This is a genomic window from Mesorhizobium sp. CNPSo 4684 (assembly GCF_057784315.1).
In genome coordinates this window covers 1-57,671 of the sequence record NZ_JBWLUX010000022.1, presented here as the reverse complement: position 1 = coordinate 57,671, position 57,671 = coordinate 1, and the positions used below count along the sequence as shown (strand labels likewise).

The 57,671-nt window shown below is 62.9% G+C and carries 52 protein-coding genes, 1 tRNA gene and 1 pseudogene; 34 read left to right on the top strand and 20 right to left on the bottom strand.

Annotated elements, in window-relative coordinates:
• Positions 1–44: 44 nt before the first annotated feature.
• On the bottom strand, positions 45–470 hold the full coding sequence (locus AC04SG_RS20895; protein WP_181058877.1) for a Ros/MucR family transcriptional regulator: 426 nt from the start codon (positions 468–470) through the stop codon (positions 45–47).
• A 415-nt stretch (positions 471–885) separates the two neighbouring features.
• Positions 886–1,257, bottom strand: a complete 372-nt coding sequence (locus AC04SG_RS20890; RefSeq protein WP_488552603.1) for an SH3 domain-containing protein — start codon at positions 1,255–1,257, stop codon at positions 886–888.
• 126 nt (positions 1,258–1,383) lie between these two features.
• Here AC04SG_RS20890 and AC04SG_RS20885 point away from each other — a divergent pair, with 126 nt between their 5' ends.
• The 3 genes from AC04SG_RS20885 (at position 1,384) to AC04SG_RS20875 (ending at position 4,688) form a co-directional block, all read left to right on the top strand.
• The gene (locus AC04SG_RS20885; RefSeq protein WP_488552602.1) at positions 1,384–3,528 is read left to right on the top strand and encodes a S9 family peptidase; all 2,145 of its coding nucleotides are present in this window, start codon (positions 1,384–1,386) and stop codon (positions 3,526–3,528) included.
• Entirely contained in the window at positions 3,525–4,151 is a 627-nt protein-coding gene (locus AC04SG_RS20880; protein ID WP_488552601.1) for a LysE family translocator, read from the top strand. The genes AC04SG_RS20885 and AC04SG_RS20880 overlap by 4 nt, the downstream gene beginning before the upstream one ends.
• A 147-nt stretch (positions 4,152–4,298) precedes the next feature.
• Positions 4,299–4,688: an SET domain-containing protein gene (locus tag AC04SG_RS20875; protein WP_112564128.1), complete on the top strand. Its 390-nt coding sequence runs from the start codon at positions 4,299–4,301 to the stop codon at positions 4,686–4,688.
• 6 nt (positions 4,689–4,694) lie between these two features.
• Here the strand turns inward: AC04SG_RS20875 and AC04SG_RS20870 are convergent, their stop codons facing one another.
• From AC04SG_RS20870 to AC04SG_RS20855, 4 genes are all read right to left on the bottom strand, one after another.
• A complete protein-coding gene (locus tag AC04SG_RS20870; RefSeq protein WP_192256572.1) occupies positions 4,695–5,645 on the bottom strand; it encodes a cytochrome c in 951 nt (316 codons plus the stop codon).
• A gap of 9 nt (positions 5,646–5,654) precedes the next feature.
• On the bottom strand, positions 5,655–6,092 hold the full coding sequence (locus AC04SG_RS20865; protein WP_112564124.1) for a c-type cytochrome: 438 nt from the start codon (positions 6,090–6,092) through the stop codon (positions 5,655–5,657).
• Between the two features lie 161 nt (positions 6,093–6,253).
• A complete protein-coding gene (locus AC04SG_RS20860; RefSeq protein WP_142866647.1) occupies positions 6,254–6,856 on the bottom strand; it encodes a superoxide dismutase in 603 nt (200 codons plus the stop codon).
• A 185-nt stretch (positions 6,857–7,041) separates the two neighbouring features.
• Entirely contained in the window at positions 7,042–7,920 is an 879-nt protein-coding gene (locus AC04SG_RS20855) for a branched-chain amino acid aminotransferase (RefSeq protein ID WP_488552600.1), read from the bottom strand.
• Between the two features lie 167 nt (positions 7,921–8,087).
• Between AC04SG_RS20855 and AC04SG_RS20850 the strand changes: the two genes are divergently transcribed.
• From AC04SG_RS20850 to AC04SG_RS20805, 10 genes and pseudogenes are all read left to right on the top strand, one after another.
• Positions 8,088–8,750: a haloacid dehalogenase type II gene (locus AC04SG_RS20850; protein WP_142866649.1), complete on the top strand. Its 663-nt coding sequence runs from the start codon at positions 8,088–8,090 to the stop codon at positions 8,748–8,750.
• 299 nt (positions 8,751–9,049) lie between these two features.
• Positions 9,050–9,856 carry a L,D-transpeptidase gene (locus tag AC04SG_RS20845; protein ID WP_488552599.1) on the top strand — a complete coding sequence of 269 codons (807 nt, stop codon included), beginning with the start codon at positions 9,050–9,052 and terminating at the stop codon, positions 9,854–9,856.
• Between the two features lie 395 nt (positions 9,857–10,251).
• Positions 10,252–10,452 (top strand): hypothetical protein, encoded by a 201-nt coding sequence (locus AC04SG_RS20840; RefSeq protein ID WP_488552598.1) that lies wholly within the window; start codon positions 10,252–10,254, stop codon positions 10,450–10,452.
• 461 nt (positions 10,453–10,913) lie between these two features.
• Positions 10,914–11,828, top strand: a complete 915-nt coding sequence (locus tag AC04SG_RS20835; RefSeq protein WP_488552597.1) for a helix-turn-helix transcriptional regulator — start codon at positions 10,914–10,916, stop codon at positions 11,826–11,828.
• A 200-nt stretch (positions 11,829–12,028) separates the two neighbouring features.
• Positions 12,029–12,448 carry a hypothetical protein gene (locus tag AC04SG_RS20830; RefSeq protein WP_488552596.1) on the top strand — a complete coding sequence of 140 codons (420 nt, stop codon included), beginning with the start codon at positions 12,029–12,031 and terminating at the stop codon, positions 12,446–12,448.
• Position 12,449: 1 nt separating this feature from the next.
• A pseudogene (locus AC04SG_RS20825) lies at positions 12,450–15,353 on the top strand (beta strand repeat-containing protein); the annotation flags it as partial.
• A 117-nt stretch (positions 15,354–15,470) separates the two neighbouring features.
• Positions 15,471–16,904 (top strand): YadA-like family protein, encoded by a 1,434-nt coding sequence (locus AC04SG_RS20820; protein WP_488552640.1) that lies wholly within the window; start codon positions 15,471–15,473, stop codon positions 16,902–16,904.
• 9 nt (positions 16,905–16,913) lie between these two features.
• Complete coding sequence (locus tag AC04SG_RS20815; RefSeq protein ID WP_488552595.1) at positions 16,914–17,489, top strand: invasion associated locus B family protein; 576 nt, start codon at positions 16,914–16,916, stop codon at positions 17,487–17,489.
• 13 nt (positions 17,490–17,502) lie between these two features.
• On the top strand, positions 17,503–18,198 hold the full coding sequence (locus AC04SG_RS20810; RefSeq protein ID WP_488552594.1) for a hypothetical protein: 696 nt from the start codon (positions 17,503–17,505) through the stop codon (positions 18,196–18,198).
• Positions 18,195–18,671 (top strand): DUF4189 domain-containing protein, encoded by a 477-nt coding sequence (locus tag AC04SG_RS20805; protein WP_488552593.1) that lies wholly within the window; start codon positions 18,195–18,197, stop codon positions 18,669–18,671. The genes AC04SG_RS20810 and AC04SG_RS20805 overlap by 4 nt, the downstream gene beginning before the upstream one ends.
• A 79-nt stretch (positions 18,672–18,750) precedes the next feature.
• On the opposite strand, the gene AC04SG_RS20800 is transcribed toward AC04SG_RS20805, so the two are convergent.
• The 7 genes from AC04SG_RS20800 to AC04SG_RS20770 form a co-directional block, all read right to left on the bottom strand.
• Entirely contained in the window at positions 18,751–19,620 is an 870-nt protein-coding gene (locus tag AC04SG_RS20800; RefSeq protein ID WP_488552592.1) for an aldose 1-epimerase, read from the bottom strand.
• Positions 19,621–19,624: 4 nt separating this feature from the next.
• Entirely contained in the window at positions 19,625–20,380 is a 756-nt protein-coding gene (locus AC04SG_RS20795) for an SDR family oxidoreductase (RefSeq protein WP_488552591.1), read from the bottom strand.
• A gap of 12 nt (positions 20,381–20,392) precedes the next feature.
• Positions 20,393–21,124, bottom strand: a complete 732-nt coding sequence (locus AC04SG_RS20790) for an ATP-binding cassette domain-containing protein (protein ID WP_488552590.1) — start codon at positions 21,122–21,124, stop codon at positions 20,393–20,395.
• Positions 21,125–21,128: 4 nt separating this feature from the next.
• Positions 21,129–22,106 carry an ABC transporter permease gene (locus AC04SG_RS20785; protein ID WP_488552589.1) on the bottom strand — a complete coding sequence of 326 codons (978 nt, stop codon included), beginning with the start codon at positions 22,104–22,106 and terminating at the stop codon, positions 21,129–21,131.
• Positions 22,107–22,192: 86 nt separating this feature from the next.
• Positions 22,193–23,170 carry a substrate-binding domain-containing protein gene (locus AC04SG_RS20780; RefSeq protein WP_488552588.1) on the bottom strand — a complete coding sequence of 326 codons (978 nt, stop codon included), beginning with the start codon at positions 23,168–23,170 and terminating at the stop codon, positions 22,193–22,195.
• A gap of 23 nt (positions 23,171–23,193) precedes the next feature.
• Complete coding sequence (locus AC04SG_RS20775) at positions 23,194–24,396, bottom strand: mandelate racemase/muconate lactonizing enzyme family protein (RefSeq protein ID WP_488552587.1); 1,203 nt, start codon at positions 24,394–24,396, stop codon at positions 23,194–23,196.
• Between the two features lies 1 nt (position 24,397).
• Positions 24,398–25,117 (bottom strand): FadR/GntR family transcriptional regulator, encoded by a 720-nt coding sequence (locus AC04SG_RS20770; RefSeq protein WP_488552586.1) that lies wholly within the window; start codon positions 25,115–25,117, stop codon positions 24,398–24,400.
• Positions 25,118–25,224: 107 nt separating this feature from the next.
• Between AC04SG_RS20770 and AC04SG_RS20765 the strand changes: the two genes are divergently transcribed.
• The gene (locus AC04SG_RS20765) at positions 25,225–26,124 is read left to right on the top strand and encodes an SMP-30/gluconolactonase/LRE family protein (protein ID WP_488552585.1); all 900 of its coding nucleotides are present in this window, start codon (positions 25,225–25,227) and stop codon (positions 26,122–26,124) included.
• 7 nt (positions 26,125–26,131) lie between these two features.
• Here AC04SG_RS20765 and AC04SG_RS20760 read toward each other — a convergent pair whose 3' ends face one another.
• Positions 26,132–27,676 carry a helicase HerA-like C-terminal domain-containing protein gene (locus tag AC04SG_RS20760; protein ID WP_488552584.1) on the bottom strand — a complete coding sequence of 515 codons (1,545 nt, stop codon included), beginning with the start codon at positions 27,674–27,676 and terminating at the stop codon, positions 26,132–26,134.
• A gap of 313 nt (positions 27,677–27,989) precedes the next feature.
• Between AC04SG_RS20760 and AC04SG_RS20755 the strand changes: the two genes are divergently transcribed.
• The 3 genes from AC04SG_RS20755 (at position 27,990) to AC04SG_RS20745 (ending at position 31,877) form a co-directional block, all read left to right on the top strand.
• The gene (locus tag AC04SG_RS20755) at positions 27,990–29,432 is read left to right on the top strand and encodes a methylmalonyl-CoA mutase subunit beta (RefSeq protein ID WP_488552583.1); all 1,443 of its coding nucleotides are present in this window, start codon (positions 27,990–27,992) and stop codon (positions 29,430–29,432) included.
• Entirely contained in the window at positions 29,429–31,549 is a 2,121-nt protein-coding gene (gene scpA, locus AC04SG_RS20750) for a methylmalonyl-CoA mutase (protein ID WP_488552582.1), read from the top strand. Before AC04SG_RS20755 ends, scpA begins: the two co-directional genes overlap by 4 nt.
• Before the next feature lie 64 nt (positions 31,550–31,613).
• Positions 31,614–31,877: an AbrB/MazE/SpoVT family DNA-binding domain-containing protein gene (locus AC04SG_RS20745; protein WP_488552581.1), complete on the top strand. Its 264-nt coding sequence runs from the start codon at positions 31,614–31,616 to the stop codon at positions 31,875–31,877.
• On the opposite strand, the gene greA is transcribed toward AC04SG_RS20745, so the two are convergent.
• A complete protein-coding gene (gene greA / locus AC04SG_RS20740; protein WP_488552580.1) occupies positions 31,858–32,331 on the bottom strand; it encodes a transcription elongation factor GreA in 474 nt (157 codons plus the stop codon). The genes AC04SG_RS20745 and greA overlap by 20 nt on opposite strands.
• Before the next feature lie 138 nt (positions 32,332–32,469).
• Between greA and AC04SG_RS20735 the strand changes: the two genes are divergently transcribed.
• Positions 32,470–33,825, top strand: a complete 1,356-nt coding sequence (locus tag AC04SG_RS20735; protein WP_488552579.1) for a TIGR03808 family TAT-translocated repetitive protein — start codon at positions 32,470–32,472, stop codon at positions 33,823–33,825.
• On the opposite strand, the gene AC04SG_RS20730 is transcribed toward AC04SG_RS20735, so the two are convergent.
• A complete protein-coding gene (locus AC04SG_RS20730; RefSeq protein ID WP_488552578.1) occupies positions 33,818–34,822 on the bottom strand; it encodes an asparaginase in 1,005 nt (334 codons plus the stop codon). The two genes, AC04SG_RS20735 and AC04SG_RS20730, sit on opposite strands and share 8 nt — an antisense overlap.
• 26 nt (positions 34,823–34,848) lie before the next feature.
• A complete protein-coding gene (locus tag AC04SG_RS20725; RefSeq protein ID WP_488552577.1) occupies positions 34,849–36,015 on the bottom strand; it encodes an acetyl-CoA acetyltransferase in 1,167 nt (388 codons plus the stop codon).
• Positions 36,016–36,217: 202 nt separating this feature from the next.
• Here AC04SG_RS20725 and betI point away from each other — a divergent pair, with 202 nt between their 5' ends.
• The 5 genes from betI (at position 36,218) to betB (ending at position 42,559) form a co-directional block, all read left to right on the top strand.
• A complete protein-coding gene (gene betI / locus AC04SG_RS20720) occupies positions 36,218–36,808 on the top strand; it encodes a choline-binding transcriptional repressor BetI (RefSeq protein WP_488552576.1) in 591 nt (196 codons plus the stop codon).
• Positions 36,809–36,816: 8 nt separating this feature from the next.
• Positions 36,817–38,346: a choline-sulfatase gene (gene betC, locus AC04SG_RS20715; RefSeq protein ID WP_488552575.1), complete on the top strand. Its 1,530-nt coding sequence runs from the start codon at positions 36,817–36,819 to the stop codon at positions 38,344–38,346.
• Positions 38,346–39,347, top strand: coding sequence for a threonine/serine dehydratase family protein (locus AC04SG_RS20710; protein ID WP_352584787.1), 1,002 nt, complete (start codon positions 38,346–38,348; stop codon positions 39,345–39,347). The genes betC and AC04SG_RS20710 overlap by 1 nt, the downstream gene beginning before the upstream one ends.
• Entirely contained in the window at positions 39,340–40,992 is a 1,653-nt protein-coding gene (gene betA, locus AC04SG_RS20705; protein WP_488552574.1) for a choline dehydrogenase, read from the top strand. Before AC04SG_RS20710 ends, betA begins: the two co-directional genes overlap by 8 nt.
• A 103-nt stretch (positions 40,993–41,095) precedes the next feature.
• The gene (betB, locus tag AC04SG_RS20700; protein ID WP_203278013.1) at positions 41,096–42,559 is read left to right on the top strand and encodes a betaine-aldehyde dehydrogenase; all 1,464 of its coding nucleotides are present in this window, start codon (positions 41,096–41,098) and stop codon (positions 42,557–42,559) included.
• A gap of 178 nt (positions 42,560–42,737) precedes the next feature.
• Here the strand turns inward: betB and AC04SG_RS20695 are convergent, their stop codons facing one another.
• Positions 42,738–44,975: a mannose-1-phosphate guanylyltransferase/mannose-6-phosphate isomerase gene (locus AC04SG_RS20695; RefSeq protein WP_488552573.1), complete on the bottom strand. Its 2,238-nt coding sequence runs from the start codon at positions 44,973–44,975 to the stop codon at positions 42,738–42,740.
• Between the two features lie 11 nt (positions 44,976–44,986).
• Complete coding sequence (locus AC04SG_RS20690; protein WP_488552572.1) at positions 44,987–46,507, bottom strand: phosphomannomutase/phosphoglucomutase; 1,521 nt, start codon at positions 46,505–46,507, stop codon at positions 44,987–44,989.
• A 200-nt stretch (positions 46,508–46,707) separates the two neighbouring features.
• Here AC04SG_RS20690 and AC04SG_RS20685 point away from each other — a divergent pair.
• The 11 genes from AC04SG_RS20685 (at position 46,708) to AC04SG_RS20635 (ending at position 57,225) form a co-directional block, all read left to right on the top strand.
• Positions 46,708–46,784, top strand: a tRNA-Pro gene (locus AC04SG_RS20685).
• A gap of 559 nt (positions 46,785–47,343) precedes the next feature.
• Entirely contained in the window at positions 47,344–47,535 is a 192-nt protein-coding gene (locus AC04SG_RS20680; RefSeq protein ID WP_488552571.1) for a twin-arginine translocation signal domain-containing protein, read from the top strand.
• Positions 47,536–47,563: 28 nt separating this feature from the next.
• Positions 47,564–48,568, top strand: a complete 1,005-nt coding sequence (locus AC04SG_RS20675) for an ABC transporter substrate-binding protein (protein ID WP_488552570.1) — start codon at positions 47,564–47,566, stop codon at positions 48,566–48,568.
• Between the two features lie 46 nt (positions 48,569–48,614).
• Positions 48,615–49,625, top strand: coding sequence for an ABC transporter substrate-binding protein (locus AC04SG_RS20670; RefSeq protein WP_488552569.1), 1,011 nt, complete (start codon positions 48,615–48,617; stop codon positions 49,623–49,625).
• A 43-nt stretch (positions 49,626–49,668) separates the two neighbouring features.
• A complete protein-coding gene (locus AC04SG_RS20665) occupies positions 49,669–50,676 on the top strand; it encodes an ABC transporter substrate-binding protein (RefSeq protein ID WP_488552568.1) in 1,008 nt (335 codons plus the stop codon).
• A gap of 30 nt (positions 50,677–50,706) precedes the next feature.
• The gene (locus AC04SG_RS20660; protein ID WP_488552567.1) at positions 50,707–51,714 is read left to right on the top strand and encodes an ABC transporter substrate-binding protein; all 1,008 of its coding nucleotides are present in this window, start codon (positions 50,707–50,709) and stop codon (positions 51,712–51,714) included.
• On the top strand, positions 51,711–52,295 hold the full coding sequence (locus AC04SG_RS20655; protein ID WP_488552566.1) for an SCO family protein: 585 nt from the start codon (positions 51,711–51,713) through the stop codon (positions 52,293–52,295). The genes AC04SG_RS20660 and AC04SG_RS20655 overlap by 4 nt, the downstream gene beginning before the upstream one ends.
• A complete protein-coding gene (locus AC04SG_RS20650) occupies positions 52,261–54,915 on the top strand; it encodes a GAF domain-containing protein (RefSeq protein ID WP_488552565.1) in 2,655 nt (884 codons plus the stop codon). The genes AC04SG_RS20655 and AC04SG_RS20650 overlap by 35 nt, the downstream gene beginning before the upstream one ends.
• A 14-nt stretch (positions 54,916–54,929) precedes the next feature.
• Positions 54,930–55,277 (top strand): response regulator, encoded by a 348-nt coding sequence (locus tag AC04SG_RS20645; RefSeq protein ID WP_246501742.1) that lies wholly within the window; start codon positions 54,930–54,932, stop codon positions 55,275–55,277.
• Between the two features lie 13 nt (positions 55,278–55,290).
• On the top strand, positions 55,291–56,439 hold the full coding sequence (locus AC04SG_RS20640; protein WP_488552564.1) for an adenylate/guanylate cyclase domain-containing protein: 1,149 nt from the start codon (positions 55,291–55,293) through the stop codon (positions 56,437–56,439).
• Positions 56,440–56,880: 441 nt separating this feature from the next.
• The gene (locus tag AC04SG_RS20635) at positions 56,881–57,225 is read left to right on the top strand and encodes a hypothetical protein (protein WP_488552563.1); all 345 of its coding nucleotides are present in this window, start codon (positions 56,881–56,883) and stop codon (positions 57,223–57,225) included.
• A gap of 41 nt (positions 57,226–57,266) precedes the next feature.
• On the opposite strand, the gene AC04SG_RS20630 is transcribed toward AC04SG_RS20635, so the two are convergent.
• Positions 57,267–57,671 (bottom strand): ATP-binding cassette domain-containing protein (locus tag AC04SG_RS20630; RefSeq protein WP_488552562.1); only part of this gene is annotated, 405 nt, incomplete at its 5' end.

Sequence of the window (57,671 nt, the reverse complement as noted above, 5' to 3'; positions counted from 1 at the left end):
GGCGCCTCGAAGGCGCCGTTGATCTTGTCGAACTGGAGCCGGTGTTACCGGCCCTTGCGCTTGCGACCGAGGCCCATCTTCTTGGCCAGCTGCGAACGGGCAGCGGCATAATTGGGGGCAACCATCGGGTAGCTGGCGTCCAGATTCCACTTCTCGCGGTATTCATCGGGCGTCAGACCGTAGTGGGTCATCAAATGACGCTTCAGTGACTTGAACTTCTTGCCATCTTCAAGGCAGACAATGTAGTCGTCATGGACAGAGCGCTTCGGGTTTACCGCAGGCTTCTGCTTGTCGGCCGGAGGTTGTTCGCTCGTTCCGCCCACGCGCCCGAGAGCGGCATGGACGTCGGCGATAAGATTCGGCAGTTCGCCGACTGGCACGGGATTGTTGCTGACGTAGGCGGCCACCACATCGGCGGTCAACTCGATCAGCGCATCGCTATTTCTAGAAGGTGTTTCGACGATATCCATGGTGTTCAGGCCCCAACGAAAGATGTTTCTGTTTGCGCCCTTTTTGAGAGATCGGGCATGGCGCGAATTTCACGCGGGAAGAGCTTCATGGATTCGCGTCCGGGCATCTTAATGAGCCTGCGGACCAAGTAAGTCAATTCGCATCTTGCGCTATATTCAATGATATTCATCGAATAGTCGCTCTTCAGCTTCAATCTTTCGTGCACTCTGTAACTTCGCGATATTTTCTGGTCGGACCAGGACTGGCATGACGTAAGGTCATGCATCACTAAATCAGCAAGGACTCATAAAATGGATAGCGATGCTTAGCCTATGCTTTGCAGGCTCGAATAGCTGAATTTCTGGATTCGTACAAAATCAGAAGTTGCAAGGTGTTTGCGAAACCCGCCGAAGGAACACCTGCTTAGAACCGGATTCAATAGGGAACGAGGTATTTTCCGTAGACCCAGCCAGTAACGAAACCACCATTTTGCGCCGGGTCGTGCCAAACTTGACACCATTGGTAGCGAATTGCCTGTTCCTGTCTCCAGTCCGGCTTGCCGGCGATCTCGAGAAGGTTCAGCCCCCCGGTGCACTTGCCGGTCATCTGCAGGATGGTCCCGTTGGGATAGGCCGCCTGCTTCTGGGATGCGTTGGACGGATATTTGCGAATGTTGAGCGTGTCGCCGAACGGCACGCCAGCCACTTGCCAAGCGGCGAACGCGGTTGCATGAGACTGGCCGGTGAAAGCCAGAACGGTCGAAGCGACGACGAGAGCCGCAGCGGTGCTGACATGGAAATTCGTCATCCTCTCCTCCTTACATCTTCTGCGGCTCATCTTTCCGAGCCCGCCGCCACCAATGCCTGCCTGCCCTTGAACCCGCGCTGATCGGCGTGTTCATTTGCCATTCAAGAACTTCTTCAGTGAGACGCAATGACCAAGACCCCAGCTTTTCCGACCGCTCGCCCGCCGAGCCCTGAGAAACACCCAGTCTTCGACACGCATCACGGCTTCACCCGCACCGACGATTATGCCTGGCTGAGGGCGGATAACTGGCAGGCGATGTTCCGAGATCCTTCCCTGCTCGATAGCCGCATCCGCGCCCATCTCGAAGCCGAGAACGCCTATCAGACAGTGCTGATGGCCGATACCGCAGGGCTTCAGAAGCAACTGTTCGGCGAGATGAAGAGGCGCATCAAGGAGGACGATTCGACGGTGCCGATGAAGGATGGCCCCTATGCCTATGGCTCGTCCTTCAAGCTTGGCGGCGAACAACCACGCTATTTCCGCATCCCGCGCGACGGCGGCGATGAGCAGATCCTCCTCGACGGCGACGCGGAAGCCGAGGGCAAGCCGTATTTCCGCCTCGGCGGCGTTGACCATTCGGCCGATCACCGCAAGCTCTTGTGGGCGTTCGACGACAAGGGCTCCGAATTCTTCACGCTGCGCGTGCGCGACCTCACCAACGGCAAGGAATTGCCTGACCAGATAGACGCCACCAGTGGTGGTGGCACCTGGAATGCCGCCGATGACGGTTTCTTCTATACCAGGCTCGACGACAATCATCGCCCGTCCAAGGTGCTGTTTCATGCGCTCGGCGACAGCCCTCAAAATGACCGGCTGATCTACGAGGAAACCGATCCCGGCTTCTTCATGGATGTCGGCGGCACACGCTCCAACGAATGGATCATGATCGGCATCAACGATCACGAAACCTCGGAATACCGCCTGATGCGCGCCGATGAGCCGTTCGCCGAACCCAAGCTGGTGGCGGTGCGCGAGATCGGCCTGCAATATGATCTGGAGGAAGGCGGCGACATCTTCTTCATCCTCACCAATGCCGACGGCGCCAAGGACTTCAAGATCATGACGGCGCCGGCTGATGACCCGGTGCGCGCCAACTGGGAAGAGCTGGTGGCGCACGAACCGGGCCGGCTGATCCTGTCGGTGGTCGGCTTCAAGGACCATATGGTCAGGCTCGAGCGCAAGGAAGGCCTGCCGCGCATCGTCGTGCGCGACCGCCGCAACGGCGAGGAGCACCTGATCTCGTTCGACGAGGAAGCCTTCTCGCTCGGCCTGTCGGGATCCTATGAGTATGACACCGAGATCATGCGCTTTACCTATTCGTCGATGACGACGCCGGCGCAGGTCTTCGACTACAACATGCGCAGCCGCGAGCGAGTGCTGCTGAAGACCCAGGAAGTGCCGTCCGGCCACGATCCGGACCACTATGTCACGCGCCGGCTGATGGCGCCCGCCGCCGATGGCGAGTTGGTGCCGGTTTCGCTGCTGCATCATCGCGACACGCCGCTCGATGGCTCGGCACCTTGCCTGCTCTACGGCTACGGCTCCTACGGCATCGCCATTCCGGCGGCCTTCAACACCAACTGGTTCTCGCTGGTCGACCGCGGCTTTGTCTTTGCCATCGCCCATGTCCGCGGCGGCAAGGACAAGGGCTATGGCTGGTATGACAACGGCAAGCGGGCGCACAAGATGAACACGTTCACCGATTTCATCGCCGTCGCGCAGCACCTCGTCGCCGAGCGCTACACACAACATGATCGCATCGTCGCGCAAGGCGGCTCGGCCGGCGGCATGCTGATGGGCGCGATCGCCAACATGGCGCCGCGCAGTTTCGGCGCCATCGTTGCCGAGGTTCCTTTTGTCGACGTGATGACCACCATGCTCGACGCAAGCTTGCCGCTGACGCCGCCGGAATGGCCGGAATGGGGCAATCCGATCGCATCAGCGGAGGACTATCGGATCATCGCCGCCTACTCGCCCTATGACAATGTCGCGGATCACGACTACCCGCCGATCCTGGCGCAGGCCGGCCTCACCGATCCGCGCGTCACCTATTGGGAGCCGGCCAAGTGGGTGGCGCGGCTGCGCGAGCGCAAGAGCGGGACCAATCCGGTGCTGTTCAAGATCAACATGGATTCCGGCCATGCCGGCGCGTCGGGCCGGTTTTCCAGGCTGGAGGAGATCGCTTATACCTATTCCTTTGCGCTGAAGGTTACGAGCAAGCTCGAACCTGAGGTGATGGGCAAGGCCGAGATTGCGAAGGAGGCGTCGTGATCGATCTATCCACCTTGATGGCCTACGTCGCGGTTGTGCTTGGCTTTGTGTTCATTCCAGGCCCAGCCACACTTTTGACGGTGGCGCGAGCGACGAGTTCCGGGACCCGGGTTGGCATCGCGACGGGCGCCGGCGTCGCGGCTGGCGATGTGTTCCATACCGTCATGGCGATGGTCGGCATTTCGGCGATCATCGCCACGTCGGCAACGCTGTTCAGCATCGTAAAATACATTGGCGCGGCGTATCTGGTTTACCTCGGCATTCGCGCGATCATCGAGAGAACACCGGCCAACCCTACTGCCGGCGTGCTGGCGATCTCCGCCGGCAAGGCGTTTCGACAGGCTGTCCTGACCGAGGTGCTCAATCCAAAGACCGCGCTTTTCTTCCTCGCCTTCCTGCCCCAGTTCGTGCGGCCTGAAAACGGATCGGTAATGCTCCAGCTGATGACGTTGGGCATAATCTTTGTTCTGCTCGGCCTTTTCAGCACAGTCGTCTTTGCCGTAAGCGCGGGGAAGCTCGGTACGTTCCTGCGCCGCAATCCATCAGTGGTGAAATGGCAAGGCAGGGTGGTCGGCGGTATCTACTGTGCGTTGGGCGTTCGTCTGGCCTTGCAGCAGCGCTGATGTCGGAGCGAAAGGCGCGCCCAGTCGAGGCGTGCCGATCATCACTTTTTGAATTCCGCGCTGCTCATTTTCACTCGCAATTGTAATGGCTGCGCGCTACCCAATGCGCGCCACCTTCCAGACAATGACATACGCAAAGGGGCCACTATGTTGCTCGTAGACACCTATCTCGAGAAATCGCCGATCCAGGGCATCGGTGTTTTCGCAAAGACCCACATTGCCAAGGGCACGCTGGTCTGGAAGCTCGACCCGCGCTTTGACCGGCTGATCGACGTTGAAACCTATGAGGGCGAGAGCGGGCCGGTGAAGAGCTACCTCGACCGCTATTCCTATCCCGACCGCCGCGATCCGAACTACATCGTCTTCGAAGCCGACGATGCCCGCTACATGAACCATGACGACGAACCGAATTGCGATGTTTCTTCGCCCGAGGAGACCTATGCCTTGCGCGACATCGCGCCCGGCGAGGAACTGACCTGCAATTACAGTCACTTCTTCGAAACGGGCTTCGACTTCCTCGGTGACCGCCACCTTTAGTCGGGATCACTTAGCCGGCTTGCTTCGCGCCGGATAGCCATTGGGATGCGGCGGCACTGCCTTGAGATAGGCGGCTATTGCCGTGCGATCTTCCGGCGTCAGCCGGGCCATGTTGCGCTGGACGTCGACCATGGCGCCGCCGACCGAATCGAAATCGGGCGTAAAACCGGTTTCGAGATAATTGGCGATGTCGGCTTCCGACCAGTCGCCGATGCCGCCCTCGCCCGAGGTGATGTTCGGCACAATGCCGCTGCCTTCGGCGGCGGTGGCACCCGCCAGCCACTGGCTTTTCCTGGTGCCGCCGCTGAGTTCGCGCGGCGTGTGGCATTCGCCGCAATGGCCGGGTCCCTCGACCAGATAGCGGCCGGCCAACACCGGGTCAGGCGTGCCGTCGGCCAAGGCGATCACCGGCTGGTTGCTGAGGTAGAGCCGCTTCCACAGGCCGAGACCGCGACGGATGTTGAAGGGGAAACTGAGCGAGTTGTCCGGCGCCTTGCCGGCGACCGCCGGCAGCGTCTTCAGGAAGGCATAGAGATCGGCAATGTCAGCCGGCTTCATGCGGGCGTAGGACGCGTAGGGAAAGGCCGGATAGAAATGCTCGCCGGAAGGCGACACGCCTTTCAGCATGGCATTGGCGAGGTCCTCGACCGTCCAGGCGCCGATGCCGTCCTTGGGATCCTGCGAGATGTTGGGCGGCACGAAGGTGCCGAACGGCGTCTTGAGTTCAAGGCCACCGACGAGTTGGAGACGGGCCTCGCCTTGCGAGCCCGGCTTGGCGTGACAGGAGGTGCAGCCGCCGGCATAGAAAATGCGTTTGCCCCTGGCGGCGTTGCCGGGGCCAAGCTGTGCCAGGGTATCAGTGTCGAGTTTCACTGGCGCCGACAACAACCAGCAGGCGCCGGCGCCGGCGACGCCCAGGACAAGGGCGGCGCCGATGAGTTTTTTCAACAGGGCCATTGCCCGGGATCAGCCCTTCTTCACCCGATAGGTCTGGTGGCAGGTGCCGCAATCGTTGCCGAGGGTGCCGATCTGCGCCTTGAGCGCATCGACATCGGCAGGTGCGGCGGCGACAGCGGCCTTGACGTCGGCGACGTATTTCTCGTTCGTGGTCTTGAAGCCCGCCATGTCTTGCCAGATTTTCGGCGAAGCGGTGGTGTCACCGCTGTCGCTGCCAGCCGGGAACAGCGCATCGACATCGACCTTCTCGGCATTGACCTGCAACGCCTGCAGCGCCGTCAACACGGCGGCGGCATCGAAGTCTGCTTCCCCCTTGGCGATTTTTGACAAGCCGCCGACGAGTTTTCCGCGCTCCTTCATCAGTCCCTGTCGGTCGAGGATCGGGTCGGCAAAGGCGGCCGAGGCGGCGAGGCTGAGCATAGAGATGGCGATGACAAGCTTTCTCATTCAATTGGCTCCAGGATGATGAGGGGTCGCGACCTGACGTTAACGGATGGCGGACTGAGATTATTCCCTGCTCGCCGCACGGAAACTGCCGCTTTGCAGTATGCCTCCGCTTCGATCTGAAAAAAGAAAAGCCCCGGGGATGCCGGGGCTTTCTGGATCGATCAGGCTTTCGCTTTTTCGTACATTTCGAGGACGTGGTCCCAGTTGATCAGGCTGTCGACGAAGGCCTCGAGATATTTCGGCCGCGCGTTGCGATAGTCGATGTAATAGGAGTGCTCCCAGACATCGACGCCGAGGATCGGCGAGGCGCCGTGGACCAGCGGGTTCTCGCCGTTCGGCGTCTTGGAGATTGCCAGCTTGCCGTCCTTGACCGAGACCCAGGCCCAGCCCGAGCCGAACTGCGTGGTGCCGGCGGCTATGAAGTCGGCCTTGAACTTGTCGTAGCCGCCGAGGTCGGCATCGACCGCCTTCTGCAGGGCGCCGGGAAGCTTGTTGCCGCCGCCGCCCTTCTTCATCCACTTCCAGAAATGGATGTGGTTGTAGTGCTGGGCGGCGTTGTTGAAGAGGCCGGCATTCTTGCCGAACGACTGCTTGACCACCTCTTCGACCGACAGGTCGCCAAGACCGGCTTCAGCGGCCAGCTTGTTGCCGTTGTCGACATAGGCCTTGTGGTGCTTGTCGTGGTGATACTCCAGCGTCTCTTTCGACATGTAGGGCTGCAGAGCCTCGTAGTCATAGGGCAAGGCGGGCAATTCAAAAGCCATCGGTCATACTCCTCATGGAAAAATCCGGTGCGTATACCGGATTAAGATAGGGCTGGATTGTTCTGGAACAACTCCGGAATGAAGCGCCGGTTCCTTTCTAAGCGGGTTCCGGAAAAGTGTCACACGGTTTTGCGGACAGGATGCTGCGTCAAAAAAGAACGCCCAGCAAACGAGGCGGCGGCGGCTCAGCCGGCTGGCGTCGAATGCGCCCATTCCCAATAGAGCTCGCGCGCCTTCTTGGCCACCGGCCCGGGCTGGAGATTGCGGTCCTCGATGCGGGTGATCGGCACGACCTTGGAATGGTTTCCGGTCGAAAAGATCTCGTCGGCCTCGAGAAAGTCGCGCACCGACAGCGTCTTTTCGGTGGTCTTGAAGCCATAGTCGCCAAGCAGCGTCATGGTGCGCGAGCGGGTTATGCCGGACAGGAAAGTGCCGTTCGGCGCCGGCGTCAGCACGTGGCTGTCCTTGACCAGGAAGATGTTGGAGGTTCCGGTCTCGGCGACATTGCCCAGCATGTCGAGCACAAGTGCATTGTCGAAGCCGCGCATCTTGGCTTCGAGAATGGCGCGGCCATTGTTGGGGTAGAGGCAGCCTGCCTTGGCATTGGTCGGCATGGTTTCGATCGTCGGCCGCCGGAACGGCGAGACGGTGATCGAAAACCCGGTAGGCGAGATCATCGGCGATTCGTAGAGGCAAAGGCAGAAGCGGGTCGATGCCGGATCGGCCGGCACGCCCATATAGCCGCCATGCTCGGCCCAGTACATCGGCCTGATATAGACCGCCGTCTTGCCGTCGAACTTCTTCAGCCCGTCCCAGGTCAGGCCGACGATCTTGTCGACGCTCATCGACGGCTTGAGGCCTAGCGCGATCGCGGAAGCATTCACCCTGGCGGCATGCAGTTCGAGGTCGGGGGCGACGCCTTCGAACCAGCGGGCGCCGTCGAAGACGCTGGTGGCAAGCCACATGGCGTGGCTGCGCGGCCCAAGGATGGCGACGTTGCCTTCGTACCAGTCGCCGTCGACGAAGGTCCATGTCGCCGATTGCGCCGCAGTCGCCAGTGTCATTGCTCGGTTCCGCTTCGATGCTGCCTGTCTGGTATCATTGGAAGATGCTTTGGCGGGCGCCGTCAACCGGCATGGAGCGGATTTTGTTGAGGCCAGCGAGCCCAGAAAGCGATCAAGTCTGCAATCGATGCTTGCACCTTGCCCCGCCTGCCCTCAAAACTGTCGCCATGCATTACGCGGCTTACGTTTTCGACGCCTACGGTACGTTGTTCGACGTGCACGCCGCCGTGCGCCGTCACGACGGCGAGATCGGGCCGGACGGCCAGCTGCTGTCGGAAATCTGGCGCGCCAAGCAGCTGGAATATTCCTGGGTGCGCACGCTGATGGGCGGTTATGCCGATTTCTGGCAGCTCACCGAACAGGCGCTCGACTTTGCCTTGCGCAAGGTCCCTTCGGCAGACAAGGGGCTGAAGGCCAAGCTGCTCGAAGCTTATTGGCGGCTCGACTGCTATCCGGAAGTGCCGGCCGTTCTAAAGGCGCTCAAAGCGTCCGGCGCCAAGTTGGCAATCCTCTCCAACGGCTCGCCCGAGATGCTGGAAGCAGCGGTCAAGTCGGCGGCCCTCGACCAGGTGCTGGACGACATCTTTTCCGTCGATGCCGTCAAGCGCTTCAAGACAGACCCGTCGACCTACGACATGGTGGCGACGGGCTGGCGTCTCTATCCCGGCGCGGTCTCGTTCCAGTCCTCCAATCGCTGGGATATTGCCGGCGCGACCAAATTCGGTTTTCGCACCGTGTGGATCAACCGCGCCAACCAGCCCGAGGAATACAGGGACTTCCCGCCGGCGCTGATCCTGCCGTCGCTGGAAGGATTGTTGACAGGCGGCTAGAGCAATTCCAGGAAAAGTGTGAAACGGTTTTCCCGGGAAAAGCGCGCAGCGCTTTCCCTTGGAAAATTGCGCAGAAGGAAAGACGCAGAGCAGTCGGCGTTTCTGTGAAACGATGAACTGCTCAAGGGCTCTGTTGCCTCAAAGCAACAGTGGCATGACGGTCACAGCTTCGCCTTTGTTTGTCCACCCTCAGGCCAGAATCGGAACCGCCTATCGCCCCAGGCATTGGGGGAGACCAACACTGCGCCGCCTGGAAGCATTCACGCTTTCTTGCGACTTGAGACTTAAAAAAGGCAACCATGTTGAAGACCGAAATCGACCCCTATCGCCTGAGCCGTCGCGGCTTTCTGAACGCCGCAGCCCTTGGCGCCGCCTCGATTGCGGTCTCCGCCTGCACCACCACCGAACCAGCGCCGGCGCCGGTCGAGCCGCCGCCGACTTATGTCGATCCGCCGCTCGGCGACTACGCGACGATGTACGGCCCGATTTCGGACAGCGGCTTCGACCTCCCAGCTATCCCGATCAAGAAGATGGACCCGCAGTTCCTGCGCCAGATCGTTCCCGATCCGACCGGCCAGAGACCGGGCACCATCATCGTCGATACGACCAACCATTTCCTCTATCTGGTGCGCGAGGGCGGCCAGGCGATCCGTTACGGCGTCGGTCTCGGCCGCGCCGGCTTCGAATGGTCGGGAGACGCCGTCGTCCAGTGGAAGCAGAAATGGCCGAAATGGACGCCGCCGGATGAGATGGTCGCCCGGCAACCGGAACTGGAGCAATACAGCGCCAAGAATGGCGGCATGCCCGGCGGCCTCAAGAACCCGCTCGGCGCCCGCGCGCTCTATCTGTTCCACGACAATGTCGACACACTCTACCGCCTGCACGGCTCGCCGGAATGGAACTCGATCGGCAAATCCGTCTCGTCAGGCTGCGTGCGCCTGATAAACCAGGACATCATCGACCTCTACGACCGCGTGCCCTCGAAGAGCCCGGTCATCGTGACGTCCGATATCGGCCAGCCGATGGTGGCGAGCGCAAACCGCACAGCCATTCCGATCGACGGCGGCGTGCCGGACGGTTCTGTCCTGCTCGGCCCGGTGAACTGATCGGCAGCTTTTCCGATTCTGGGTCAAGCAGTGGGATTCCGCTGTCCCTGCTTTTTCCCGGTTCGGATCGTCCCAAACCCTCGTCATTTTCGGCGGCCTGAGCACCGGATTTCGCGCTCCGTGCGTCACCGGGGAGCCGATGATCCATTTGGGACATTCCGGCAGATTCCGATAACTTTACGCGAATGCCCGGGTTCCGCATCCAAGAGATGCCAGGTCGGCCGCAGGAGGCCAAGGAAGACTTCCAGACGAGCTATGGAGCCGGCGTAATCGACGCGCCCGTGCACCGTCAATTCCGACTCGCCTGTATTTCGTCTCCGATGCATGTATATTAGGCGGGAATAGAATTGCGGGTATATACGTTTCATTAGATCATTGATGGCGGGGGAACGCCAATGGTGGGATTCGATTTCGATAGTCCGCCTGCCGACAGCGCCGAGGTCAATTTGTCGGCCGAATGCGAGCGCCAATTGCTGCCGCTCGTCCGCGAAATTGTCGAAGCCGCGGTTGCCGCCGGGTGGAGCCGGGAGGATGTTCTTCTCGCCATGGTTGAGCTGTCCTGGGATCTGTACGAGAAACGTCGAAGCGATCTCTAACAGCCCTGCGCGAACCGGATAATTCTGTATCGGGGTCACTGCACGGTCACCGATCGGGTAGCTCGGCGCGTCCTGGACAAATCCTCGAAAGCGCTGGTCGGAAAAGGGGCCACCATGCGAGGCAGCGCGTCCGTCGCAATGGCGGCATAGGCCGAGCAGGTTCGGCGATGGCCGCGCGATTTATGTTCTGCATGCAACGCTGGATTGTGAAGTGGCGCCCGATGCACAACAACTAGGCACAAAATGGTAAGATAAGATCGGAAAATCGTCAGATTAGTTCGCGCTAAAACAACGGAATATGCAGATTTATAGACCAAGTCCCGCCAAAGTCTTGATTTCTCCTGAAAATTTTCTTTTCAATACAAAGCAACACCTCTAAAGGTTCGAAGGAACGCCCAGGAACAAGCGTGAATTCTGGGCGCCTCCATACAACACAGGATTGGATTGATCGGCGCGTGGTCGTGGCAGAGACGAAGATGCAAAACAGAGGCAACGTCCTGGAAAGCGCCGACCGGCGGCGCGCGGATCGGCGCATCTTCGACGGAATTCCGGAAAGCGCGGGGCGGTGCCTGGTCACGTTTCGAGGCGGTGCCGCTCATGTCGTTCATGGGCCGGGATCACATACATTCAAAGCGGCGGAACATTTCGGTTCCGTTCTGCTTGCGCCCTCACCCGGGATAGCGGCATCGCTGGGCAGCGACAAAGTCCACGAATATGACGGCGACGTCGGTATGATCATGATCGTCCCAGCCGATCTCGGCGGCAAGGTGACACGGTCATCCACCACGGAGAGCGTAATCGTGGCGCTCACCCCCGAGAGTCTCTTCGAGCTGGCAACGCGTGAATTCGGCACCGGCCATGCCGAGCTTCAACCGCCGCCGTTCGGGACCGTCGATTTCCAGGCGCTGCAACTCGCGCAGTTGCTGAAGGTGGAACTGACGGATCGGGAAACTCCAAACGAGTTCTATGTCGATTCGTTGGTCACCATGTTCGGCGTCCATTTGCTTCGGAACTACGCAGGAGCGCGAAAGTTGCCACAAGGCCCAAAAGGCGGTCTGTCGAACCGCAGCGCCCGGCGGGTGCGGGAATTCCTGGACGTAAATTTTTCCAGCAAGATCGCGGTGGCCGAGCTAGCCGCACTCTCCGGCCTTTCGCCGAGCCATTTCATCCTGGCATTCACGAAAACCTTCGGCGAGCCGCCGCACAAATATCTGCTGCGGCTGCGTCTCGATTTCGCCGAGAAACTTCTCGTCGAAAGCGAGCTGTCGATAGCCGAAGTCGCGCATCTGAGCGGCTTTTCAGACCAGAGCCACCTGACCGTCACCATGTCCAAATACCGCAGCAGAACCCCTAAGCAGGTGAAGCTGCAGCGGTGATATTTGCCGCGGCGCGTCTCCGCAGCCAAAAGTTGCGTGGCAGAGCGGCCACACCTGCCCGCTCAGCGCTCAAAGACCGGATTTTCCTACAAAGATTCCGGACTTTTCCAAAATACAGACACCGCGAACGTGCTCATGGTCGCGATGGGAAGTCATTTGGGGCGGGGGCAACCAGATGAAGCAGCATGTCGGATTGTCCCATGGACATTCAATTCGCGGAAATCGAAGTCTTCGCACCCAAGGCCGAAGCGGCTTGGGCCGCGTTGCAGCGCCAGTATGCCAGCCGGATCAGCGGTGCGGAACTCGACCACCTCCTGGCCTGTTTCGTGCTTGGACTAACCTCTCCGGCTTGTGGCGAAGGCGACCCGGGATTTCATTTCGACCTCTGCCGCGCGCTGGTGGCGATAAACCTGTCGCCGGAGCGGACCGAAGCCGCGTTGCATACGGTTCCTGAGCCGACGCAGCCATGGGTCGCGAGCGCCTGCCAGCTGATTGAAAAACAAGGTGCGAAGATAGGTCTCTCGCTGCGAGAGACGACGGGTAATTTCAAGGATTTTTTGGTCGTCGAGGCGAATGATGCGGCACATCAGGGCGCCTCGGCAATTGCGAGGGAAAAGTAGCATGACCGGATACGTCAAGGGGCGGGCAAGGATCGAACCTTCTTCAAGCTTTGTCGGAAGCTGGATCGCGGGCGCGGCCGACAGCCGCTCGGTTCGTCGCCGCCTGATGGCGGTGCTACGCAACGCGTGCCGCGTGCTCGGGATGCGCCGCAAAGGTCTGGGGCTTGGTGCGCTCGGCAGTGGACGGATGCTGGCGGCGGCGCTGGGCGCGATCGCATTCGGGAGCATCGCCACCCCGGCATCGGCACAGGTTTTCGGCGGCGGGGGCACGGCAAACGGCGTGCGCGGTATCGCGTTTGGATCCGGGGCCGTGCAAAACGGAGCCGATTCCATTGCCGAGGGCACCAATGCCAACGCCGGCGCCCAGAACGCCGTCGCGATCGGCTTCCAGTCGCTCGCGACCCAGATAAACTCCATCTATCTTGGCTCGCGCACCGCCGCAGGAACGGGAGCGCTGGCTCAGAGTGCCATCGGCATCGGCACGGATGTGACGGCATCCCAGGCCGACGCCATCGCGGTAGGACGTGCATCCGTTGCGTCGGCGCAATATTCGGTGGCTCTTGGCCTGAACGCGAAAGCCACAGGCACTGGCGGCGCGATGGCGCTGGGGCAAGGTACGGTCTCAAGCGGCGTCAATTCAGTCGCGCTCGGTGTTCAGGCCCAAGCCCTCGGGGCTGGTGCCAACGCCTTGGGCACCTTCTCCGTTGCTTCGGGTGGGAACTCCACTGCCCTCGGCACCAGTTCCACGGCCAGCAACAATTATGCGACAGCCGCAGGCTGGGGATCCGTCGCCAGCGGCGCCAATTCCACTGCCGTAGGACGCCAGGCCGCTGCCAGCGGCATAAACGCCTCCTCCTTCGGGTCCGGAGCCAATGCGATAGGAGACAATTCTCTCGCCGCCGGCGTCAGCGCCAACGCCGGTGGAGTCGGCAGCACCGCGCTCGGCATCGGTACCTCGGCCGGCGGCGCCAGTTCGGCAGCCGTCGGCTTCCAGGCCCAGGCCGCCGGCACCAACGCCATCGCCATGGGGCCTCAGGCAAATGCTTCGGCAGCAAACTCGGCGGCGTTCGGCAACGTCGCCACGGCTTCGGGCAATTTTGCACTGGCTCTGGGCAATTCGGCTGTATCGAGTGGAGTAGGGTCGGTCGCGGCGGGATCTGGAGCCCAGGCCACGGACGTCTCCACCACGGCGGTGGGTAACAACGCCACAGCCACCGCCTCAAGCGCATCCGCGCTGGGATTGGGCGCCACGGCTAGCGGAGCGTTCTCCACTTCGGTTGGTGCCGGCTCCAAGGCCACCGGTGCCGGTGCGTTCGCGGGCGGCCGTTCGGTTACGGCTTCAGGTGATGCTTCCATCGCCCTTGGCATTACGTCCGTCGCGGCAGCGGCGAGTTCGACAGCAATCGGAGCGGGCGCGGTGACACTCGACGTCAATGCCATCGCCATCGGCACCGCCGCCGGCGCGGACACCGCCGACGCGATCGCCATCGGCACCAGCGCGTACGCAAGCGGCGGCAAGGCGGTGGCAATCGGCGCGGACAACGTTGCCTATGGCGACGGCGCGGTCGCCATCGGCGATCCTAGCTATGCGAGCGGCACCGGCGCCTTTACCGGCGGCGCCAATAACATCGCCAACAGCGATGGGACGGCGAGCGCCACCGCGGCCAATATGGCCAACGGCGCCGTCGCCATCGGCAACAGCAACAAGGCGATCGGGCAAGGCTCGGTGGCGCTGGGCAACGGTTCCACCGCGGGTGCGGCCGGCTTCGTCGGCAACGTCGCGCTGGGCAATGGCACCACCGCGGCGGCAAGCTCCGGCGATGTCGCGCTGGGCTCGGGCTCGGTGACCGACGTGGCTGTCGGCACCAGCGGCACGACGATCGGGACCACGGCCTACAGCTTCGCCGGCACGACGCCGACGAGCACCGTCAGCGTCGGAGCGCTCGGCGCGGAGCGGACCATCACCAATGTCGCGGCCGGCCGGCTCAGCAACTCATCAACCGACGCGATCAACGGCTCGCAACTTTTCGCGACCAATCAGCAGGTGACGCAGAACACGACGAACATCGCCGCCAACACCGCCGACATCACCAATCTCGGCAACACGATCAACGGCATCACCACCGGCGGCGGCATCAAATATTTCCACGCCAATTCGACGCTGGCGGATTCCCAGGCGCTGGGGACGGATTCCGTCGCGGTCGGCCCGAATGCTGTGGCCAACAATGCCGGCGACGTCGCGATCGGCCTGAATTCGGTCTCGGGCACCACGACGGCCGTTGGCGGCACGACGATCGGCGGCGTCAACTATGCCTTCGCCGGAACCACACCGGCCGGCGCGTTCTCGGTCGGCTCGGTCGGCGCGGAGCGCCAGATCCAGAACGTCGCGGCCGGACGGTTGAGCAACTCGTCGACCGATGCGGTCAATGGCTCGCAGCTGTTTGCGACCAACCAGCAGGTGACGCAGAACACCACCGATATCGCCGCCAACACCGCCGACATCACCACTCTCGGCAACACGATCAACAGCATCAGCACCGGCGGCGGCATCAAGTATTTCCACGCCAACTCGACACTGGCGGACTCCCAGGCGCTGGGCACGGATTCCGTCGCCGTCGGCCCGAATGCCGTGGCCAACAACGCCGGCGACGTCGCGATCGGCCTGAATTCGGTCTCCGGCACCACGACGGCGGTTGGCGGCACGACGATCGGTGGCGTGAACTACACGTTTGCCGGCGGAACGCCGGCCGGCGCGTTCTCGGTAGGCTCGGTGGGCGCGGAGCGCCAGATCCAGAATGTCGCGGCCGGGCAGTTGAACGGCTCCTCGACCGATGCCGTCAACGGCTCGCAGCTCTTCGCCACCAACCAGCAGGTGACGCAGAACACCACCGATATCGCGGCCAACACCGCCGACATCACCACCAACACAGCCGACATCACCACTCTCGGCAACACGATCAACAATTTTGCCGGCGACACCTCCACGGCCTACACCGACGCCAATGGCGACGGCATCCGCTATGTGCGCACCAACGACAGCACCCTGCCGATCACCGACGCCTTCGCTCAAGGGGTCGGCTCCTCCGCCCTCGGCTACCAGGCGACCGCTTCCGCCGGCGACGCGCTGGCGCTCGGCCGCGGCACCCAGGCCACCGTCCTTGGCGGCGTGGCGCTTGGCGCCGGCTCGATCTCGGACCGGGCGGTCGCGCCGGTATCGGGATCGATCCTCTCCGGCACCGGCCTCATTCCCTACAACACCGCGGATATGAGCCTGCTCGGCGCCGTCTCGGTCGGCACGTCCACCTCCTATCGCCAGATCATCAACGTGGCCGACGGCACCGAAGATCAGGACGCGGTGACGCTGCGCCAGTTGAAGGGGGCGCTGAGCTCGTTCGCGGTGACGGGAAGCCTGTACTTCCATGCCAATTCGACCGCGTCCGACTCCCTTGCGGTTGGGGTCGACTCGGTTGCGGTCGGTCCGCGCACTACCGTCAACGGCGACAACGGCATCGGCATCGGCAACGGCGCCATCGTGCAACAGACGGCGCCGGGGGGCATCGCGATCGGCCAGAATTCGACCGTCAACCAGGCCGACAGCATCGCACTCGGCACCAACGCGACCACCAACGGGGCCCAGGCAGTGGCGCTCGGCGCCGGCGCAAAGGCCAACGAGCCGGGCAGCGTCGCGCTCGGCGCAGGCTCGACGACGGCGGCGGCGGTCGCTACCACCGGCACCACGATCAACGGCGTCAACTACACCTTTGCCGGAACAGCTCCGACGAGCACGGTGAGCGTCGGCGACGTCGGCAAGGAGCGCACCGTCACCAATGTCGCAGCGGGCCGGATCAGCGGCACCTCCACCGACGCCATCAACGGCAGCCAGCTCTACGCCACCAACCAGGCGGTCGAAGCCATGCAGGGGAGCGTCGGCGATCTCAATGAGTTTGCGGTCCAATACGACAAGAACGGGGACGGCAGCAAATCCAACTCGATTACCCTTGCCGGCGGCGACCCGAACACGCCGGTGGTCATCCACAATGTCGGGGCGGGCGTTGCCAACACCGATGCGGTCAACGTGCAGCAGCTCAACAACAGCCTGTCGACCACGCTGGCGGATTCCAAGACCTATACCAACCAGGTGGCGACCACGACGCTGCAGCAGGCCAACGCGTATGCGGACTCCAAACTCAGCCAGCTCAACATGGACATGGGCGAGGTTCGGGGCGAAGCACGCCAGGCCGCCGCGATCGGCCTGGCGGCCGCCTCGCTGCGCTATGACGACCGTCCCGGCAAGCTGAGCGTGGCGGCCGGCGGCGGCTATTGGCGCGGCGAAGGCGCCGTCTCCTTCGGCGCCGGCTACACCAGCGAGGAGGGACGTGTTCGAGCAAACCTGTCCGGCACGACAGCAGGCGGGAACTGGGGTGTCGGCGCGGGCGTCAGCCTTACGCTGAACTAGAGCCCGGCCATGATCAGGCAGGCAGTCCTTGCTGTGGCGATATCCATGACGTCAATGCTCCTGTCCGGCTCGTTTGCGGCCGGGCAGGAAGCGATCCGTTCCGGCTACAGGGTAAAACCTTCCGACGTCGCGGTGCCTGCGGATGCGAAGCTTGGCGAATATCAACGGACCACCCGTCCGTTCGAGAACTGGACGCTGATCTGCGACGAGAACCTGAAGGCGCGCCAAAAGGTCTGCAACGTCACCCAGATCATCGAGGACCAGGCAGGACAGGTTGCGTTCAGCTGGTCGCTGGCCGCTACCAAGGAAGGCAACCCCTACATGATCTTGCGCACCCCGCCGATCGCCAAGAGCGACAGTCCTGTCTCGCTGACATTCGAGGGGCGCAAGGAGCCGATAAAAATTCAACTCGACGGATGCAATCAAGCCGTCTGCGTCGGCATGCTGCCGGTTGGTCCGATCATGCGCGAACAGATTTCGAAGGCCGCGGCATCCGTCATCTCCTTTCCGACGACGGATGGCAGAACGATCAACGTGACCGCAACCCTCAAGGGCTTGGCCGCGGCCGTCGAGGCGATCAATTGAAGAGGGCATTGCGATGAACCAGCAACCGATCCATGACCGGATAATGTCCCGCAACCAGGGAAAGGATGCTGTTCAAGTCGGCATCGATGACCGGAGCAGGCCGAAACGAAACCTGGCGAAGACCACTGTCTTCTCGTTGCTCGCCATTGCCGTCGTCGCCGCGGCCGGCTTCGCAGCCATGCGCTACGGCCTGGTCCGCAATTTATTGACGCAGCCGGCGGTCGCGGAGACCAACGAGCCCGATCCGGCACTGGCCGACACGCCATTTCTGCAACACGCCAAACAGGCCGGTTTGCAGTCTTGTTCCAACATTTTTCCAGCCCTTGGGCAGATGCTGACGACCGGTACGACCTACAGCGTTCAGTCGATCTGGAACAACGAGGCCCCCGACAAACATGTCGTGGAAGCCCTGGTCGGCATGAACTATGCCACGCAGGGCTATAGCGGCCCGGCCGCGGGCCTGGTGTTCGCAGCACCCACCGCATCTGTATGCGAAGGTACGATGGTCAGGGTGGCGCCGTTCGCCGCCAATTGCGCCGACGTTCCGGCCCTGCTTCCGAAAGGCAGCAAGCTTGCCAACGATCTTGGACAAATCAGCGTCTATGAACTGGCCAATGGAGGGGGCAACGCGATGCTGCTGCCGACAGGCAACAGCTGCGTCGTCATTTCCGTGGCCTCGGCAGCAGGAAAACAAGGAGGCGTACAATGAGGGTGAATTCCGCCATTGCGGCAATCGGCATGCTGTTGGCCTGTGCCGCGCGGCTTGCTGCGGCGGACCTCGCCCCCGCGGCGGACGTACCCGAGCCCCCGGCCCAGGAAGAGAAAGGAATCTGGGCGGCGATCGCTTATTCGAACCCAGACGGGAAGCACGGCTTCTTCTGGGGCGCCGACAAGCGTCAGGAGGCGATGGACATCGCCCTCAAGCATTGCCAGAACGCCGGCGGCGACAGCTGCGCCGTGGTGAGCGTGTTTCGCAATCATCGTCACTGGGACGACGACGACAACACCGGCTTTCCCTACAATCATTGCGGCGCGCTCGCGGTGGGCGAGAAGACGAGCGGACAATCCACCAGCTGGGGCGCGGAGACGGCGCAAACACGCCGAAAGGCCGAAGACCTGACGCTGCAGGCCTGCGAACGGAGTGGACAGAAATGCAAGATTCGTGAGTGGGTGTGTACGTGAAGCTCTGCTGTGGCTCAGGAGCCCTTCACCCGACCGGTCGCCAAGGGGGCGGAGAACGGTTGTGCGGGCCTGTTTCACATCAGCGCGAAGCGAGGGGACTCCAATCAAGCCGCATGTTTGCACTCAACGTCGCACCGTGCTCAAGCGGGGTCAGCCCCTCACCGTGATGGGCATCGACGGAATGCGACACCGGCTCGAAGCAGAAGAAATCGGCGTCCTGCGACGGCGAATAGAGGATGAAGACGTCGAGCGCCGATGAGGCCGTGAGCGAGATGGCGATCCTGTCCTCGGGCCGGGTTATCCTGGCGCGGCGGTCCCAGCCATCGAAGGCGTTGTTCACCCAGCTTCGCGGCAGCGGGGAGGCGCGCGAGAAATTCCACGCGGGGTAATCGGCCACGGGCGCCACGCCGGTCGGCAAATGACGCTTGTCCTCCAACCAGACCCGCGCCGCCTTCGCCTCAAGCGTCGTTGCGGCGCTGCGCGAAAACCACGGATGAAAACCGAGGCCGTAAGGCAGGCGAATGCCGGCGCGGTTCTCCACGGTGAGCGTGGCATCCAAGGCCCCGTCATGCAGCGCATAGGCGACGCGCGCGGAGTATCGGTAGGGACCGATCCCGCCCGCGTCGAGGATCAGTTCCGCTTCGGTGGCGCTGTGGCCGGCAATCCGCCACTCCCTCTGGAACCCGTCGCCATGGATCGGAAAGGCCTCTCCCGCCACATTCGGCTCGACGGCATGGAAGCGGCCGTCGAACTCGAAGCCGCCGCCTGAAATGCGGTTCGACCAGGGAACCAGAACCTGACAGCCCGACGTGCCGGTGCCATCGCCGGGCCTAAGCAGCGGCACCGGTGCGCCGCCGACCAGTGCGTCGATGCGCGCGATCGCCGCACCCTTCTGTGGCGCCAGGACGAGACGGGCGCGGCTGTCGCGCAGCTCCAGCAGGCCGGCCATCCCTTTACCAGCCGCCGTCGATGGCAATGTTCTGGCCGCTGATCATGTCCGAAGCAGGCGATGCCAGGAACAGGACGAGATCGGCGACATGATGCGGCTCGATGCGCGTCTTGAGACCCTGGTTCTCCAGGATCCAGTCGTTGTATTGCGCCAGACGGTCGCCGAACACACGCGCCTCGGCCTCCGAAACCACCGCGCCAGGGGATACGGCGTTGACCCGGACGCCGAGCGGCCCAAGCTCCCGCGCCAGTGATTTGGTGAGGCCCAGCATCGCGCCCTTGGAGGCGACGTAGGGCACGTAGCCATCCCAGCGGCCATTGAGCGTGATGGAGCAGAAGTTGATGATCTTGCCGTAGGCCTTCGCCTTCATCCCCGGCGCGCAGGCCCGCGCCAGCGCGAAGGCGGCCGAGGAATTGACGCGGATCTGATCCTCATACTCGGTCAGCGAGAACGCTTCGAATGGCCGGTTGATGATCAGGGCAGCGTTGTTGATCAGGACATCGATCCCGCCTTCCTTCGCCGCCAGCGCCGCCACCGCGGCTTCCGCCTCGGCAAGCCGGTTGAGGTCGCAGCCGATGAAAGCGACGTCGCCGCCCGCCTCCGCGGCCAGCGCCGTGGCAATCCCCGGCCCGTCCTCGCTATCGGGGCGGTCGAGCACCAGCACGCGCGCACCAGCCTGCGCCAGCGTCACCGCCTGGGCCCGGCCAAGCGAGCCAAGGCCGCCGGTCAGGAGCACGACACGATCGGCAAGGACCTTCATTGCCGCCACCTCTCAGAGAACGCCGTGGACTTCATCGATCGACGTTTCCGCGATCCGCTTGTCCAGCACGATTTCGCCGCGCGCCATCGCCACCACACGGTCGCAGCATTCGAAGACATGATGCATGTTGTGGCTGATGAAGACGCCGGTGATGCCTTGCTCCTTCAAGCCGCGCACAAAGCCGATCACCTTCTTCGTCTCCTTGACGGAGAGATGGTTGGTCGGCTCGTCGAGGATCATCACCTTCGACTTGAAATGCATGGCCCGCGCGATGGCGACGCCCTGCCGCTGGCCGCCGGAAAGCTCGCCAACAAGGGCATCTGGCGAGCGCAGGTGCAGGTCGACATTGGCAATTGCGCGGATGCTTTCGCTGGCCATCTTCTTCTGGTCGAGCAAGCCGACGCCGAAGACCGAAAACCAGGTCGGCTCGCGGCCGATGAACAGGTTCCTGGCGATCGACATGGTCGGCACCATGGAATTGTACTGGTAGATCGTCTCGATGCCGAGATCCATAGCGTCGCGCGGCTTGGCGATGCGGACTGCCCTGCCCTCGACCTTGATCTCGCCCTGGTCCGCCGTGTGGACACCGGAGAGGATGTTGATGAGGGTCGATTTGCCGGCGCCATTGTCGCCGACCAGCCCAAGAGCCTCGCCGCGGGTGAAGTCTAGCGTCACTCCCTTCAGCGCATGGACGCCGGAATACCATTTGTGGAGGTTGTGCACGGAGATGATCGCGTCGGCCATCGCTTTAGTTCTCCATCTTGATGGCCTTGGCGCGCTTGCGCATCCAGGCATTGGCGACGACGGCGAATATGGTCAGGAAGCCGATGGCGAATTTGAACCAATTGGCGTCGACATGGCTGAGCACGAGGCCGTTGTCGATGACGCGGATAAGCGTTGTGCCGATGATGCCGCCCATGACCGTGCCGATGCCGCCGGCGAGCGAAGCACCGCCGATGACGGCGGAGGCCACTGCCTGCAGTTCCATACCCTCGCCGATCGAAGGCAAGGGCGAGCCCAGCCGCAGCACCTGCAGCATGCCGGCGAAGCCGGAGAGCATCGAACACAGCATGAAGCAGATGATCTTTACCCTGGCGGTCGGGATGCCCATCGCGGCGGCGGCCGGCGGAAAGCCGCCGGTGGCCTTGATCCAGTTGCCGAAATTGGTGCGCGAAAGCATCAGCGATGTCAGCACCGCAGTGCCGGCAAACCACAGGAAGGACGTGCGAAACATGTTGCCGGGCCCAACAAAGGAGGTGAACAGCCAGTTCGGCAGGTCGGCCGGGAGCAGCGGCGGGAAGCCGCCCGAGACGACGACGGTAAGCGAGCGCGCCATGAACAGCATGCCGAGCGTGGTGATGAAGCTCGGTATGGCGAAGCGGATGGTGACGTAGCCGTTGATGAAGCCGATCGCCGCCGAGACAAGCAGTCCGGCGAGCAGCGCCAGTGGGAACGGGGCGCCATGCAGCATCAGCACCGCCATCGTCATCGGCATCAGCGCGAACACCGAGCCGACCGAGAGGTCGAACTCGCCGCTGATCATCAGGATGGTGACGCCGATGGCAACGAGGCCGGCCTCCGGCAGGATGCCGAGAATGCCGCGCAGATTGTCCTGGTTGAGGAACACACCATGCGATCGGATCTGGAACACCACGATCAGCAGCAAGAGCAGGATCAGACCGGCCAGCTCCGGCTTTTCGAGATAGGTCTTGAACAGACGCTTCACGTCAGGCTCCAGGAATTCGAACTTCTGTTGACGCATCGGCGGCGCGCAGCGCCGCCGATGCAATGCCGTTCACTGGCGCTGCGTTGTCAGCGCATCCCCTGGGCGGAGAGCGCCATGATGGCGTCGGCCTCGTTGGGCCGCACAATGCCCTGGCCGGTGTCGATGTCGGAAGGCGCCAGGCCGATCTTCTTATTGAGATAGGCCTCCATCACCGGCATGAAGCCCTGCATGTAGGGCTGCTGGTCGACCAGCGCCTGCACGTAGCCCTTCTGCATCTGTTGCAGCACCTCGGGCACCAGATCGAAGCCGCCAAGCAGGACCTTGCCTGGCGCTACGCCGCGATCCTGCAGCACACGGGCAACGCCGGCGCACCAGAACCCGGTGTCGAAATAAGCGGTGGTATCAGGATGGGCATTGAGATAGGCGCCGACACGATCGGAGGTGATGGCAAGGTCGGTACCGCTGTCGATGCGCTCCCACGACACGTCGCGGTCGGCGTGCGCAGCCTTGTACTCTTCGAGGAACTGCATCACGCCGGCGCCGCGGCTTTCGGACCAGTTCTGGCCGGGCGCCGAGATGCCGACCAACACCTTGATCGGGCCATCCTTCGGGAAGCTCTCGGAAATCGCCTTGGCGAGCGAATAGCCCGCCGGCCTGAAGCCCTGTCCGACGAAGGCCTGGCGCGCATTGCCCTTGGCGCCTTCGGTGTCGTCGACATTGACGGCGATCACCAGCACGCCGGCATCGCGCGCCTCCTTGATGACGTCGTCGAAGGCATGGTCGTCGACGATCGAGGTCAGCAGCGCGTCGGGCTTGGCGGCAAGGGCGGCGCGCATGTTGGCGACCTGCTGTTCGATCGAACCCTCGGTCTGGGTGAAGACCATGTTGCAGCTGGCCTCGACCTTGGCGCAGCCGTCGTCAAAGCCTTTCTTCACCGCCTGCCAGAAGGTGTTCGATGCTGAAGAATGGTGCGTGAAGACGATGTTCAGCCCGTCGGCGCGCGCGGCGGTCTGGGCGCTGAAAAGAGCGGCGCCAAGCAGAAGTGTTGCAGTCAGTTTTTTCATCTCAATTCCTCCCTTTGGATTTCCTAGATGTCGGTGTTGTCGGAGACGCGGCGCTGGACGGTGTATGCCTTGCCGAGGTCGGGGTTGAGCGCCAGCCCCAGGCCCGGTCCCGGCGGCACGGTGATCATGCCGTTCTTCACTTCAGGCAACGCCGTCACCAAGTCCCGGTACCAGGTGCGGTAGAAGGCGCGCACGCTTTCCTGGACCAGCGCGTTGGGCGCATTGAGCGACAGATGCGTCGAGGCGGCGAGCACGACCGGACCGGTGCAGTCGTGCGGTGCGACCGGCAGCCGCCAGGCCTCCGCCATCGCGGCGATCTTGCGCGCCTCCGACAGGCCGCCGCACCAGGAGATGTCGAGCATGACGATGCCGGCAGCCCCGGTTTCGAGCAGGTCGCGGAAGGCCCAGCGGCTGCCCAGCGTCTCGGAGGCCGAGATCGGCGCCGGGCTGACCGCCTCGTAGCGTTTCAGGTCGCCGAGGCTGTCCATACGGATCGGGTCCTCGTGCCAGTAGGTGGCATAAGGTTCCAGCGCGCCGGCAATCTTCATGGCCGGCAAAAGCTGCCACATCGAATGAAACTCGACCATGATGTCGATCTTGTCGCCGACGGCGCGGCGGATCTTCTCGAATGGCTGCAGCGCGGATTTCAGGTCTGCCGCCGAGATGTCGTTGCCACGCGTCTTTTCGGCGGCGTGATCAAACGGCCAGATCTTCATGGCGGTGATGCCGTCCTCGAGCAACTCCTCGGCCAGTTCTCCGGCGCGATTGAGGAAGCCGTTGAGATCGTCATAGTCGCGCCCGGCGCCGATGCCGTAATTGGCCGTCGTCTGGCCTTTGGCGTCCTTGATGTATTCGGTGCCGGCACAAGTGTTGTAGGTGCGGATGGAGCGGCGGCTGAAGCCGCCCAGAAGCTGCGCGATCGGCTGGCCGGTGACCTTGCCGAAAATGTCCCAGAGCGCGATGTCGAAGGCCGAATTGCCGCGCACCTCGGCGCCGCTGGAGCGGAAGCCGAGATAGCCGACCAGGTCGGCGGACAAAAGGTCGATCTCTAGCGGATCGCGGCCGATCACCCGTGGCGCTACATATTCGTGCAGATAGGCCTCGACGGTGCGCGACAGGAAGAAGGTCTCGCCGAGCCCGGTGATGCCCTCGTCGGTATGAACTTCGACCCAGAGAAGGTTGGGCCGCTCCTCGATGCGAATGGTCTCGACCGCGGTGATCTTCATGTCAGGCAATTCCCGCGTCGAGGAGCGCCTTGACGCTCTTGTCGAAATGTTGCGCCATGTGCTCGGCCGCCAGTCTTGGATCGCCCTTGAGGATCGCCTCGGCTATGTCCTCGTGCCCCTTGATCATTTTGAGCTGGTCCTCGCTGGAGGAGCGTGTCCGCCAGCCGATCACCCAGGTGCGGCGCGTGACCCCGCTGAAGGCGGTGACGATCAGCGAGAAGACCGGGTTGTGCGAGGCCGCCGCGATCGCCTCGTGAAAGGCGATGTCATGCTCCATGACAATCTCGGGGTTCCGGAAATTCTCACGCATCAGCCTGGCCGATTGCGCAATCGCGGCGGCTTCTGCCTCGGTGCGGCGGAGCGCCGCGAGCGCCACGGTGCGCATCTCGATCGTGCGCCTGACATCATAGACCTGATGGACGCTGATCTGCTGCGTGGTGATGCCGTGCTCGATCACCATCGACATGGCGCCGGTGTCGAGCTTGGCAACCGTGGCACGGCGCCCGGCGCTCATGTCGATCAGGCGCATTGCGGAAAGCGACCGGAACGCCTCGCGCACGACGGTTCGCGAGACATTGAGCTGACGCGTCATGGCCGCTTCGCTTGGCAACGGATCGCCGGCCGCAAGGCCCTCCGAGCGGATGTGCTGGGTGATCGCCTGGATCGCCGTGCTCACAAGGCCGGGGCTCGGCTCACCCGCTGTCTCCGTCGGATCCTGCATAATGCTCCCTTGAAACCTGTATGACAGGTTATTATCCAGCTGTTGTTAATTCACCCTAAAGATATATGTCAAGGGTGTTTCTGGATGCGCTGACCTGGAGGAAACGCATGGACGATATGAATGCCCGCTTGGTCTTCGATGCAGGAGACATCGTCGGGGAGAGCCTGATCTGGGACGATCGCCGCGACCGGCTGGTTTGGGTCGACATTATCGGTCGCAGGATCCACAGGCTGGATTCGCTGACCTTGGCTCACGAATCCTGGGAGACGCCCGATCTGGTCACCTCGATCGGCTTGCGCGCCGATGGCGGCGCCATTGTCGGCCTCAGGAACGCGATTGCCTTGTGGGACTTCGGCGGGCCGTTCCAAACCATTGCGACGATCGAGCCGGACAGGCCCGACATACGGCTGAACGAGGGCGTCGTCGCGCCCGATGGTTCGTTCTGGGTCGGCACGATGGCCAACAACATCGGATCAGATGACGCGCCTCTGACCATCACGCTGGATGCCGGGCAGCTGTTTCGAATGGCTCCCGGCGGCGGCGTGACGCGCCTGTCCGACGACCATTTTGGCATCACCAACACCATGGTGTGGACACAGGACGGTCGCTTCGTGACTGCAGACACGATGAAAAACGCAATCTACAGCTATGCCTGGAACGGCGGCTCTTCACGGCTCACCGACCGGCGGCTGCTTTTCGGCGGCTTCCAGCGAGGCCTGCCCGACGGTTCCTGCATGGATGCAGAAGGTTACATCTGGAATTGCCGGGTCGTGGGCGGCAGCTGCCTTGCCCGAATCGCGCCGGACGGCCGGCTGGATCGGATCGTCGAAGTGCCCTGCTCCTGGCCGACGAGCTGCACCTTTGGCGGCGCCGATCTCGATACGCTCTTCGTCACCTCGGCGCGCTTCACCATGACCACCGGCCACCTTGACGCGCACCCACATGAGGGCGGACTGTTTGCGCTCCGACCGGGGGAGAGAGGCCAACCGAGCAACCGCTTCGGTTAGGTTTTTCCTACCGCCCCCTGGAAAGGCTGCCCAGAATCCCGCGCACGATCGCCCGTCCGACCGACGAGCCAACCGAGCGCACGACAGCTTTGATCGCGGCTTCGGCGACGGTCTGGCGGTTGGACGGGCGCGGCGCCGGCGCGCGGCGGCCACCGGGCTGCGGCGGCGTATCGTTGCCAAAGCCGGGGATGGTCCAGCGTGAGCGGCCACTGCCGGCCTGCTGCGCCTGCTCATCCGCCTCCTGCGCCCCCTTGGCCTTCTTCTGCAGCATCTCGAAGGCCGATTCGCGGTCGATGGTCTGATCATACTGGCCGGCTATCGGGCTCTGGTCGATCAGCTTGCGGCGCTCATCCACTGTGATCGGGCCAAGCCTGGACGATGGCGGGCGGATCAGCGTTCGCTGCACCATGGACGGCACGCCCTTGGCCTCAAGCGTCGAGACCAGCGCCTCGCCGGTGCCGAGCTGCGTGATGGAGGTGGCGCAATCGAAATCGGGATTGGGCCGGAACGTTTCGGCCGCCGTCCTCACCGCCTGCTGTTCGCGTGGCGTGTAGGCGCGCAGCGCGTGCTGCACGCGATTGCCGAGCTGGGCGAGAACCTTTTCAGGGATATCCAAGGGGTTCTGCGTGACGAAATAGACGCCGACGCCCTTCGAGCGGATCAGCCGCACCACCTGCTCGACGCGGTCGATCAGCACCTTCGGCGCTTCGTCGAAAAGCAGATGCGCCTCATCGAAGAAGAAGACCAGCTTCGGCTTGTCGGGGTCGCCGACCTCGGGCAATTCCTCAAACAGCTCCGACATCAGCCAGAGCAGGAAGGTGGCGTAGAGCCTGGGGTTCATCATCAGTTTGTCGGCAGCAAGCACGCTGATGGCGCCGCGGCCGTCGCGGGTGGTGCGCATGATGTCGGCGATGCGCAAAGCCGGCTCGCCGAAGAAATTCGCCGCCCCCTGCTGTTCCAGCACCAGCAGCGTGCGCTGGATGGCGCCGACCGACGGCTTGGTGACATTGCCGTAGCGCGAGCTGATCTCCTCGGCGCGCTCGGCGATGTTGGCCAGCAGCGCCTGCAGATCCTTCATGTCGAGCAGCAGCAGGCCGTCCTCGTCGGCGATGCGGAAGGCGATGTTCATGATGCCCTCCTGCGCTTCGGAGAGGTTCATCAGCCGCGACAAAAGCAGCGGTCCCATTTCCGAGACGGTGGCGCGGATCGGATGGCCCTGCTCACCGAACAGGTCCCAGAAGATGACCGGAAATTCCTGGAAGTCGTAAGGGTCGAGCTTGACCTGTTCGGCTCGCCTGACCAGAAAATCCTGCGCCTTGCCCATCATGGCGATGCCGGATAGGTCACCCTTGATATCGGCGCAGAACACCGGCACGCCGGCATTGGAGAACCCTTCGGCCAGGATCTGTAGGCTGACCGTCTTGCCGGTGCCAGTGGCGCCGGTAATCAGGCCATGGCGGTTGCCATATTGCAGCAAAAGCTGTTCGGCGCGCTGATAGCTGTCGTCGGGCCTGCGGCTGGCGCCGAGGAAAATGCTGGTCTCGTCAGCCATATGTCCATGTCTCCGCAAACTGGTGTTAAAGCCAATGGCCTTGCCGCACGTATAGTGAGGCCGTTGCACAGCGACAATCCAAATCCTCAGATGGGCCAATTGTCTAAACTGGACCAATGCTCCAAATCGGCCTTTTGGAGCTTGCGGATTTTGCCGGTGTTTGGCAATCGTTCATGGTTCGTCCACGCAGGCTGACCTATATCAGAGGGATCGAGTTCGAACCCTGAAGGCGCATTGCATTGCGATATCGGACAGGGGACCGTAGACTGAACCGCTCCAGGCTGGTGCGGCCGCATAAGAACGAGGAAAATGGATGGGCGCCGGAGCCTTGACCAAGGAAGTCGAACCCACAAACGTCGAGCGCCAGCGATGGCTGGCCTTGACGGAAAAGGCGTTGGCCGGCGCATCCTTCGAGGACAGGCTGGTCTCGCACACCGACGACGCCATTCGCATAGAGCCGCTCTACGATCGCGCCGCTGGCGCCGAACCGCTTGTGCGCGCCAACCCCAAATTGCCCTGGATCGTCAGCCAGCGCATCGACGATCCCGATATCGGCCGCGCCAAGGCGCAGGCCCTGGATGATGTGGCACAAGGCGCGACGGGCTTGTCGCTGGTCTTCGAGGGCGCGCCGAATGCGTTTGGCTACGGCCTGCCGCGGACGGCGCAGGCGCTGGAGACGGTGCTCGACGGCATACCGCTCAACCGCGTGCAGATCCGCATCGACGCCCATCCCTGGAGCCGCGCCGTCGCCGACTGGCTGGTGGCGTTCCTGGGCAAGCGCCGCTCCGACCCGGCGAAACTCAACCTCTCCTTCGGCATCGACCCGGCGGCAATCTTTGCCGGAACCGGCCGGCTGCGGATGTCGATCGAGGCCTTGCAGGCATCGATGCCGCAATCGCTGGCACATTTCTTCTCGCTGGGCGTGCCGGGCGTATTGCTCGAGGCGGACGGGCGAGTGTTCCACAATGCCGGCGCCACCGAGGCGCAGGAGCTCGGCACCATGCTCGCTTCCGCGGTCTCCTATCTCAGGATGTTCGAGGACGCGCGCCAGCCGCTTGTCTATGCCGCACCGCATATCGGCTTTGCCCTGAGCGTCGACCAGGACCAATTCCTGTCGACGGCCAAGGTTCGGGCGCTGCGCAGGCTGTGGGGGCGAATCCAGGAGACGTGCTCGATCCCGGCCTCGACCGCCAATATCCATGCCGAGACGTCGTTCCGCATGATGACGGCAGCCGACCCCGAGACCAATATTCTACGCACTGCGATCGCCGGTTTTGCCGCAGCCGCCGGGGGCGCCGATTCGATCTCCATCCTGCCGCACACGATCGCGCATGGCCTGCCGGCGCCTTTTGCCCGCCGTGTCGCCCGCAACGCGCAGCTGATCATGGCCAATGAAAGCCATATCGGCCACGTCGCCGACCCCACCCATGGCTCGGGCGCGGTCGAGGCGCTGACCTTGGGCCTGTGCGAAGCGGCGTGGGCGGAATTCCAGAGGATCGAAGCGGAAGGCGGCGTTCTGGCAAGCCTGCAGCACGGCCATATCCAGGCGCGCGTCAAGGCAGCATCCGAGCGCCGCGCCGAGGCCTACCGGTCGGGTGAACGGGCAATCATCGGCACCACGCTTCATCCGCTCAAAAGCGAGACCCCGGTCGAGACGCTGGCGGCCGAGCGGCGGCCTCCTTTCACCGAGGGCGTGGCGGTGTGCGAGGCCCTGTTTCCGGTCCGCATCGACCAGTCGATCGGAGCCGCACCTTGATCCCGGATTTCTCAGAGATCGGCTGGTCGGCGCCACGGCGCGCACCCGTCGAGGTCAAGGGCCAGCGGCTGACGCCGGAAGGCATTGCCGTCAAGCATCTCTATAGTCAGGGCGACCTCAAGGGCCTCACCCATCTCGACACCTATCCGGGCATGCCGCCCTTCGTGCGCGGCCCCTACCCGACCATGTATGTCCAGCAGCCGTGGACGATCCGGCAATATGCCGGCTTCTCGACGGCCGAAGAATCCAACGCCTTCTACCGGCGCAATCTCGCCGCCGGCCAGAAGGGCCTGTCGGTCGCCTTCGATCTGCCCACCCATCGCGGCTATGACAGCGATCATCCGCGCGTTGCCGGCGATGTCGGCATGGCGGGCGTGGCCATCGATTCCATCCTCGACATGCGGCAGTTGTTCGACGGCATCCCGCTCGACGAAATGACGGTGTCGATGACCATGAACGGCGCCGTGCTGCCGATCATGGCGCTCTACATCGTGGCAGCCGAAGAACAGGGCGTTGCGCAGAAGGATCTCGCCGGCACCATTCAGAACGACATTCTGAAGGAGTTCATGGTCCGCAACACCTACATTTATCCGCCGAAGCCTTCGATGCGGATCGTGTCGGACATCTTCTCCTACACCTCGAAGAACATGCCGAAGTTCAATTCAATCTCGATCTCCGGCTATCACATGCAGGAGGCCGGCGCGACGGCGGACCTGGAACTCGCCTACACCATTGCCGACGGCATCGAATATGCCCGCGCCGGCGTCGCTGCCGGTCTCGACATCGACCGTTTCGCGCCACGGCTGTCCTTCTTCTGGGCGATCGGCATGAACTTCTTCATGGAGGTCGCCAAGCTCCGCGCCGCGCGGCTTCTGTGGTCGAGCCTGATGCAGAAGAATTTTGCGCCGAAGGACGAGCGCTCGCTGTCGCTGCGCACCCATTGCCAGACCTCCGGCTGGTCGCTGACGGCACAGGACCCCTACAACAACATCACCCGCACCATGATCGAGGCGATGGCGGCGACGCAGGGCCATACGCAGTCGCTGCACACCAATTCCTTCGACGAGGCGATGGCGCTGCCGACCGACCACTCGGCCCGCATCGCCCGCAACACGCAGCTGATCCTGCAAAAGGAATCCGGCACCACCCGCATCATCGATCCGTGGGGCGGCTCGGCCTATCTCGAGCGGCTGACGCATGATCTGGCGGCACGGGCGCTCGCCCACATCGAAGAGGTCGAGGCCCTCGGCGGCATGGCTGCGGCGACCGAACAGGGGATCCCCAAGCTGCGCATCGAGGAAGCGTCCGCGCGCACGCAGGCGCGCATCGATTCCGGCGAGCAGATGCTGGTCGGTGTCAACGCGCATCGGCCGGAGAACGACATCGAAGTCGACGTGCTGAAGATCGACAATGCCGAGGTCCGAGCCCGGCAATTGTCGAAGCTGCAGAACTTGAAAGGCACGCGCAATGTCGGCGCGGTCGAGAGCGCACTCGATGCGCTGACCCGTGCGGCGCAAGGTGACGAAAACCTGCTGGAATTCGCCATCCGCGCCGCGCGCGCCAACGCCACGGTCGGCGAGATTTCGCTGGCGCTGGAAAAGGTCTTTGGCCGTCACGTCGCCTCGGTGCAGACGATCTCAGGCGTCTATCGCAACGCGCTTGGCGACAATCTGACGGTCGACCGGCTCTTGGAGAAGCTCGAAGCCTTCGAAAAGAAGTCCGGCGGCAAGCCGCGCATCCTGGTCGCCAAGATGGGCCAAGACGGCCATGACCGTGGCCAAAAAGTCATTGCCACAGCCTTCGCCGATCTCGGCTTCGACGTCACCGTCGGCGCGATGTTCCAGACACCGGATGAGATCGCGAAACTGGCGGTCGCGCAGGACGTCCATATCATCGGCGCCTCGTCACTGGCGGCGGGACATCTGACGCTGATCCCCGAACTGCGCGATGCGCTGAAGAAACTCGGCCGCGCCGACATATTGATCGTCGCCGGCGGGGTCATCCCACCACAGGATTATGATGCGGTGCTGGAAGCAGGTGCTGCGGAAATCTTCCCGCCGGGCACGGTTATTCCGGAGGCGGCGGATCGGCTATTGGACCGCCTGCTGGCGGGCTGAACGAAACAGTTGCAACGCCTATCAGAGTTGCGTCATAGTGTATGGCGCAACCTACGGTACAGACATGAACACCATCATTCACGGACTTGAGGACGGATCGGGCGTTGTAATCTTGCCGCAGAAGATGCTCGACAGCTTGGGGCTGCAAGTGGGCGATGAACTCGAGATCATCGAAACCGATAACGGCGTCATGCTAAGACCGGTGGAGAGTGATGACTTCGAACGGCAGATGCGTGCCGCTCGCGATGTCATGGACAAGTATGAGCCCGCATTGCAAAAGCTAGCTGAGCAGATAGGGTCAGCTGGCGTCAGACATCCGACAGCTTGACGATTCCCCATTCCTTGCCGTTGACGCTTGCGACGTCGCCGACCTTCTTGCCGAACAGCGCCACCGCCATCGGCGAGACGTGGGAAATGCTGCCCTTCGAGGGGTCGGCCTCGTCCTCACCGACGATCTTCCAGTGCACCTTCTTGCCGTCATCGCCTTCCAGCGTGACGCCCATGCCGAAGCGCACCTGATCGCTGCCCGGCTCCGGCACGGAAAGTTCGGCGCTTTCGCGGCGCGCCGTCCAGTAGCGCAGGTCGCGCGACACGACGGCGATGCGCTCGCGGTCTGCTTTTCTCTCGGCTTTCGCCAATATGTCGCGCAGATCGGTCAGATTGTCCTCGATCTGCGCCAGCCCGCGCTCCGTCACCAGATTGCGGTGCGGGCTGATCGGCCGCTCGCCGATGCCGGCGATGGCGTTTTCGCTGTCTTCCTCACGGGTGAAAGCTCTGCTCATCGGACAAACTTAGGCTCGCTTCGGCGACTGTACAAGCCACTTGCCGGACCCGGTCATTGGCCGGACTATGGACCGAGCGAAGACCGCTGCGGCTGGCATGATTCCTGCGGTTAGTCGCGGATCGCAAGGGATGTGCCGATGTTGAACAGACGAGCGCTGCTGAAGGGGACGGCCGGTTTTGCCGTGCTCGGTCTTTCGTCGGGCAACGCCTTGGCCAAGGCGGCAGCGCGCGGCTCGATCAACGCCGCCGGGCTTGGCGTGCAGCCGGACGCAGCGGACGACCAGAGCAAAGCCTTCGCCAGGATGCTTGCCGAGGCGAGCGAGCGCAACGCGCCGGTGTTCCTGCCGCCGGGGAACTACGTCGTCTCCAATCTGACGCTGCCCGCCCGTGTCAGGCTTTCCGGCGTGCCAGGCGCCTCACGCGTTCTCTATGGCGGTGGCGGCCGTTTGCTCACGGCCGAACAGGCCGAGCATATCGAGTTCACCGCATTGGTCTTCGACGGAGCCAGCGGCTCTCTGGCCGACGATGCGCAAGGGTTGCTCGACCTGCGCCGCGTCGCCCACCTGGTCATCGACAACTGCATGATCACCGGCAGCGGCAAGCACGGGCTGGCGTTGGAGCATGCATCCGGCCGCGTCGAGCGCTCGGATATTTCGGGCGCAGCGGACGCCGGCATCTACTCGGTAGAGGCCGGCGGCCTGGAGATATCGGGCAATACCGTGTCCGACTGCGGCAATGGCGGCATTCTCGTGCATCGCTGGCAGCAGGCCGAGGACGGCACCATCGTCAGCGGCAACCGCGTGCAGCGGATTGGCGCGCGCAGCGGCGGCACCGGTCAGAACGGCAACGGCATCAACGCGTTCCGCGCCGGCAATGTCTCCATCTCCGGCAACATCGTCTCGGACTGCGCCTTCTCGGCGATCCGCGCCAACAGTTCCAGCAATCTGCAGATGACCGGCAATACCTGCTCGCGCTCGGGCGAAACGGCGCTCTACTCGGAGTTTTCCTTTGAGGGCGCTGTTATCGCCAACAACATCGTCGATGGTGCGGCCAACGGCATCTCGATCGTCAATTTCAACGAAGGCGGCCGCATAGGCATCTGCTCGAACAACATCGTGCGCAATTTGTCGACTACAGGCCCCTACCCCGCAGATGCGCCGGGCTTCGGCGTCGGCATCAGCGTCGAGGCCGATACCACTGTTACCGGCAATGTCATCGAAAACGCGGCGCTCTACGGCATGCAGATCGGCTGGGGCGCCTATATGCGCAATGTGGTGGCAACCGGAAACATCATCCGCAACGCGGGAACCGGCATTGCCGTCACGGTGGTCGAGGGGGCGGGAAACGCCATCATTTCCGACAACGTCATCGACGGCGCCAGGAACGGCGCCATCATCGGCCAGCGCTGGGCCGCGCCGGCAACCGGCGATCTCGCCAAATCAAGCGATACCGGCTATGCGCATCTGACGGTTGAGCGAAACCGCGTCAGCTGAGCGACGGTGTCGGCCGCAGCGCGCCGACCTTGGCGCCGATGCGGCTTTCGATCGGCGGATTGGCCTGTTCCAAAAGGTTCGCCGCCAGCGCCTCGTCAGCCCCGAGAAGTTTTGCCAGCACCGCGGCGATCATCACCTCGGCGGCGCGGCCGGCGCCGTCATCACATTTCAACGCGATGCCGAGGCCTAGCTCCGGAACAGCGGCGCAATAGACGCCCTCGGCGCCGGTCTTGACGAAGATGCGGCCGGGCGCGGCCTGCATCAGCGCCACATCCGCCTTGCCGGTGCCGGCAACCAGAAAAGGCTCGGTCATGCAGGCTGACAGCAGGCGCTTTGCCGCCTTGGCGCGCTCAGGGCCAAAGCCCCTGCCCGTCGCCATGCGGGCAAAGCCCAGCGCAAAGCTCTTCAGCGGCACCGCATAGGTCGGGATCGAGCAGCCGTCCGTGGCCCGGCTATTGGAATCGTGGGCAGCGCCGGTGACCGACTGCATGGCATCGCGCACCATCTCCTGCTGCGCGTGGCCAGCCTTGACGTAGCCCTGATGGGCAATCCCCAAGTGCACACAGGTGCAGAGAAAGCCGGAATGTTTGCCGGAACAATTGTTGTGCAGCGCATTTGGCGAGCCGCCTGCGCGGGCCAGTGCAATCTCCGCACCATGGCTGGAAGGCCAATGCGCGCCGCACTCCAGCGCCGATTTGTCGAGACCGGCCTTGGCCAGCATGGCCTGCGCCAATTCGACATGCGCCGGCTCGCCGGAATGCGAGGCGCAGGCCAACGCCAGTTCGCGGCCACCGAAGCCGTACGCGTCAGCGGTACCCGTTTCGACCAGCGGCAATGCCTGGATTACCTTCACCGCGGAGCGCGGAAACACCGGCTTCGCCGTATCGCCGATTTCCCATACAGGCTTGCCGTCGTCATCAAAGACCGCGACAGCGCCGCGATGGGCGCTCTCGACGATCGCGCCGCGCAAAACTTCGACCAGAACCGGATTTGTCATGTCACCTCCCAGAAATGCAGGGCGGTTTATCTGATCCGGTCGAGGATGGAAACGTAGTTGGCAACGGCAGCGCCACCCATGTTGAAGATGCCGCCGAGCTTTGCGCCAGGCACCTGGATGCCACCGGCCTCGCCGGTCAACTGCATGGCTGACAGCACATGCATCGACACGCCGGTGGCGCCGATCGGATGGCCCTTGGCCTTCAGCCCGCCGGACGGATTGACCGGCAGCCTGCCGTCCTTGGCCGTCGTGCCGTCCAGCGCGAGCTTGGCGCCCTCGCCCGGCTTGGCCAGGCCCATCGCTTCATATTCGATCAGTTCGGCGATGGTGAAGCAGTCATGCGTCTCGACGAAGGAGAGGTCGTCGAGCGTCACGCCTGCCTTCTTCAAGGCCTGGTTCCAAGCGTGTTCGCAGCCTTCGAACGACAGGATATCGCGCTTCGACATCGGCAGGAAATCCTGAACATGCTCGTTGGCGCGGAAGGCGACAGCGCGGCGCATCTTCAGCGCCGTCGACGTGTCGGTCAGCACAAGGGCTGCCGCGCCGTCGGAAACCAGCGAACAGTCGGTACGCTTCAACGGACCGGCAACGAACGGGTTCTTTTCGCTTTCCTGGCGGCAGAACTCGTAGCCGAAATCCTTGCGCATCTGCGCGTAGGGATTGTCGACGCCGTTCTTGTGGTTCTTGGCGGCGATCATCGCCAGCGCATCGGACTGGTCGCCATAACGCTGGAAATAGGCCTGCGCGATCTTGCCGAAGACGCCGGCAAAGCCGGCGGGCGTGTCGCCCTCCTCCGGCAGATAGGACGCCTTGAGCAGGTTCTTGCCGATCTCGGGACCGGGCGTCGTCGTCATCTGCTCAGCGCCGACCACCAGAACGATGCGGGCGGCGTTGGCGTCGATGGCGCGGATGCCTTGGCGGACCGCGGCCGAGCCGGTTGCGCAGGCGTTCTCGACCCGGGTCGCCGGCTTGAAGCGCAGCCGGTCGTCGGCCTGCAGCACCAGGCTCGCGGTAAAATCCTGCGGGGAAAAGCCGGCATTGAAGTGGCCAAGCACGATCTCGTCGACCTCGTCCGGGCCGATTCCGGCATGGTCGAGCGCGTCAACCGCGACCTTGGTGATCAGGCCTTCCAGCGTCTCGCCTTCGAGCTTGCCGAAGCGCGAATGCGCCCAGCCAACGATACATGCGGTCATGGCGGTCTCCATCCTTGGCGCCAGCCTAACATGTGGGCTCATGGCGCAGTTCGCCTTTATTGTTCAAATATAAACAATCCCCACCGCGCCGAAAAGGGCCGCAAGCCGACAATCGCTTGGTGCAGGCCGCGATCGGATCGATTTTTTGTTGATTGACGGATCAATAAAAAATAATCATGCGGGTCAGGAGCCAGGAACAACAATGCCGAAAGTCGGAATGGAGCCACTGCGCCGCAAGGCGCTCATCGACGCGACGATCTCGGCGATCGGCGAGCGCGGCTCCCTCGACGTGACCATGTCGGAGATCGCCGGCCGCGCCGGCGTCTCGTCAGCACTTGCCCATCATTATTTCGGCGCCAAGGACGAACTGCTGCTGGCGACGATGCGGCACATATTGGCCGAGCTGACGATCGACATGCGGCGTGCGCTTCAATCCGCCAGTTCGCCGCGCGAACGAGTCTCAGCCGTGGTAGCGGTCAACTTCTCCGACATCCAGTTCCAGCCGGAAACCATCGCCGCCTGGCTCGCCTTCTATGTCGAGGCGCAGAAATCATCGGCTTTGCGCCGACTGCTCAGGGTCTATGCGCGGCGGCTGCATTCGAACCTGATGAGCGGCCTGACCGGCATCTTGGCCAGGCACGAAGCCGACCGTGCGGCGGAAGCAACCGCAGCGCTGATCGACGGCCTCTATATCAGGCGCGCGCTGAAGGACGGCGTGCCGGACGCGGCGACCGCGATCGCGCTGGTCGAAGACTATCTGGAAATCAAACTCGGCGGGCGACAGACACAGTGACAGCCTCAGTGACATCAAGGCGACCCAATTTCCTGATCGTCATGGTCGATCAGCTCAACGGCACGCTGTTCCCCGACGGGCCGGCCGACTTCCTGCATGTGCCGCATCTGAAGGCGCTGGCCGCCCGCTCGGCTCGCTTTGCCAACAACTACACGGCCTCGCCACTCTGTGCGCCCGGCCGTGCCTCATTCATGAGCGGGCAATTGCCGTCGCGCACCGGGGTCTACGACAATGCGGCGGAGTTCGCCTCCTCGATCCCGACCTTCGCCCATCATCTGCGCGCCGCCGGCTACTACACCTGCCTGTCGGGCAAGATGCATTTCGTCGGGCCCGACCAGTTGCACGGTTTCGAGGAGCGGCTGACCACCGACATCTATCCGGCCGATTTCGGCTGGACGCCGGATTACCGCAAGCCCGGCGAGCGCATCGAATGGTGGTACCACAATCTCGGCTCGGTGACCGGCGCCGGTGTCGCCGAGACCACCAACCAGATGGAGTATGACGACGAGGTCGTGTTCCTCGCCACGCAGAAGCTCTATCAGCTTTCGCGCGAGCAGGACGATGCGGAGCATCGGCCCTGGTGCCTTACCGTTTCGCTGTCGCACCCGCACGACCCCTACGTCGCGCGCAAGCAGTACTGGGATCTCTACGAGAACTGCCAGGCGCTGGACCCGGAAACGGGCTTCATCGCGCGTGACGATCAGGACGCGCATTCGCAGCGTCTCTATCATGCCTCCGACTACCCCTCCTTCGACATTACCCGTGAGCAGGTGCGTCGTTCGCGGCGCGGCTATTTCGCCAACATTTCCTATGTCGACGACAAGCTTGGCGAGCTTCTGGACGTTCTCAAGCGAACGCGCATGCTCGACGACACCACCATCCTGTTCTGCTCCGACCATGGCGACATGCTGGGCGAGCGCGGCCTGTGGTTCAAAATGAGCTTCTTCGAGGGCTCGGTGCGGGTGCCGCTGATGATCGCCGGCAATGGCGTGCCATCAGGGCTGATCGAGGCGCCGGTTTCCAATCTCGACGTGACGCCGACGCTCTGCGACCTCGCCGGCATCGACATCGGGGCGATCGCGCAATGGACCGACGGCCAGTCGCTGCTGCCGCTTGCCAAGGGCGGGCAGCGCACCACGCCCGTGTTGATCGAGTACGCAGCCGAAGGCTCCTACGCGCCGCTGGTGGCGATCCGCGACGGCAAATACAAATTCGTCCATTGCGAGCTCGACCCGCCGCAACTGTTCGATCTCGAAGCCGACCCGCTCGAGCGCGACAACCTCGCCAACGATCCGGCGCACACTGCCCTCGTGACAGCTTTCACAAGAGCAGTCCGGGCGCGTTGGGACATGGTCGCCTTCGACGCCGCGGTGCGCGAGAGCCAGGCGCGCCGCTGGGTCGTCTACCCGGCGTTGCGCAATGGCGCCTATTACCCATGGGATTTCCAGCCGCTGCAAAAAGCATCGGAGCGGTACATGCGCAACCACATGAATCTCGACAATCTCGAAGAGAGCAAAAGGTATCCGCGAGGCGAATGATGACAACAACGTTCGTTCCCTCCCTCGATCATCTCAAGCAGGCCTATGCCGTCACCTCCAGGGCGACGCAGATCACGCCGTTGCTGGAATCCGCGGCGCTCGCCAAGGAGACCGGTGCTGCGCGCGTGTTCATCAAGCCGGAATCGCTGCAATGGGCGGGCTCCTTCAAGGTGCGCGGCGCTTATTGGCGGTTGAAGCGGCTGTCGCCTGACGAAGCCAGGAAAGGCGTCGTCGCCTACTCCTCCGGCAATTTCGCGCAAGGGCTGGCGGCTGCCGGCCAGGCGCTCGGCATTCCCGTCACCATCGTCATGCCGATCGATGCGCCGGCCGCCAAGCGGGATGCCACCGCTGGCTATGGCGCGCGCGTCGTGCTGACCGATCATGGCGAGCGCGCCCGTGAAGAGGTCGCGGCCGCCAAAGCGCGCGAGATTGCCGAGACCGAAGGGCTGGCGTTGCTGCATCCATTCGACGATCCGGAGATCGTTGCTGGCCAGGCCGGCGCCGGGCTCGAAGCGCTCGAACAACTTGAGGCAAAGGACGCCAGTGCCGATCTCTTGTTCTGCTCGGTCGGTGGTGGCGGACTGATCGGCGGTGTGTCGCTCGCCTTCCACTATTTGTCGCCGGCGACCGAGATCATCGGCGTCGAGCCGGAAGGGTTCAACGGCATGGGGGCGTCATTGGATCACGGCGCCATCGAGACCATGCCGATCGCGCCGAAATCGATCTGCGACGGGCTGATGTCGCGGCGGCCGGGCGATGCGCCGTTCGCGGCGGTCAAGACCGCCGGCGTGCGCGGCATCACCGTCGACGATGCATCTGTGCGGCGGGCAATGAAGATCGCCTTCGAGCGGATGAAGCTGGTGCTGGAACCGTCGGGCGCGGCGTCGCTGGCGGCACTGCTCGGCGGCAAGGTGAATGTGGCGGGTAAAACCGTCCTGGTTGTGGCTACCGGCGGCAATGTCTCGCTCGCCGATTTCATGGCGCATATGAACCATGCTTGAAGCAGATTTCGTCATTATCGGCTCCGGCTCGGCCGGCTCGGCCATGGCCTACCGGCTGTCGGAAGACGGCAAGCATTCGGTCATCGTCATCGAGTTTGGCGGCACCGATATCGGACCGCTGATCCAGATGCCATCGGCGCTGTCGATCCCGCTCAACATGAGCCTTTACGATTGGGGCTTTGCCAGCGAGCCGGAGCCGCATCTCGGCGGCCGCGTGCTGGCGACGCCGCGCGGCAAGGTGATCGGCGGTTCGTCCTCGATCAACGGCATGGTCTATGTCAGGGGCCACGCCCGCGACTTCGACCATTGGGCCGAAGAGGGCGCGACTGGCTGGAGCTTCGCCGATGTGCTGCCCTACTTCAAGCGGATGGAAGACAATGACGGCGGCGAGGATGGCTGGCGGGGCCATGGCGGGCCGCTGCACGTCCAGCGCGGCCCGCGCAAAAATCCGCTCTACGGCGCTTTCGTCGAGGCCGGCCGCCAGGCCGGCTTCGAGCTGACCGACGACTACAACGGTTCGAAGCAGGAAGGCTTCGGGCCGATGGAGCAGACCATCCGCGGCGGTCGCCGCTGGTCGGCGGCATCAGCCTATCTGAAGCCGGCTCTCAAACGGCAAAATGTCAGTGTAGTCAAAGGCTTCGCCCGCCGCGTGATCATCGAGAATCAGCGCGCCGTCGGCGTCGAGATCGAAGCTCACAAACAGATTCAGGTCGTTAAGGCACGACGTGAGGTAATCGTCGCCGCATCGTCGATCAATTCGCCCAAGATCCTGATGCTGTCCGGCATCGGCCCGGCAGCGCATCTCGCCGAAAACGGCGTTCAGGTCGTGGCCGACCGGCCAGGTGTCGGCCGCAATCTGCAGGATCATATGGAGCTCTACATCCAGCAGGAATCCACGCAGCCGATCACGCTGAACTCGGTGCTCAACCCGTTCTCCAAGGCGCTGATCGGGGCGCAGTGGCTGTTCTTCAAGACCGGCCTCGGCGCCACTAACCATTTCGAGGCCGCGGCCTTCGTGCGCTCGCAAGCAGGCGTCGACTACCCCGACATCCAGTACCACTTTATCCCGGCGGCGGTACGCTATGATGGCAAGGCGGCGGCCAAGGCGCATGGCTTCCAGGCGCATGTCGGACCGATGCGCTCGAAGTCGCGCGGCTCGGTGACGCTGCGCTCGCCCGACCCCAAAGCGACGCCGGTTATCCGCTTCAACTACATGTCGCATCCAGACGACTGGACGGAGTTCCGCCACTGCATCAGGCTGACCCGCGAGATCTTCGGCCAGAAGGCTTTCGACAGTTTTCGAGGCAAGGAAATCTCGCCGGGCTCGCACATCCAGTCGGACGAGGATCTCGATGCCTTCATCCGGGATCATGCAGAGAGCGCCTACCACCCGTGCGGCACCTGCAAGATGGGCCGCGCCGACGACATCATGAGCGTGGTCGATCCGGAATGCCGCGTCATCGGCGTCGAAGGGTTGCGCGTCGCGGACTCATCGATCTTCCCGCGCGTCACCAACGGCAATCTCAACGCGCCGTCGATCATGACCGGCGAGAAGGCATCCGACCACATTCTCGGCCGCACGCCGCTGGCGCCGTCCAACCTGGAACCCTGGATCAATCCGCGCTGGCAGGTCGCGGATCGATAGGGCATTGTCGGGCGGAATGCTTCCGCCAAACTAAGTGCTACAGCGACCTTTGCGCGTCCAAGAGGACGCGCGGCGCTGTAGGAAAGATCATTGGAGACTTCATATGCGCGCCCAGCCAACGGCATCGCACTATGTCAACGGCCGCTACATCGAGGATGAAGGTGGTGCGCCGCTGCCGGTGATCTATCCGGCGACGGGCGAGATCATCGCCACCTTGTATTCGGCGACGCCGAATGTGCTGGAGCTGGCGATCGAAGCCGCACGCGCGGCACAACCGGCCTGGGCGCGGATGAAGCCTGTTGAGCGCGGCCGCATCCTGCGCCGCGCCGCCGACATTTTGCGCGCCCGCAACGCCGATCTCGCGCGCATCGAGACGCTGGATACCGGCAAGGCGATCCAGGAAACGCTGGTGGCGGACGCGCCGTCGGCGGCCGACTGCCTCGAATATTTCGGCGGTGCGGTCGCTGCCTTCAACGGCGAGGCCATCGATCTCGGCGGACCCTTTGCCTATACGCGCCGCGAGGCGCTTGGCGTGTGCGTCGGCATCGGCGCCTGGAACTATCCGATCCAGATCGCCGGCTGGAAATCCGCGCCGGCGCTCGCCATGGGCAATGCCATGGTGTTCAAGCCGTCGGAGAACACCCCGCTGTCGGCGCTGGCGCTGGCCGAAATCTACTCAGAGGCCGGCCTGCCCGACGGGCTGTTCAACGTTGTGCAGGGCTATGGCGATGTCGGCGCCGGCCTTGTTGGCCATGATGTCGTTGCCAAAGTGTCAGTGACCGGCTCGGTGCCGACTGGCCGCAAGGTGCTGTCGCTGGCCGGCTCGAAGATGAAGCATGCGACGATGGAGCTCGGCGGCAAGTCGCCGCTGATCGTCTTCGATGATGCCGATCTCGAAAATGCCATTGGCGGCGCCATGCTCGGCAATTTCTATTCGACGGGGCAAATCTGCTCCAACGGCACGCGCGTGTTCGTGCAGAGCGGCATTCACGACCGCTTCGTCGACCGGCTGGTCGAGCGGACGAAAAAGATCCGCATCGGCGACCCGCTCGATCCAGAGACGCAGATGGGACCGCTGGTCAACAAGGCGCAGCAGGAGAAGGTCGTCTCCTACATCAAGGCCGGCCAGAAGGATGGAGCGACGCTGGCCTGCGGCGGCAACATACCGTCGCTGCAGGGTTTTGATGGCGGCTTCTTCGTCGAACCGACGGTGTTCACCGGCGTCACCGACACAATGCGCATCGCGCGCGAGGAGATTTTCGGACCGGTGATGAGCGTGCTGAAGTTCGACGGCGAGGACGAGGTGATCGACCGCGCCAACGACACCGAATTCGGCCTCGCCGCCGGTGTGTTCACCCGCGACCTGCAGCGTGCGCATCGCGTCATCGCCGAGCTGCAGGCCGGCACCTGCTGGATCAACGCCTACAATCTGACGCCGGTGGAAATCCCGTTCGGTGGGGTGAAGCAGTCCGGTATCGGGCGCGAGAATTCGCTGGCGGCACTGGCGCTCTATTCGCAGCTGAAGGCGGTGTATGTCGAGACCGGGGACGTGGCGAGCCCGTATTGAGAGGCGAAAGCGGGCGAGCGCGTAATCTCCCCCCTTGAGGGGAGATGTCGCCGAAGGCGACAGAGGGGGTCGCCGCGCGTGAAGCACCAACCTTCATCGATCGCAAGGAGGTCGCATCCAGTCGAACCGACCCCCTCTGGCCTGCCGGCCATTTCCCCTCAAGGGGGGAGATCAGCCCTCACCCCTTCTGCGCTGTCCCATCAAGATACTGCGTCAGCGCGCAGACCAGATGATAGAAGATGCTGGCCGGCACGTCCGATGCCAGCGAGCGGCCGCGTTCGTCGATGCGGTCGATCCAGAGGCCGAGCGGGGCCGGGTCGATGTGCCAGCGGAACAGGCGGCCGACCCGCGCCTCGATCTCGGGCTTGAGATCGGGACCGCCTGAGCCATCCAGTGCGATCGCCGCCTTGATCGCTTCGGCCTGCGGCCAGCTGCGCGACACAAGGTCGAGCGGCAGGCCCTGTCTTGAGACAGCACCGTAAGCAAGGCCGGTCGCGCGGTTGAGGCCGTTGGCGATGGCCGAGGCGTAGAGCTTGCGGGCAAAATTGCTCAACTCGCTCTGGCCGCTACGGGCGGCAAAGTCGGTGAGCAGCGAGGCCCATTCGAAATGGTGGCCGGGCTCGGTCCATGTGCCCTTCTCGCCGGCCGCGGGTTTCCATCCCGCGTCAAAAAATTCGCCGAGCGTCCAGCTCTCGGCGTCGAAGAAATGGCTGCGGAAGAGGTCGATGATGCGGGCGGCGCGTCGCATATAGGTGCGGTCGCCCGTCGCCTCGTACCAGGCGAGGAAAGCCTCGAGCAAATGCATATGCGGGTTGGAGCGCCGTTCGCCCTCACCGTGCGATGTCTCGAGAAAGCCGGTCATGCGGCTGTCCTCGAGATGCGCGTCGAGGAAGGAGAACGTCTCTTCGCCGAGCCGCAGCGCATCGGGGTTGCCGCACATATGCGCATGCGCCAGCGCCAAGAGCACGCAGGAATGGTCGTAGGCATCTTCGGTGGCGTCGGCGACGGAGCCGTCGACATTGAGTGTGCGCACCCAGCCGCCTTTTTCGGTGCGGCCCTTGCCGGCCATGAAGGCAATGCCATGGGTAATCAGGCGGTCCGCCGGTCCGTCCCAGCCGCGCGCCTTGGCAACGGCGAAGGCATAGACTTGCCTCGCCATGGTGCGCATACGCTTGGGCTTCATCAGCGGTTGGGCATCGAAGCCGAGCGCCTCATGAAAGCCGCCATGGCGCTCATCGACGCCTGCCGTCGACCATAGCGGCAAGGTCTCCTCGAACAGCCAGTGATGCACGCGCCGCCGCCAGGCGCCGCTTTCGATGACGCGGTCATGCGCCGGCGTAAACCGGGTTTCCAGCCGCCCCGATTTCTCCAGCTGTTCGACGATCTTCTTCACGTGCTGGCTGTGGCTGACCGGCGCGACGAAAGTGGCGTCGGCGGTCGAGACGATAGCGACATCCTTCATGCCGATCGCCGACAGGAGCCGGCCGTCGCTTCTGATGTAGGAATTCTCGCAATCGATGGCGACGACATCACCGACGACGACATTGCCCTTGGCATCGGCAGGGCCGACATCGAGCAGCGACTGCCAGGAGCCGAGGTCGTTCCAGCGGAAGCCGGCCGGCACCATGGCGATGTCCTTGGCCCGCTCCATGATGGCGTAGTCGATCGAGTTCGACGGGATGGCGGCGTAGAACTCCAGCGGCATATAGAGGCCGGACAGATCCGTTGTCGCCGCCTTGTAGGCCGCTTCCGTGGCTTGCCAGATGTCCGGCTGGAACGCCGCGAACGCGTCGCGCATGGCGCCGGCGCGAAACAGAAAGATGCCGGTGTTCCAGTAGAAAGTGCCGGCCTTGAGATAGCTCTGCGCGGTGGCAAGGTCGGGCTTTTCGACGAAACGGGAGACGTCGAAGACGCCGCTGTTCTCGCCTGACACCTCGATATAGCCGTAGCCGGTCTCGGGCTGCGTCGGCCTGATGCCGAACACCACCAGCCGGCCGGCAAGGGCTGCCTCGCTGCCGACCTCGACGCTCTGCCAGAACTGCTTCGGCGTCGCGATTTCGTGGTCCGACGGCACCACCAACACCAGGCTGTCGCCAAACTCGGACAGCGTGCGCAATGCAGCCAGCGCCACGGCAGCAGCGGTGTTACGGCCGGTCGGCTCGAACAGCGGGCCGCCGCCTGAGAGGTCGAGACCGGCAAGGTCGGCATGGACGCGCTCGGCATGACGCTCGGCGGCGATCAGGAAGATCGGCGTCTCGCCTTCCGGCCGTGCCGTCAGCCGGCGCAGCGTCTTGGCCAGCATCGAGCCGTCGCCGGAAAGATCGTGGAACTGTTTTGGATTGTCCTCGCGCGACAGCGGCCAGAGCCGCGAACCGACACCGCCACTCATGACAAAACTGACAATGCGCTCGGTCATGAAAGGCCCAATCAAAAGGTCTGGTTGTAGGCGCCTACTTCGGGACTGCGGCGCAGCACGGCGTCGACAGCCTCGAACATCTGACGGCGGCGGTCGGACGATACCGGGCTTTCGACAACCACGACAAGCTCTGGCTTGTTCGACGACGCCCGCACCAGCCCCCAGGTGCCATCCTCGGCAACGACACGCACGCCGTTGACGGTGATGAGGTCCGATATCTTCTGGCCGGCAAAAGCCTCGCCGTCGCGCTGCATTGCCTGGAAGTCCGTCACCACGCGTTCGACCACGCCGTATTTCACATCGTCGGCGCAATGCGGCGACATGGTCGGCGTGCCATAGGTCGGCGGCAGTGCGCGGTAGAGATCGGCCATCGAGCTTTTCGGATTGCGATCGAGCATCTGGCAAATGGCTATTGCCGTGATGAGACCATCATCGTAGCCGCGGCCGATCGGCGGGTTGAAGAAGAAATGGCCTGACTTTTCGAAGCCGGCGACGGCGCCGAGTTCGGCAACGCGGCGCTTGATGTAGGAGTGGCCGGTCTTCCAGTAATCGGTGACGGCGCCATTGGCGCGCAGCACACTGTCGGTGTTAAACAGCCCGGTCGACTTGACGTCGACGACGAAAGTCGAGCCGGGATACTGGCTCGAAATATCCCGCGCCAGCATGACGCCGACCTTGTCGGCGAAGATCTCGTTGCCTTCATTGTCGACCACGCCGCAACGGTCGCCGTCACCGTCGAAGCCCAGCCCGACATCGGCGCCGGTCTCCAGAACCTTGTCCCTGATGGCATGCAGCATCTGCATGTCCTCCGGGTTCGGGTTGTAACGCGGAAAAGTATGGTCGAGCTCGACGTCGAGCGGGATCACCTCGCAGCCGATGCGCTCCAGCGCCTGCGGCGCGAAGGCACCGGCGGTGCCATTGCCGCATGCGGCCACGACCTTCAGCTTTCGCGCGATGCGCTTGTCGCCAACCAGATCGTCGAGATAGATCTCGCGGAACCCGGAGACGAAATCGTAGGAACCGCCACCGACAAGATCGAAATCACCGGACAGCACGATCTGTTTCAGTGCGCTCATCTCCTCCGGCCCGAAGGTCAGCGGCCGCGCCGCGCCCATCTTGACCCCGGTCCAGCCGTTTTCATTGTGAGAGGCCGTGACCATGGCGACGGACGGTGTGTCGAGCGCGAACTGGGCGAAATAGGCCATCGGCGACAGCGCCAGGCCAATGTCTTTTACCCTGGCGCCCGCAGCCATCAGGCCGGACACCAGCGCCAGCTTGATGCCGAGCGAATAGGCGCGGAAATCGTGGCCGGTGACGATGTCAGGCCCGGCGCCAAGACGCCGAATCAACGTGCCCAGCCCCATGCCGAGCGCCTGGACGCCGATCAGGTTGAGCTCCGGCGGCTGCGCGGAGCCGGGGTGACCGAACCACCAGCGCGCATCGTACTCGCGAAATCCCGACGCTTTGATCAGCGCTTCCGTTTCGAATTCGAAGCTGTTGGGCCGGGCGTCGCCTACGATTTTCAGGGGCAAGACAGCAGAGCTCCAGATGGCGAAAACACGATTTATCGAGGCTGCTGCCTAGCACACAAGGCTTTAAGCGGGGTTTATCCCGGGCGGGAAATCCAAGCTTTGCGGCAATGCCCGACGAAAGCGAACGAAATGCGACAGAAGCGCTGCCATTGCCGCTTGCAGGAACGAAGTACGGCGGCTATAAGCCCGCGGTCTGGTCACGGAGTGTAGCGCAGCCTGGTAGCGCACCTCGTTCGGGACGAGGGGGTCGCAGGTTCAAATCCTGCCACTCCGACCAGAAAAAACAGACACTTAGGTGTCCGTTTCTCCCGACATCCCCACAGAAATGGAAAAGTAGTTGGCAGCTCTTCGCGGCTGGCAGGGTGTATAGCTCTCCTAAGCAGCGGTCAGTTGCCGGCAGTCGTCGGATGACTGATGGGGCTGGGAGCGGAATGACGGCTTTTGGCGTCCGAAAAACGACATCGGACGTCAGCCGGTGGGACCAAGCTCTGAGGCTGACCCGATGCAGACCTTTGCGTCGATGACTTGGTCCGGCCGCAGTAAACTCGAAGCGGCCATTCGCAACCGCGCAAACAGTCCCCTGACAGCGAGGTGCTGGCAGGACGTTTGGCGTAGTAAGTTTTGCGCTCGCAACCGACGCAAATTGGGCGTATCGTTGGCATATCGTCGGTTGCTAATACGTGAGCCGGCGACTGAGAGCGCAAGACTCCCGCAGCGGACTGGGCGCGATAGAATCCACAACTACTCGTCGCACCCACGGGACCATCTGCCTCCGCCGAAACCTTTTTTGCTCGGTTCCGGCCAGAATTGCCTTTTGTAAATCGGAAGAGGAGCGCTTGATGCAGATCCTGCGAACCCGCCGTCATCTCCTGGCCGGCGCTGCAATGGCAGGCGCTGCCGGTATCGTCGGTCTTCCGGAGTCACTCCACACCGAGACGGGCATGATCAAATCGAGCCCGCAACAAATCATCGCCGACGGAACGGACTGGCGCTTCCTCGACGAGTTGAAGCGTGAGCTGAAAACCTGATCCCATTTGTCTCAGGGGAGACGTGGACATGGAAATCATCCAAAGCCGCCGGCGCTTCCTGGCCGGCCTTTCGGCAGCCGGCGCCACGAGCCTCGTCGGGGTCCGCCAATCGCTCTCCGCAGAGCCACCGCCAGAGACGACGCGGATTCGGCTCATCCGGATTCCCAGCATCTGTCAGGCCCCCCAGTATGTAGCCGAAGAACTGCTGCGCAGCGAAGGGTTCACTGAGGTGCACTACCTCCAAAAGAGGGGGACCGCAGACATCGCGCCGGCTCTCGCCTCTGGTGAAGCCGACCTCAGTGCGCATTTCGCTGCCCCGCTCCTTCTCCACCTGGAGGCTGGGGATCCGATCGTCATCCTGGCTGGACTCCACGTCGGCTGCTTTGAGCTGTTCGGGACCGATCGCGTCCAAGCGATCCGCGACCTCAAGGGGAAGACCGTGGCCGTGCCGTCGCTGGATTCCAGCCGATACGTCTTTCTCGCCGCTATGACGGCGTATGTGGGCCTGGACCTCCATAAGGACATACACTTCGTCACGCATCCGGGTCCCGAGTCCATCCGGCTCCTAAGTGAGGGGAAGATCGACGCCTACCTGGGCTTTCCCCCCGAACCGCAGGAGATGCGGGAGCAGCAGATCGGCCATGTGGTGATTAGCAGCACCGTGGACCGGCCCTGGTCGCAATACTTCTGCTGCATGCTGGCTGGGAACCGGGAGTTCGTCCGCACAAATCCGGTGGCCACCAAACGCGCCCTCCGCGCCATCTTGAAAGCGGCGGATTTCTGCACCAGCGAGCCCGAGCAGTCCGCCCAGTTCTTGGTGGAGCAGGGCTATACGAGGCGCTATGACCATGCCCTCCAGGTCATAAAGGGGCTCCCCTACGGTTGGCGTGAGTATAGCGCTGAGGACACTCTGCGCTTCTACGCCTTGCGCCTCCACGAGGTCGGAATGCTCAAGAGCACCCCCCATAAGCTCTTGGCGCAAGGCACCGACTGGCGCTTCTTCAGCGAACTGAAGAAGGAGTTGAAGACGTAGGCAATCGCCAACACGGCGTGCGCCCTATCGAGGGAAGGAGGGGCTTATGCAGGTCTTCCAGAACCGCCGTCATTTCCTGGCCGGCGCTGCGGCAGCCGGCGCCGCGGGACTTATCGGCACCTCGACGCAAGCCTGGGCTGAGCCGCTGCCGGAGACCACCTCGGTCCGCCTGCCGCGGTACATCGGCGGCGCCTATTGCTGGGCGGGCCTGTACCTCGCCGGAGAGATGCTGCGCGCCGAGGGGTTCACCGATGTCCGCTATGTGCAAGGTGACAAGAAGGTTGATCATTCGGCGTGGATCGCAAACGGCGAGACGGACTTCAGTGTGAATTATGTGCCGATTCATCTGGCGTCGATCGATGCTGGAGTGCCAATCAGGGTACTAAGCGGACTGCACTCCGGGTGCCTCGAACTGATCGCCAACGACAGGGTTAAAGGCATCTCGGACCTGCGGGGAAAGCGGGTTGGGGTCTTTACGCTTGATTCGCCGCAATATGTGTTGGTTTCTCTGATGGCCGCCTATGTTGGGCTCAATCCCGTCAACGACATCGAATGGGTCATCGAAGAGCACAATTTTGCGGAAGGCTTCGTCGAAGGAAAGTACGATGCAGTGCTCGGCCAACCGCCCCGCACGCAGGAACTTCGCTCCAGGAAAGTAGGCCACACAATCCTCAACTCGACCACCGACCCGCCGTGGTCGCAGCACTTCTGCTGCATGATTTCGGCGACTGCGGATTATGTAGACAGATATCCGGCGGCGACAAAGCGCGTCCTGCGGTCCATCCTCAAGGGCGCCGACCTCTGTGTCTCAGATCCGTCATGGACTGCAGAACAGCTGGTCGATCGCGGTTTCGTGCCCAGCTACGACTACGCGCTGCAAACGCTGCACGACATCCGGTACGACAGGTGGCGGGATTACGATGCCGAAGCCTCGATGCGCTTCTACGCGCTGCGCATGCACGAGACGGGCATGATCAAGTCGAGCCCACAGCAGATCATCGCCGATGGAACGGACTGGCGCTTTCTCGACGAGCTGAAGCGCGAGATGAAAACGTGAGCGGCCAAGGCACATAATTGCCTTTTATGGGAAGGAGAGGCCCATGCAGATCATTCAAAATCGCCGCACCTTCATGGCTGGCGCCGCGGCGGCCGGCACCGCTGGTTTAATCGGCGCAACCCCTGAGGCCTGGGCCGAGCCACCACCGGAAACGACCACCGTCCGCCTGCCGCGGTGGATCGATGGTGCCTACTGTTGGGCGGGGATGTACTTGGCCGGAGAGCTCCTCAAAGCGGAGGGCTTTACCGACGTCCGCTACGTCCAGGGCGACGAGAAGGTCGATCAGGCGGTGTGGATCGCACGCGGCGACACGGATTTCAGCATGAACTACGCGCCGGTCCATGTCGCGTCGATCGACGCCGGCGTGCCAATCAAGGTGCTTGGCGGTCTGCACTCCGGGTGCCTCGAGCTGATCGCCAACGACAGCATCCAAGGCATCCCAGACCTCAAGGGCAAGCGGGTGGGCATGCACGACATCGATGCGCCGTCGCGCGTGCTAGTTGCCCTGATGGCCGCCTATATCGGACTGGATCCCGACAACGACTTCGAATGGGTCCAGGAAAGCAAGCCGGTGGAAGCCTTCGCGGAAGGAAAGTTCGATGCATACCTCTTCACGCCGCCGGAGACGCAGCAACTGCGCGCCAAGAAAATCGGCCACACGATCCTCAACACAACCATCGACCGCCCGTGGTCGCAGCACTTCTGCTGCATGACCTCGGCCGCTGCGGATTACGTGAATAAGTACCCGGTGGCGACCAAGCGCGTGCTCAGGGCGATCGTCAAGGGTGCTGACCTCTGCGCGTCGGATCCCGCATGGAGTGCAGGGCAGATGGTCGAGCGAGGTTTCGTCGACAGCTACGAATACGCGCTGCAAACGCTGAGCGATACGCAGTACGACGTCTGGCGGGACTACGACGCCGAAGCCTCGATGCGCTTCTACGCGCTGCGCATGCAGGAGACGGGCATGATCAAGTCGAGCCCACAGCAGATCATCGCCGATGGAACGGACTGGCGCTTCATCGAGGAGCTGAAGCGTGAGTTGAAAACCTGAGCTTGCTTTGTCCTAGGGAGGAAGCGTGACATGCGGATCACTCAGAACCGCCGCCGTTTCCTGGCGGCCCTGACGGCTGCCGGCGCCGCAAGCCTCGTCGGCGCTCCAACTCGAGTTCTTGCCGAGCCACCGCCGGAGACCACGCGCATTCGCTTGGCCAAGATCCCTGGCGTTTGCATCGCGCCGCAATATGTAGCCGAGGAACTGCTTCACGCGGAAGGCTTCGACGAGATCGAATATGTGGAGTCCGAGCCGGGGATCGCGACTACGGTCAACACGGTCAGCGGGAATGTCGACTTCAGCTTGAACTTTATCACATCGTCGATCGTGGCGATCGACCAGGGCAAGGGACTGACCCTGTTGAGTGGCGTCCACCCCGGCTGCTTCGAGCTTTTCGTCCGGCCGGGGATCGATAGCCTCCGTGACCTAAGGGGCAAGAAAATCGGCGTACAGGCGCTGGGGTCGAGCCCGTATTTGTTCCTTGCCAGCATGGCAGCTTACGTCGGGATCGACCCGCTGCGCGATATCAACTGGGTAAGCGACCCCCAAGTGCGGGCGAAGGAGCTGTACGCAAGCGGCGAAGTCGACGCCTTCCTCGGCTTCCCGCCGGAGCCGCAAGAGCTTCGAGCCAGGGGCATCGGCCGCGTGCTGATAAACAGCACGCTGGACCAACCGTGGGCGGCATACTTCTGCTGCCTGCTTGCCGGCAACGCGGATTTCGTGCGTGAGCATCCGGTTGCCTCCAAGCGCGTGCTGCGCGCCATCCTCAAGGCGGCGGACTTGTGCGCGGGGCAGCCCGATGTTGCGGCGAGGCGGCTGGTCGAACGGAACTTCACCCCCAACTACGACTATGCCTTGGGGGCGCTTACCGAGGTGCCATACCGGAAGTGGCGCGAGTTCGATTCAGAGGACACCGTTCGTTTCTATTCGCTGCGGCTTCAAGAGGCCGGCATGATCAGGTCAACGCCACAGACGATCATCGCCAACGGCACGGATTGGCGCTTCCTCAACGAACTCAAGCGTGAGTTGAAGACGTGAGTTTCTGGCGGGCACGCGCATTGGCACTGGCGCTGATGGCCGGGCCGGCATACGCGCACGACGCGCCGCACGACGAGCGCCTGCCGACGATCGGACAGGCGCCGGACTTTACCTTGGTATCGCAGGATAATGTGCGCGTGTCGCTGCACGACTTTCGCGGCAAGGTGGTCGCCGTCTCATTCATCTATACATACTGTACCGACGTCTGCCCCATGTTGACCGCCCATATGGCCAGCGTGCAGGAAAAGTTGGGTAGTGCGTTCGGACCCCAAATCGCATTTGTTTCGATCACCGTCGACCCGGAGCGCGATACGCCCGAGGTTTTGAAGGAATATGCGCAGAATTTTGGTGCCGATCTGAAGGGCTGGTCGTTTCTTACCGGTGATCCGGCGGTCGTCAATGAGGTGGGACGGAAATACGGGGTCATCGCGAAGAAGGCGGCGAACGGAGATGTCGACCATACCTTGTTGACGTCGCTCGTAGACCCCAATGGCATGTTGCGAGTACAGTATCTTGGCGTCCGGTTCGACTTGGAGGAGTTCCGGGATGACCTTGTCAGCCTCTTGGACGAATCCAAATAGCATAACGAACCGGCTCGTTGGCTGGGTTGCCCGGCTGCCGGCGCGCGTCCAGACCAAGCTCTTGATCGCGTTCCTGTCGATCGTCGGCCTGCTGATCGTGCTCGGGGCCGTCGGGTTGCAGGTGCTGAGTGGGGTCAACGATCAGACCAACGAGCTGATTAAGCTGCAGCGCAGGATCGCGGCCTACCGCCAGGTACAGCACGATACGACCACCCAGCTCTACGGAATCTCCACCGCCCTGTTGCTTCAGGACGACCGGATGCTGGATGCGGCGCTGCGCCAGCTCAATCAGTTCGGCTACGACCTCGACCGCATGGAGTTCGTCGCCAAAGCCGAGGTGGAAGTGCTTGGCCAGGTCAGGCAAGAGTACGAACGGCTGACGGCCGGGGCGACACACGTGGCGGAACTCGTCCGCGCCAGCCGCACGGAGGAGGCGCGCAAGGTTCAGCTTGATGAAATCATACCGTCGGCTGATCGCCTCGAACGGCTGACAAACCAGCTGGTCAACATGGCTGAAGCCGACATGGTGGCGGCCATCGAAACCACCGAGGGTGCGTACGGCACGTCCAGACTGATCGTGGTCTCGTTTGCGGTCGGCAGTATCCTGCTGGCGTTGGGGCTCGGCTACATCATCTCCTGGTCGTTGATCGAACCGGTCAAGAAGATCGAAGCGCGTCTCAGCCAGATAGCGGCCGGCGACTTCGCCCAACAGGTTGCCGTCGCCAATCGCGACGAGCTTGGAGTGCTCGCCGCCAACGTCAACCAGACCTCCGACCAGCTGGGGCGCCTGTATCAGGAGATTGAGACGCGCACCCAGCAGCTCGACGAAGCCCTTCAGCAGCAGACAGCCACTGCAGACGTTCTGAAGGTCATCAGCCGCTCCACCTTCGATCTGCAGGTCGTGCTCGATACGTTGGTGGAATCGGCTGTCAGACTCTGCCGTGCCGACAAGGGTGGTATCGTGCAGTTGCTGGATGGCGTATTCCGCTATGTGTCGACGCATGGCTACCCGCCCAGTTTCCGCGCTTATGTCGACGCCAATCCAGTTCCAGCGCTTGCCGCAGGCCGAGGCTCTGCCGTAGGGCGCGTAATCGAAGAACGGCGGATCGTACAAATCGAAGACGTGACCGCTGATCCGGACTACCGCGTTGCCTTGATCGCTGAGGCAGGCGGATTCCGCACCGTCCTCGCTGCCCCGCTGTTGCGGGAAGGTGATCTCGTTGGCGTATTCGTCATGACGAGGGTTGAGCCGCAACCTTTCAATCCCAAGGAGATCGCGCTCGTCGAGACATTCGCCGACCAGGCGGTGATCGCCATCGAGAATGCGCGGCTCTTCGAGGCGGTGCAGTCACGGACGCGCGAGCTTGCCGCGTCTGTTGGTGAGCTTGAGGCGCTTGGTGAGGTGAGCAAGGCGGTCAATTCGACGCTGGATCTCGACACGGTGCTGAAAACGATCGTCGCCAAAGCGGTCCAGTTGTCGAAGACGGATGCTGGCACCATCTACGTGTTCAGCAGCACGCGACAGCAATTCCTTCCGCGCGCAAACTTCGGTATGAGCGATGAGCTTATCGCCGCGGTCTCACACCAGACGATCGGGCTGGCCGACATGGGGATCGGCGACGCACCCGGGCGCTGCATGCCAGTGCAGTTTCCCGACCTCAGCCAGGAGACCTCATCCTTCCTTGTAAGAAAGACGATCGTGGAAGCCGGATATCGCGGTATCCTGATCGTTCCGCTGCTGAGGCCCAACAAGATCGTCGGTGCACTGGTCGTCAGGCGCCACAAGCCAGGTGCCTTCCATGAGCAAGTTGTCCACCTGCTGGAGACCTTCGCAGCCCAATCGGTGCTCGCGATCCAGAATGCCAAGCTGTTCCGCGAGATCGAGGAGAAAGGGCGGGAACTGGAGGCCGCCAGCCGCCACAAGTCCCAGTTCCTCGCGAATATGAGCCACGAGCTCAGGACACCGCTCAATTCAGTATTAGGCTTCACAGAACTGCTGGTCGACGGCATCTACGGCGAACTCCCGGACAAGGCGAAGACGACCGTCGCGCGCGTGCAGGCAAACGGCCGTCACCTCCTCGGCCTCATCAACGACGTACTCGACCTTTCCAAGATCGAAGCCGGCCAGCTCACGCTGGCGATCGAGGACTACTCCGTCGCGCAGATTGTTCGATCGACCGTTGCGGCTGTCGAGCCGCTGGCGCGAGCGAAGGGCCTTGAGCTTTCAACGACTGTTGCCGAGAACCTTCCAATCGGCCGCGGGGACGAACGCCGTTTGACGCAGGTCCTGCTCAATCTTGCAGGCAATGCCGTCAAATTCACCGAAACGGGTGCAGTCGACATTCTTGCCGATGCGGTCGACGGGCACTTCGAGATCACCGTCCGAGACACCGGTCCCGGCATCGCGTCCAAGGACCAGGCTCTCATCTTCGAAGAATTCCAGCAGGTCGACAACAGCAGCACCAGGCAGAAGGGTGGCACAGGTCTTGGCCTGGCGATCTCGAAGCGCATCGTCGAAATGCATGGCGGAACCATAGACGTCGAGTCCGTGATCGGGTCAGGGTCGACATTCCGTTTCAAAGTACCAATCCGGGTGAAAAAGGACGTGAGGGCCGCATGAGCAAACGAATCCTGATGGTGGAAGACACCGAGGACAACCGCCAGATCATCCGCGATCTCATTGCCACCACCGAATACGAACTGATCGAGGCGGCGGACGGCGCCGCCGGCATCGCTGCAGCCGGAGCGCACAGGCCCGACCTGATCCTTATGGACATTCAGCTCCCGGTGATCGACGGGTATGAAGCGGCCCGCCGCATCAAGGCCGATCCGGCGCTGCGGCACATTCCGATTATCGCCGTCACCTCCTACGCGTTGTCGGGCGACGAAGCGAAAGCCCTTGCTGCCGGGTGCGATGGTTACATTGCCAAGCCATTCAGTCCGCGCCAGCTGCTTTCCGAGATTCGCGGGTTCCTTTCTTGAGGGAGGCAGCGCCTTGCACGATCCGCCACGCATTCTCGCGGTCGACGATACTCCGGAAAACCTCGAGATCCTGCGCATGCGCCTCGAGGCGAACGGCTACGAAGTTGCAACCGCCGCCGATGGTGAAGAGGGGCTTGCGAAAGCCCGCGAACTCACGCCGGATCTGATCCTGCTCGACATCATGATGCCGAAGCTAGACGGCATCAGTGTGGTACGCATGCTGAAGCAGGATGTCTCGCTGCGATCGATCCCCGTCATTCTTGTCACCGCAAAAGCCGACACGCGCGATGTGGTCGAGGGGCTGGACGCCGGGGGCGATGACTATTTGACAAAGCCCTTCGAGCACCAGGCGCTGTTGGCGCGGGTGCGCTCGATGCTGCGCCAGAAGGCGCTTCACGATACCGTCGCAAGCCAGGCCCAACTCCTCCAGGAACAAGCCGCACAGCTTTCCGATTGGAACCGCTCGCTCGAGCAGACCTTGGCGGAGCAGGTGATCGAGATCGAGCGAATGGGCCGGCTGCGGCGTTTCCTGCCCGAGCAGGTCGCCGACCTCATCCTTGCGGCAGGAAATGGCGATACGCTTCTGCAAAGTCACCGTCGCGAGGTGACCGTCGTTTTCTGCGATCTACGCGGCTTTACAGCCTTCGCCGAGACTGCCGAACCCGAGGAGGTGATGGCGGTTCTTAGCGAATACCACGCCTGTCTTGGTGAACAAATCATCCGCCACGAGGGAACTCTTGAGCGATTCGTGGGCGACGGTATCGTCGTGGTTTTCAACGATCCACTGCCCTGCGCCGACCATACGGAGAGAGCCGTCCGCATGGCTACGGCGATGCGTGATGCGATTGACGAGCATTCAGAGCAATGGCGCAAGCGCGATCACTTGCTCGGCTTCGGAATCGGGATCGCCCGAGGCCATGCAACCATAGGGCGGATCGGTTTCGACCAGCGCGCCGATTATGCAGTGATAGGCACAGTGTCGAACCACGCCGCCCGATTGTGTGAGGAAGCCAGGCCACGCCAGATTCTCGTCAGCCAGCGGGTCGTTGGTGCCGTGGAATCACTGGTTGAGTCCGTCGCCGTTGGCGAACTGACACTGAAAGGTTTTCGCCGCCCGATGCCTGCCTATGAAATCGTGCGGTGGATCGGTCGGCCAAGCTAGCGTTGGACGCACTCCGGTCTCTTTTGGACCATACGGCCCGTCGAACCGCCGACACAAAGCAGCCCAGCCATCCACCGATCTCGAGTTCGCTGCAACGGGGGAAAGCGGTCGCCCCGCGAGTAACAACCCAATGTCAGCCTACGCAAATGAGGCCTTCACTCGGATGTCTGCTTTTGGGACGCGGCTATGGCGTGCTCGACGACCGACATTAAGGCGCGAAGCAGTCTGGCAGCCTTCGGGCCGGGAGCCGTAGGCAGGGAAGAACGATAGCGGTCGTTCAACCTCCAGGACCCGATGTCCTAGGTTGGCCGCCATTGCGGACAGCCGGCGAGGACGGTCGCGAGAGGGTGGTGCCATGGTGTTTTGACGAGACAACCATCCGCGCTACCTCGATAATGGGACAACCGCCGAAACAGCGGCCCAAAACGAGGTGTGCGGAAGATGAATTTGTTGATTTCGATCGCAGGCCGGCTGTCTGCGCTGCTTGCTCTGTCGCTGGCGACAGGCTGCTCGTCGCTGGGCGGTACGGTCAACCCGGCGAAATACGACAGCATGACATGCGCCGAGCTCAACAATGCCGTGGGCGATATCGCGCGTGAAATCTCGCAAACCGCCATCACCCGCGGCAAGGTCGCCAACACCAGGGTGCCGAACTGGCTGCTCGGCGGCGCACGTGTGAAGACCGCCGTCGCCAACCGAGAGACGGCCAGGATCGAAAAGCTGAAGCAGCAAGAGGATGCGCTCGTCGTGGCAAGAGCCAACAGATGCCCCAAGTCAGCAGGCTAAACGAACTGGCCCTGCCCTGAAGATCTGCTTCACCTCACGCCTCAAGCACTCAGCCGGAACCGCGTCACATCGATCGCCGCGTTCATCAGCGTCTGCGTATAGGCGGCCTGCGGGTTGCTGAAGATCTCTTCGGTCGGCCCTTCCTCGACGATCTTGCCTTGCTTCATGACGATGATGTAGTCGGCCATGGCGCGCACCACGGCGAGATCGTGGCTGATGAAGAGGTAGGACAGTTCGTGGTCGGCCTGCAGCTTGCGCAGCAATTCGACGATCTGTTTCTGCACCGATCGGTCGAGCGCCGAGGTCGGCTCGTCCAGCACCACCAGTTTGGGCTTCAGGATCATGGCGCGGGCGATGGCAATGCGCTGGCGCTGGCCGCCTGAGAATTCGTGCGGGTAGCGGTTGCGGGCATTGGGGTCGAGGCCGACCTCCAGCAAGGCCTCGAC

What these genes read in the sequence shown, in the direction of transcription:
- AC04SG_RS20895 (WP_181058877.1), bottom strand. Translation starts at nt 470, where the DNA reads ATGGATATCGTCGAAACACCTTCTAGAAATAGCGATGCGCTGATCGAG.
- AC04SG_RS20890 (WP_488552603.1), bottom strand. Translation starts at nt 1,257, where the DNA reads ATGACGAATTTCCATGTCAGCACCGCTGCGGCTCTCGTCGTCGCTTCG.
- AC04SG_RS20885 (WP_488552602.1), top strand. Translation starts at nt 1,384, where the DNA reads ATGACCAAGACCCCAGCTTTTCCGACCGCTCGCCCGCCGAGCCCTGAG.
- AC04SG_RS20875 (WP_112564128.1), top strand. Translation starts at nt 4,299, where the DNA reads ATGTTGCTCGTAGACACCTATCTCGAGAAATCGCCGATCCAGGGCATC.
- AC04SG_RS20870 (WP_192256572.1), bottom strand. Translation starts at nt 5,645, where the DNA reads ATGGCCCTGTTGAAAAAACTCATCGGCGCCGCCCTTGTCCTGGGCGTC.
- AC04SG_RS20865 (WP_112564124.1), bottom strand. Translation starts at nt 6,092, where the DNA reads ATGAGAAAGCTTGTCATCGCCATCTCTATGCTCAGCCTCGCCGCCTCG.
- AC04SG_RS20860 (WP_142866647.1), bottom strand. Translation starts at nt 6,856, where the DNA reads ATGGCTTTTGAATTGCCCGCCTTGCCCTATGACTACGAGGCTCTGCAG.
- AC04SG_RS20855 (WP_488552600.1), bottom strand. Translation starts at nt 7,920, where the DNA reads ATGACACTGGCGACTGCGGCGCAATCGGCGACATGGACCTTCGTCGAC.
- AC04SG_RS20850 (WP_142866649.1), top strand. Translation starts at nt 8,088, where the DNA reads ATGCATTACGCGGCTTACGTTTTCGACGCCTACGGTACGTTGTTCGAC.
- AC04SG_RS20845 (WP_488552599.1), top strand. Translation starts at nt 9,050, where the DNA reads ATGTTGAAGACCGAAATCGACCCCTATCGCCTGAGCCGTCGCGGCTTT.
- AC04SG_RS20840 (WP_488552598.1), top strand. Translation starts at nt 10,252, where the DNA reads ATGGTGGGATTCGATTTCGATAGTCCGCCTGCCGACAGCGCCGAGGTC.
- AC04SG_RS20830 (WP_488552596.1), top strand. Translation starts at nt 12,029, where the DNA reads ATGGACATTCAATTCGCGGAAATCGAAGTCTTCGCACCCAAGGCCGAA.
- AC04SG_RS20815 (WP_488552595.1), top strand. Translation starts at nt 16,914, where the DNA reads ATGATCAGGCAGGCAGTCCTTGCTGTGGCGATATCCATGACGTCAATG.
- AC04SG_RS20810 (WP_488552594.1), top strand. Translation starts at nt 17,503, where the DNA reads ATGAACCAGCAACCGATCCATGACCGGATAATGTCCCGCAACCAGGGA.
- AC04SG_RS20805 (WP_488552593.1), top strand. Translation starts at nt 18,195, where the DNA reads ATGAGGGTGAATTCCGCCATTGCGGCAATCGGCATGCTGTTGGCCTGT.
- AC04SG_RS20800 (WP_488552592.1), bottom strand. Translation starts at nt 19,620, where the DNA reads ATGGCCGGCCTGCTGGAGCTGCGCGACAGCCGCGCCCGTCTCGTCCTG.
- AC04SG_RS20795 (WP_488552591.1), bottom strand. Translation starts at nt 20,380, where the DNA reads ATGAAGGTCCTTGCCGATCGTGTCGTGCTCCTGACCGGCGGCCTTGGC.
- AC04SG_RS20790 (WP_488552590.1), bottom strand. Translation starts at nt 21,124, where the DNA reads ATGGCCGACGCGATCATCTCCGTGCACAACCTCCACAAATGGTATTCC.
- AC04SG_RS20780 (WP_488552588.1), bottom strand. Translation starts at nt 23,170, where the DNA reads ATGAAAAAACTGACTGCAACACTTCTGCTTGGCGCCGCTCTTTTCAGC.
- AC04SG_RS20775 (WP_488552587.1), bottom strand. Translation starts at nt 24,396, where the DNA reads ATGAAGATCACCGCGGTCGAGACCATTCGCATCGAGGAGCGGCCCAAC.
- AC04SG_RS20770 (WP_488552586.1), bottom strand. Translation starts at nt 25,117, where the DNA reads ATGCAGGATCCGACGGAGACAGCGGGTGAGCCGAGCCCCGGCCTTGTG.
- AC04SG_RS20765 (WP_488552585.1), top strand. Translation starts at nt 25,225, where the DNA reads ATGGACGATATGAATGCCCGCTTGGTCTTCGATGCAGGAGACATCGTC.
- AC04SG_RS20760 (WP_488552584.1), bottom strand. Translation starts at nt 27,676, where the DNA reads ATGGCTGACGAGACCAGCATTTTCCTCGGCGCCAGCCGCAGGCCCGAC.
- AC04SG_RS20755 (WP_488552583.1), top strand. Translation starts at nt 27,990, where the DNA reads ATGGGCGCCGGAGCCTTGACCAAGGAAGTCGAACCCACAAACGTCGAG.
- AC04SG_RS20745 (WP_488552581.1), top strand. Translation starts at nt 31,614, where the DNA reads ATGAACACCATCATTCACGGACTTGAGGACGGATCGGGCGTTGTAATC.
- greA (WP_488552580.1), bottom strand. Translation starts at nt 32,331, where the DNA reads ATGAGCAGAGCTTTCACCCGTGAGGAAGACAGCGAAAACGCCATCGCC.
- AC04SG_RS20735 (WP_488552579.1), top strand. Translation starts at nt 32,470, where the DNA reads ATGTTGAACAGACGAGCGCTGCTGAAGGGGACGGCCGGTTTTGCCGTG.
- AC04SG_RS20730 (WP_488552578.1), bottom strand. Translation starts at nt 34,822, where the DNA reads ATGACAAATCCGGTTCTGGTCGAAGTTTTGCGCGGCGCGATCGTCGAG.
- AC04SG_RS20725 (WP_488552577.1), bottom strand. Translation starts at nt 36,015, where the DNA reads ATGACCGCATGTATCGTTGGCTGGGCGCATTCGCGCTTCGGCAAGCTC.
- betI (WP_488552576.1), top strand. Translation starts at nt 36,218, where the DNA reads ATGCCGAAAGTCGGAATGGAGCCACTGCGCCGCAAGGCGCTCATCGAC.
- AC04SG_RS20710 (WP_352584787.1), top strand. Translation starts at nt 38,346, where the DNA reads ATGACAACAACGTTCGTTCCCTCCCTCGATCATCTCAAGCAGGCCTAT.
- betA (WP_488552574.1), top strand. Translation starts at nt 39,340, where the DNA reads ATGCTTGAAGCAGATTTCGTCATTATCGGCTCCGGCTCGGCCGGCTCG.
- betB (WP_203278013.1), top strand. Translation starts at nt 41,096, where the DNA reads ATGCGCGCCCAGCCAACGGCATCGCACTATGTCAACGGCCGCTACATC.
- AC04SG_RS20695 (WP_488552573.1), bottom strand. Translation starts at nt 44,975, where the DNA reads ATGACCGAGCGCATTGTCAGTTTTGTCATGAGTGGCGGTGTCGGTTCG.
- AC04SG_RS20675 (WP_488552570.1), top strand. Translation starts at nt 47,564, where the DNA reads ATGGAAATCATCCAAAGCCGCCGGCGCTTCCTGGCCGGCCTTTCGGCA.
- AC04SG_RS20670 (WP_488552569.1), top strand. Translation starts at nt 48,615, where the DNA reads ATGCAGGTCTTCCAGAACCGCCGTCATTTCCTGGCCGGCGCTGCGGCA.
- AC04SG_RS20665 (WP_488552568.1), top strand. Translation starts at nt 49,669, where the DNA reads ATGCAGATCATTCAAAATCGCCGCACCTTCATGGCTGGCGCCGCGGCG.
- AC04SG_RS20660 (WP_488552567.1), top strand. Translation starts at nt 50,707, where the DNA reads ATGCGGATCACTCAGAACCGCCGCCGTTTCCTGGCGGCCCTGACGGCT.
- AC04SG_RS20650 (WP_488552565.1), top strand. Translation starts at nt 52,261, where the DNA reads ATGACCTTGTCAGCCTCTTGGACGAATCCAAATAGCATAACGAACCGG.
- AC04SG_RS20645 (WP_246501742.1), top strand. Translation starts at nt 54,930, where the DNA reads ATGGTGGAAGACACCGAGGACAACCGCCAGATCATCCGCGATCTCATT.
- AC04SG_RS20635 (WP_488552563.1), top strand. Translation starts at nt 56,881, where the DNA reads ATGAATTTGTTGATTTCGATCGCAGGCCGGCTGTCTGCGCTGCTTGCT.